The sequence below is a fragment of the Bacillus cereus group sp. BfR-BA-01383 genome, assembly GCF_022663495.1.
GTDB lineage: Bacteria > Bacillota > Bacilli > Bacillales > Bacillaceae_G > Bacillus_A > Bacillus_A cereus_AU.
Window position 1 is genome coordinate 1 of record NZ_JAKUFP010000032.1, and the last position, 51,428, is coordinate 51,428.

Below are 51,428 nucleotides of genomic sequence, written 5' to 3' on the forward strand. Positions count from 1 at the left end.
CTGTATTTTTGTAAGTGTTCGTGATCGTTGTTCCGTCTACTTTTGTTTCGTAGCCATCAACTTTCACTTCACTTACTGTGTATTTGAACTCATTTCCTTGTCCATCGTACTTTGGTAGGTCTTTGAAGTTGAAACTCCAGTTTCCTTCTTTATCCGCTTTTACTTCTTGCTTGTTAATCTCTGTTCCATTTTGAAGCAATTGAACCGTAATACTTTCTGGGCGTGTGTTGAACTTATTGTTGTAGTCTTCCCAGACTTTCTTACCACTTAGTTCTGTTGTTTCTGTATTTTTGTAAGTGTTCGTGATCGTTGTTCCGTCTACTTTTGTTTCGTAGCCATCAACTTTCACTTCACTTACTGTGTATTTGAACTCGTTTCCTTGTCCATCGTACTTTGGTAGATCTTTGAAGTCGAAACTCCAGTTACCATTCTTATCAGCCTTCACTTCTTTCGTTTGGAACTCTGTTCCATTTTGAAGCAATTGTACTGTGATACTTTCTGGGCGTGTATTGAACTTATTGTTGTAGTCTTCCCAGACTTTTTTACCACTTAGTTCTGTTTTGTCCGTATTCTTGTAAGTATTCGTAATTGTTGTTCCGTCTACTTTTGTTTCATAGTCGTCAACTTTTACTTCATTTACTGTGTACTTGATTCCATTTCCTTGTCCATCATACTTTGGTAGATCTTTGAAGTCGAAACTCCAGTTACCATTCTTATCAGCCTTCACTTCTTTCGTTTGGAACTCGGTTCCATTTTGAAGCAATTGTACTGTGATACTTTCTGGGCGTGTACCAAACTTATTGTTGTAGTCTTCCCAGACCTTCTTACCACTTAGTTCTGTTTTGTCCGTATTCTTGTAAGTATTCGTAATTGTTGTTCCGTCTACTTTTGTTTCATAGTTGTCAACTTTTACTTCATTTACTGTGTACTTGATTTCATTTCCTTGTCCATCATACTTTGGTAGATCTTTAAAGTTGAAAGTCCAGTTGCCTTTTTCATCAGCTTTCACTTCTTTTGTTTGGAACTCGGTTCCATTTTGAAGCAATTGAACTGTGATACTTTCTGGGCGTGTACCAAACTTATTGTTGTAGTCTTCCCAGACCTTCTTACCACTTAGTTCTGTTTTGTCCGTATTCTTGTAAGTATTCGTAATTGTTGTTCCGTCTACTTTTGTTTCATAGTTGTCAACTTTTACTTCATTTACTGTGTACTTGATTTCATTTCCTTGTCCATCATACTTTGGTAGATCTTTAAAGTTGAAAGTCCAGTTGCCTTTTTCATCAGCTTTCACTTCTTTTGTTTGGAACTCGGTTCCATTTTGAAGCAATTGAACTGTGATACTTTCTGGGCGTGTACCAAACTTATTGTTATAGTCTTCCCAGACCTTCTTACCACTTAGTTCGGTTGTTTCTGTATTTTTGTAAGTGTTCGTGATTGTTGTTCCGTCTACTTTTGTTTCGTAGTCTTTCACTTTTACTTCACTTACTGTGTACGTGTACTCATTTCCTTGTCCATCGTACTTTGGTAGATCTTTGAAACTGAAAGTCCAGTTGCCTTCTTTATCAGCTTTCACTTCTTCTGTTTTAAATTCTGTTCCATTTTGAAGCAATTGAACTGTGATACTTTCTGGGCGTGTACCAAACTTGTTGTTGTAGTCTTCCCAGACTTTTTTACCACTTAGTTCTGTTGTTTCTGTATTTTTGTAAGTGTTCGTGATTGTTGTTCCGTCTACTTTTGTTTCGTAGTCTTTCACTTTTACTTCACTTACTGTGTACTTGATTTCATTTCCTTGTCCATCGTACTTTGGTAGATCTTTGAAGCTGAAAGTCCAGTTGCCTTCTTTATCAGCTTTCACTTCTTCTGTTTTAAATTCTGTTCCATTTTGAAGCAATTGAACTGTGATGCTTTCTGGGCGTGTACCAAACTTATTGTTGTAGTCTTCCCAGACTTTTTTACCACTTAGTTCTGTTGTTTCTGTATTTTTGTAAGTGTTCGTGATTGTTGTTCCGTCTACTTTTGTTTCGTAGTCTTTCACTTTTACTTCACTTACTGTGTACTTGATTTCATTTCCTTGTCCATCGTACTTTGGTAGATCTTTGAAGCTGAAAGTCCAGTTGCCTTCTTTATCAGCTTTCACTTCTTCTGTTTTAAATTCTGTTCCATTTTGAAGCAATTGAACTGTGATGCTTTCTGGGCGTGTACCAAACTTATTGTTGTTATCATTCCACATCTTTGTTCCTGAAACAGATGTAGTTTTCACTTTATTTGGAATATCCAGTTCGACTCCATTTTCATCATCTGATTTTATTTCAAACCCTACTTTTTTCTGAGGATCGAAATCAATATAGTCTGGAGCTGAAACCTCTTGTACATAATATTTACCTGGTGATAATGGAGGAGTTTCAACTATCCCTTTTTCATTTGTTTTATATTCGCCCCCAACTTGTTCACCAGACTCTTTATACAACTTAAACGAAACATTCGAAATTACTTTTTCTTTATTTCCTTCAATGTGCTTAACAATTTTTAGCTGTCCTTTTGGAACCTTGTTACCAGTAGCACCACCGCCAGCTGCCATATTTTCAACTGGATAACTACCCGATTCATGAACTGGTTCTTCGTTTAGAACTTGGTAATCAATCGTATAATCATTCTTAAAAAAATCTTGCGTCTTCCCAGCTTCCGTTATAGTAGATGTATAACCAATCGAAAAGGAGGCAAGACGTGCTTTATCCTTATTAAGCACAACTTTAAATGATTTGTCTCCGGTAAAGGTAATTGTTCCGTAACCTTGCCCTTCAAGCTCTTGTAGCGTTAAAGATCGACGACCTAAATCATCATCTACAATTATATAGAAACTATCCTTATTAAGCGTTTGACCTTCCTGTAAATTATCAGTCACAACAATATCACGACTTAAATCTTCTTTACCTAAGTTTATATTCAAAAACCAACGTACTTCATCGTCCTTACCTGAGTTCATATCACCAGTTTTATAAAAAAACGGTGGCTTTCCAGGATCTGTGCCACCACCACTACTTGGACCGGTAATTGTTACAGACTGCTTATCTACAGTTGTACCGAAATTGGTTTCAATCTCTTTCTTTTGATCCGTTCCTACATTAGTAGCTTCCACGAAAAAGTTTAAATACCCTTGAATATTTTCATATTTACTCACTTTATCATTAAATGTACATACCACAGTACCTGCAGTGACTTTACAAGTACCATATTCATCTAATGGAAACTCCCTATCTAATCCTTTTAATTCTGGAGGCAGTGTTAATGTTAGTGTGTCTCCAGACTTCAACCTAAGTCCATCTTTTTCACTGAAGTTTACAGTTACTTTAGTCCGTTCTGTGGTACTTAGATTTGTTTTACCAATCTGAAAACTATCCACAAGTCCTGCTGTGTTTAGTTCTTGTGCATTTGCTACTATAGGTAAAAGACTCTGGCCTATAGTAAACATAAAAATCATTATAATCGAAAAAATAGAAGTAATTCTTTTTAAATACATATTTTCCTCCCTATAAAATTAAAAATTTCTAGATTTTGGTGCAAACATACTATGACAAAGATACTAGGATTCAATGCCATTAAGCTATTTTACTTACATATGTTTGATAGCTATTATCATCTTTTTCAATTCTTCAATTCTTCTATTGCTTAGAGACTCGAAATTTGACCTTTATATAGATTCATCTAATTTCTCAGACATATCTAAACTATGCTATTTCTGGTCTATATTCTTTACAAAAAACAGCTACGGGAAAGAACAAACTTTAATAAAGGAATCCAAATTACAAATACACATGAACGGGCCATAGAACAACTTCAAAGTCAGGAGAAGACAATTCAACAAGCATTCACGATAAAAATCATGACAATCATTCGTCTTATTATGTCGTAGAGTTTCTGAAATTTCTTCATATCCCAAAGTGCAAACAATTGCTCAATACGTAAAAATTTCATTGCAGGCAAATATGCTTTTAGCAAACTTCCATCATTATCCTCGTAAAGAATAACAAGAAGTATAGCGTATAATCGAATTTAGCACCCCAGCCAAAGAAGGCTACGGCTGTGAAACATGCTAGAATACTCGTATTCTAAAGGATGTCATTGAAGAAATGTTCCAATATAAGCGCTATATGATAAAAAACGCTCCGGACGAAATATTGCTTGCCCATGAAGATAAAAGTCATATTCTCCAAATCTGAATACAGTGGAACGAATTTGGGGGTAAATAAAAAAGAGTTTAATTGGCAACTAATTTCATATGAATCGTGTAGAAATATAAAATTCAGCCTTTTCATTTTTGGAGTCTATAAATAAGTGTCGAGAAAAAGTAATTTACCTAATGGATCTATGGCTATATCGAAGAATTAAAATGAACTTATACATACATTTCACTTACTCGCTAAGAAGAGTTAGCTTTTCTAGGGTGATATTACATATTAAAATTAATATATTCATATATATATAAGTAGTGATGATGTTAAAATCGAGAGATTTATATCCTTTCATTATTTTTATCGAATCATGGAAACTTCAGTTGGACTATATATACTATTTTAGACATAAAATCCCTAGTTTCTTAGCTAGGTTGGAAATTTTCAAGATTAATTACTAATTGTGTATATACTTGGTCAGATAAAGTGTTAGTTTAGTATTCGGTATAGTTGTAACAACATTTTTTACAACGAACACATCATTTACTAGTAACGTTCCACCAACTAATACTACATGTATAGCTTTTTGATAATTTTACCCCCAACAACATATTATTCTAGAATTGTTCTAAAAAAGCAATAGTTAATTGGTGTTTTTCTATTTTCCTTTTATCACCACAACATATATTTGCCACATATATTTAGAGTAGAAAACTGAAACAAAAAAAGAGATAGCTTTGCCATCTCTTTTTTTTCCCAGCTTCCCCTCATCAAGTCGTACGTGAGGTTCTCTCCCATACGACTTTTCGACGGTCTGCTTTCTTTGTCATCTCATCAGTCTATAGACTGATGAGATGTTTTTATATCAACTTGTATATCGCTTTTAAACAAAAACAAGCATCTTTTCTTTTGTCTATTACATTTTTTCTGGTGCAGATACCCCTACGATTGCTAGTGCATTTTGAAGTGTAGTGCGTACTGCTTTCATTAACTCATAGCGAGCTTTACTTAATTCTAAGTTATCTTGGTTTAATACTTTTTCTGCATTGTAGAAGCTGTGCAATGCTGCTGCTAATTCAAATGCATAGCTTGTAATACGGTGTGGCAGGCGTTTTTGCGCTGCATCCGCAACTACAGCTGGGAATTCACCAAGTTTTTTCAGTAACTCCACTTCTTTCTCAGAAGTAACAAGTTTGTAATTCACGTCTCCGTCTGTAGCTAATCCTAACTCTTCACCTTGACGAAGGATACTGCATACGCGAGCATGAGCATATTGTGCATAGTATACTGGGTTTTCATTAGATTTTGAAACAGCTAAGTCCATATCAAAGTCTAAATGAGAATCACCGCTACGCATTGCGAAGAAGTAACGCATTGCGTCCACGCCTACTTCTTCCATAAGCTCACGAAGTGTAACTGCTTTACCTGTACGCTTACTCATCTTCATTTTTTCACCATTTTGGTACAGTTGTACCATTTGGATGATTTCTACTTCAAGTGTTTCTTTATCGTAACCTAGCGCTTGAATAGCAGCTTTCATACGAGGAATGTAACCATGGTGGTCAGCACCCCAAATGTTGATTAATTTATCGAAACCACGCTCTAACTTGTCACGGTGGTAAGCGATATCTGGCGTTAAGTATGTGTAAGAACCGTCGTTTTTAATTAATACACGGTTTTTATCGTCACCGTAAGTCATAGAACGGAACCAAGTTGCACCGCCTTCTTCAAAGATCTCGTCACGCTCTTTTAATACTGCAAGTGCAGCATCGATTTTTCCGTTTTTGTATAATGATGTTTCTGAGAACCATACATCGAATTTAACACGGAAGCTTTCTAAGTCTTTTTGAAGTTTTGCTAACTCATATTTCAAACCGTATTCACGGTAGAATTCATAGCTTTCTTTCGCATCAGCATTCGCGTAACGATCGCCAAACTCTTCAGCTAAACGTTTACCGATTCCAATGATGTCCGCGCCATGGTAACCGTCTTCTGGCATTTCTTTCTCTAAACCTAAAGCTTGCATGTAACGAGCTTCAACAGAAAGAGCTAAGTTATGAATTTGGTTACCAGCGTCATTAATGTAGTACTCACGAGATACATCGTATCCTGCTTTTGCTAATACGTTACATAAAGTGTCACCTACTGCCGCACCACGTGCATGTCCTAAGTGAAGATCACCTGTTGGATTCGCAGATACGAACTCAATTTGTACTTTTTCACCTTTACCAGTATTCGTTTCACCGTATGCTTCACCAGCGTTGACGATTGTTGGGATTAAGTCTGTTAAGTAGCTATTATCCATGTAGAAGTTAATGAAACCAGGACCAGCGATTTCAATTTTTTCAATAGAAGCTTTTGCTTTATCGAAGTTTGCAACTAATTCTTCTGCAATCATACGAGGTGCTTTTTTCGCAACGCGTGCAAGTTGCATTGCCATATTTGTAGAGAAGTCACCATTTGTTTTATCTTTTGGAGATTCTAATATAACGTTTGGAATCTGTTCTTCTGTTGCTAATTCTGCCTTTAATACAGCAGCTTGAATTTCTTCTTTAATTAATCCTTTTACTTGTTCTAAAGAATTCATTATTTTGCCTCCTTCAAATTAATTGTAATTGTATATCTGCCAGCTTCTTGTTCACTTAGAAGCAATGCGTACGTTAAGAAGAGTTGTCCTTTTTTCTTTTCATCCGACCATTTAAAAAGAACGTTATCAGTTTTCGTTTGCAATGTAAACGTACCAAGTTCACTCGTATACGTACCAGTTGTCCATTCACCTTTCACATGCGTCTGACGCATAGAAATAGCACCTGAACGCATAATGAGAACTTGTTCATCTTGAATTTTAATAATTGTTTTCACTTCGCCTTGTTCGTTCGGCTCTTGGAATGTTACATATGTACCTTGACCTTTTACATAGTATTGACCATTTGCTTCAAAAGCAACGGTTTCCTTCCTCGCCCCTTCACGGATTTCTGTTACGAAATGAACGTGTACTGGCAAGCCTGCAAGTTGTTTCTTCACGTCTTGCACACCTTTCAAATGTTATAGATATTAAATACTACTTATAATAAATCACTTTTCCTATCATATCAAAAAAAGACTCTGTCTGTCTGCTGAAAAATCAGGAAAACTCCTTTTCAAAAAATAATTCACCTTCACTTTATTTCATATGATAAAATATTTATAAAATCAAAATATTACATTAATTAAAGAGGTGAACCGAGTGCTACCAACAAAATTAAAAAAAGGTGATGAAATAAGGGTTATTTCACCATCTTGTAGTTTAAGTATTGTCTCAAATGAAAACAGAAATCTCGCTAGAAAAAGATTAACCGACATGGGCTTTCAAGTTACATTCTCAAAACATGCTGAAGAGATAGACCGATTCTCTTCCTCTTCTATTTCTTCACGCGTCCAAGACCTCCACGAAGCATTTAGAGACCCTAATGTAAAGGCCATTTTGACAACACTTGGCGGATACAACTCTAATGGTTTATTGAAATATCTCGATTACGATTTAATTCGTGAAAATCCAAAGTTTTTCTGTGGCTATTCTGATATTACTGCTTTAAATAACGCAATTTATACAAAAACAGGTCTTGTTACATATTCAGGTCCTCACTTCTCTTCATTTGGAATGGAGAAAGGTCTCGAGTATACAACCGATTACTTTCTAAAATGCTTAACTTCTAATGAGCCTATTGAAATCATGCCATCTGAAATGTGGAGCGATGACTCTTGGTATGTTGATCAAGAAAATCGAGAATTTATTAAAAATGAAGGATATGTTTCGATTCAAGAAGGAGAAGCGACAGGAGATATTATTGGCGGCAATATGAGTACTTTAAATTTACTGCAAGGTACACCATACATGCCGAACTTGCGAGATAAATTATTATTTCTTGAAGAAGATAGCCTAACTGGAAAAGCTACTCTTAAAACTTTTGATCGTTATTTACATTCCCTTATGCAGCAACAAGATTTTGAATATGTAAAAGGTATTATTATAGGAAGAATGCAAAAAGGAGCAGATTGTACAATCGAAGACATACAGGAAATGATTGTTTCAAAGCCTGAACTTGCGCATATCCCTATCATCGCAAACGCAAGTTTCGGACATACAACTCCCATTTTCACTTTCCCAATTGGGGGCACGGCAAAAATCATTTCGAGCAAAGAGAATACAGCTATCACTATTTTAACGCACTAAAAAGGAGCGAATGATTCGCTCCTTTTATGGTTTTTCTATCTTTTGCAGTGCCTTTTGCGGGATCGACTCTTTCGGGATTTCAGCCCATCCTTTTCCCTGCATACCTTTTGCATAAATTTTTATAAAAGCACCTGTATGCAATTCACGATTCATCATTCTTTTAATAACTTGTAACTTTCCGTCTTCTGTATACCCTTTAAATGTATACAAATATTCATCGTCTTTTTTCTCACCTTTATCTATAACTGCATAATAATCTTGTATTTCTTTATTTGAAAAGAAGTTATCTACAAAAGCATGCACACCTTCTGTTTTTGTGTTTAAATAATATGCTGTTCCCCCTAAAATAATAGCGAACACAGCTAAAACTTTAATTACCAATTTCATACACGTGCCTCCTGTTTGCACTTCTTTCTCGCTAACCATATGTCTATACCTGTATTATACGAAAAAAAGCAGACTATACTCTATCGAAATGCCTTACACTTCCCTTACATTATTGTAAGGATTTTTCACCTTACAGCAATTTCTGTGCAAAAAGTTTTTCCGTTTAACAAACTTTTATATTATTATTGAATGATACGAATTTTTATCCCGCTATTTGCGGGCAGTAAGACTCCCACCCCAAAATGCGGCGAATACGAGAAAGGTAAGTGGGAGATAAATGCCCGTAAATGCCCGATTGGTGAAGGCTAATAATCAACAGGAACGGACAACCCCCCCACTGATTAAAGTTTCACTTTATTACAAAAATCAAAGGAGACAGTTTTCAAATGGCTATCTTGCAAGGTTTAGCACTATTACTTGTTGTACTCTGTCTATTTACACTTTTTAGTTACCGTGCTCCTTACGGAATGAAAGCAATGGGTGCTTTAGCTAATGCAGCAATCGCAAGTTTTCTTGTTGAAGCATTTCACCGTTATATCGGTGGGGAAATGTTTCATAATGACTTTTTACAATCAGTAGGAGAAGCTTCTGGTAGTATGAGTGGTGTCGCAGCGGCAATTTTAGTCGCACTAGCAATTGGCGTTTCACCCGTATACGCTGTTTTAATCGGTATCGCTACTAGTGGATTCGGTATTTTACCAGGATTTTTCGCTGGATACATTTGTGCATTCATCGTGAAATTTCTCGAAAAGAAACTACCAGCTGGTGTAGAATTTTTAGCAATTTTATTTATTGCCGCACCAATCTCACGCGGAATGGCCATGCTTATGGATCCGCTCGTTAACGCAACACTCGGTAAAATCGGTTCTATGATTTCAGTTGCAACTACAGAAAGTCCTATCATTATGGGCATTATGCTTGGTGGATTGATTACAGTTATTTCTACCTCCCCATTAAGTTCTATGGCACTAACTGCCATGCTTGGATTAACAGGTTTACCAATGGCAATTGGTAGTCTTGCCGTAGCAGCTTCAGCCCCAATGAACTTTATTTTCTTTAAACGACTAAAAATTTGTTCAAAGAAAGATACAATTGCTGTAGCAATCGAGCCTTTAACACAAGCCGATGTAGTCTCAGCAAATCCAATTCCAATTTATATGACCAACTTCGTTGGCGGTGCACTTGCTGGTATTATTACATCGCTATTCCAGCTCGTTAATAATGCACCAGGGACCGCATCACCAATTCCAGGACTTCTTGTCTTATTCGGATTTAATGACGTTATAAAAGTAACGATCGCTGCTGTACTATGTGGAATCGTTACTACTATTGTCGGATACGTTGGATCAATTGTATTCCGCAAATATCCAATCCGCTCCGCTGATGAAATTCGCGGAATTAATTCGGAAGAGAACGTGGCATAAGAAAAAGAGTTATTCTCATCGTTTGAGAATAACTCTTTTTTTCATGAGCCGCCATGGTAAATGAAATTATATCAACGGTTTTTTAATATATCGACTTACCGACACATAACGAAAAAATAAGGGCCCCTATTCATGTAGGAGGCCCTTATTTTATCCAGTTACGGCAGCTAGAATCTCCGGCCATTTCACACTCTCGGTCGAGCGTTCCAATGACCTGCGATTCTGAGCGAGCCGCTTCCGCTTTTATTTCACCCAACCGAGCAGCATTTCCCGCACGAATTTGCTTGCTGCGACTGGTGTTTGGTCACTATGGTCGTAGACTGGAGCTACTTCTACTAGGTCTGCTCCAACTACATTTATATTTGAATTTGCAATTGCCACGATGGAATCTAATAATTCTTTAGATGTGATACCTCCAGCTTCTAACGTTCCTGTTCCTGGTGCGTGAGCTGGGTCTAATACGTCAATGTCGATTGTGACATAGACTGGGCGTCCTGCAAGTTTCGGTAATACTTCTTTTAACGGTTCTAGTACGTCAAATTTGTATAAATTCATACCTACTTCTTTTGCCCATTCAAATTCTTCCTTCATTCCAGAACGAATTCCGAAAGAATATACGTTTTCCGGACCAATTAAATCACACACTTTACGAATTGGTGTAGAGTGGGATAAAGGCTCCCCTTCATACGATTCACGTAAATCAGTATGAGCATCCATGTGGATGATCGCTAAATCCGGATATTTTTTTGCCATTGCCTTAAAAATTGGCCAAGACACTAAGTGCTCACCGCCGAGACCTAGTGGAAACTTACCGGCATCTAAAAGTTTTGTTACATACTCTTCAATCATGTCTAAGCTGCGTTGTGCGTTTCCGAATGGTAATGGGATATCACCCGCATCAAAATATTTTACCTCTTCTAGTTCACGATCTAAATATGGACTATATTCTTCAAGACCGATTGATACTTCACGAATACGTGCAGGGCCAAAGCGGGATCCTGGACGGTAACTTACTGTCCAATCCATAGGCATCCCGTAAATAACTACCTTTGACTCTTCAAAACTTGGATGACTTTTAATAAATACTTTACCTGAATAAGCTTCATCAAAACGCATATTCTTTTCCTCCTTATGTGGAACTTAAGGTATCCCAACCTTTCATATTTCTCAAATTTGGAGCGCACTGCTCCTCTTTCTCGATTTACCGGGGTCTTCTGTTTCATAACAAGAAGACGATTTTCTTTACAGAAGTGTAAATAGCTAGCATGTTCAAGTCTTCTGGACAAACACCTTAAATGAGCTATTTACACTTTATTTGTTAAAATTCGATTTTCTTACTTAATTAAATCGCCAACAAATTTCGGTAATGCGAATGCTGCATTGTGCAATTCTTTTGTGTAGTATTTCGTTTCAATTTCGTGGAAACGCTCTTCACTTACTTCTAGTGGATCATATTTTTTAGATCCGATTGTGAATGTCCAAAGACCACTTGGGTATGTTGGAATGTTTGCTGTGTATAAACGAGTAATTGGGAAAATCTCTTTTACATCTTTAAACACAGTCGTAATTAATTCTGGTGTGAACCAAGGGTTGTCCGTTTGCGCAACGAAAATACCGTCTTCTTTTAACGCTTTAGAGATTCCAGCGTAGAAACCTTTCGTAAATAAGTTTACTGCTGGTCCTACTGGCTCAGTAGAATCTACCATAATTACGTCATATTCATTTTCGCTTTCCGCGATGTGTAGGAAACCGTCTCCTACTTTCACTTCTACACGCTCATTGTCTAATGCGCCTGCAATTGATGGTAAGTACTGTTTAGAGTACTCAATTACTTTCCCATCAATCTCAACAAGAGTTGCTTTCTTTACGCTTGGGTGTTTTAACACTTCACGAATAACACCGCCATCACCACCACCTACAACTAAAACGTTTTCAGGGTTTGGATGTGTAAATAAAGGTACGTGCGCTACCATTTCATGATAAACGAACTCGTCTTTTTCTGTCGTCATAACCATGCCGTCTAAAATAAGCATGTTTCCGAACTCTTCCGTTTCAACCATATCAAGTTTTTGGAATTCTGTTTGCTCCGTATGTAATGTGCGGTTAATACGCGCCGTAATTCCAAAATGTTTTGTTTGTTTTTCAGTGAACCATAGTTCCATCGTACAATCACGCCTTTCAATGCAAATTTATAATAGGGACATCATTAATGTCCCCTAACAAAAATAAAACAAAACATCCAAAAAGTATAGTTAAAAGTATAAAAATACCGAAAATATATTTTAGTCAGAGCGTTCTAACATATATGTGAACAGTGTTTGCTCTGTAATAGGAAAGAAAACCCTTTCCTAAGAAAGGGCCTTCGTCTCTATTTCTACCGGTTTACGAATTGGGATTAAAATCATAATACAACCAACTAATACAACAATTCCACCGACTAAAAACGGGCTTTGTGGCGAAACTGTGTGCCCGATAATTCCTGATAAAATGGGAGCAATCGCGCCTCCTAACCAACGAACGAAGTTATAAACACCTGATGTAATAGATCTTTCATAAGGTGAAATATCCATTACATAACTTGTAAATAACGCGTTATTTAATCCTGATGCTAATCCAGATAGAACGATTAACACGATTTGTAACCACATAATTTTCACGAAGAATAGCGCAATTAATAACATCGCAAATACGATTAAACTACCCTTTAATACTGTTTTCGGTTCATATTTACCTTCTAGCTTATGCGCTAAAATTGCTGATCCGTAAGCTAGCGCTAATCCCCATCCACAAAATACAAAACCTAATTGAATGGCAGATAAATGCATAATAAGTGGTGAATATGCTAAAACAACGAAAAATCCATAGTAATATAACATCCCTGAAATGGCACCTTGCATAAATGGTTTATACTTCACCAAGTTAAGTAATTCTCCCATGCCAGCTGCTTTACGCTTCACTTTTCGCTCTGGTTCTTTTACAAAAAAGAAAACTAAAATAAATGCTAAGAAAATTAAAATACTCGTTGCGAAAAATGGGTAACGCCAAGAATGTCCACCTAATATACCACCTAATAACGGTCCGCCTGCCATCCCTAAACCGATAGCTGCTTCATATAATCCTACTGCTTCATGAACTTCTTTACTTAATGCAATTAATAATGTCATCGCCGTTGCGAAGAACATCGCATTTCCTAATCCCCACCCTGCGCGGAAAATAGATAATTGAGCAATCGTTTGCGACATACCGCATATAAAAGCAAATACAGTTACAATCGCAAGACCAATTGTCATCATTCGTTTATCACCAAATCTCGATGCAAATATTCCAGCTGGTAACATCATAATTGCCATCGTTAAAATATATGCTGTAAATAGCATCTCGACTTGCCAATGTGTTGCACCAATTTGTTCAGCAATACTTGGTAAAATCGGATCGACTACCCCTATACCAGAAAAGGCAAGGAAGGTAGCGATCACTGTAATCAATCTCCCTAATTTTTGTTTGCTCTCCATTTTGATTACTCTCCTTTTGTACTATCTAAAAATGTCACTGCACGATGTAAGCTATCCTCGAGCTCCGCCTTAACGCGCTGCATTTGCTCCATTTTCTCGTCTAACGTTTGCACTTGTTTTGCAAGCATCTCTTTAATTTCTTGAATCACTTCGCGGTCACGGGGGTTCTCGCTATTTCTTCTTTGCTCCATTCTTTCTTTTAACGATAAGAACTGTTGCATTTCTTGAAGCGTAATTCCTAGCACTTCTTTCGCTTCCACAATTCTTTTAATTTTTACAATGTCCTCGTCAGTATACAGACGAATGTTCCCCTCACTACGTTCTGGGGGATGAATTAAACCAATTTCCTCATAATAACGAAGTGTACGCTTTGTTAAACCAACTTGCTTTGTTACTTCATCGATTTTATACATGTTTATTCCTCCCTTCACTCAACTGTTACATTTTACGTTAACGTTAACTTTTATGCAACTGTTAGACTTTTGTAAATACTTTTCCCATTCAATTGTATTTTTTCCCAAGCAGTTTCATAATGAAAAAAAAGAGATGATAAGGAGAATCTAACATGAGTAAACCACTTATTTTCGCTCACCGCGGAGTAAAAGGAACACACCCCGAAAATACGATGATCGCCTTCCAAGAAGCTGAACGCATTGGTGCTCACGGAATTGAGCTTGATGTTCATCTATCAAAAGATGGTGAACTAGTTGTTATTCATGACGAAACAGTGGATCGCACAACAAATGGCGCGGGACTCGTTTCCGAGAAAACTGTAGAAGAATTACAAACTTTAGATGCCGGTAGCTTTAAAGATCCTTCTTTCCATGAAGCAAAAATCCCAACGTTACGAGAAGTATTTATTTGGCTCTCTACAACAAATTTACAACTTAACATTGAACTAAAAACAGATGTGATTCACTATCCAACTATCGAAGAAAAAGTCGTTGCTCTTGTTCGCGAATATCATCTATCTAATCAAATTATATTCTCATCATTTAACCACGACTCCGTTTCATTATTAGCAGAAATTGCTCCAGAAATTCCAAGAGCAATTTTGTACGATACACCACTTGCAGATTCTATTGCTGAAGCAAAAAAACGAGAAGCAACTGGATTACACCCAAACTTTCAATTATTAACAAAAGAGTTTGTCCAATTAGCACAGGGGCAAGGATACATTTTTCGCCCTTACACCATTAATGAATACAAAGATTTACAAACTATGATTGATTATGGCGTAGACGTCATTATTACCGATTGGCCAGCACGTGCCTTTGAGCTCCTTTCTTAATGGAAGGGGCTTTTTTATTTTCGAAATTTCATTGTTTAAAATAACTCAAAACCCTCAATACTAATACAATAACGCTTGTATTAATGAGGGGCTGAAAAAAGATGGATCAAACTATGAATCCAAAACTTAAAAAATATAAACGTCTTTTCTTCACCGCAATGTTTTCTTGCGTCCTTTTCTTCGTTTTTTCCTTTTTTGTTATTCTTATGGTTGCAAAAATTATGGGACCTCCTCCTGTTGCGGTCCCGCAAACAAGCGTCTTTTACGCGAACGATGATGCCGTTATTGGACAAAGTAACGAAGTACAAAAACGTTACAATGTCTCTCTTAATGAAATTTCTCCTTATGTAAAAGAAGCGACACTTTCTATTGAAGATCAAAGGTTCTATAAACACCATGGCTTCGATATGAAACGTATTGCAGGTGCAATTATTACTGATTTAAAAGCGATGGCAAAAGTACAAGGAGCTAGTACGATTACACAACAATACGCACGTAATCTATATTTAGATCATGATAAAACGTGGAAACGGAAACTATTAGAGGCAATGTACACTGTCCGCCTTGAAGTGAATTATAATAAAAATCATATTTTAGAAGGATATTTAAATACAATTTATTACGGACATGGCGCTTACGGCATTGAAGCTGCATCCCGTCTATATTTTGATAAAACAGCAAAAGAATTAACATTAGCAGAAGCGAGTATGCTCGCAGGTATCCCGAAAGGACCAAGCGTCTACTCTCCCTTCTTAAAAGAAGAACGTGCGAAAGGAAGACAATCTCTCATATTAGATGAAATGGTAGAACAGGGATTTATTACAAAACAGCAAGCAGCTTCAGCAAAAAAAGAACAGCTGACCCTCGCCTCATTAGATACGAAAAAAGTGGCAGAGGTTGCACCTTATTTCCAAGATGCTGTACAGGCCTCTCTTCTTCGTGATATCGGATTAGATGAGCAAGCTTTACAGCGAGGTGGCTTGCGTATTTATACAACGCTAGATCCTAAATTACAAGCTGTAGCTGAGCAAGCTGTAAAAGACCATATTCCTGACACAACAAACATACAAACTGCTCTCGTCTCCATGAATCCAAAAACGGGTGAAGTGGCTGCTCTTGTAGGCGGAACCGATTATAATACGAGTCAATTTAACAGGGCTACACAAGCCGCTCGTCAGCCTGGTTCTACATTTAAGCCATTTCTATATTATGCAGCTTTAGAACGAGGTTTCACGCCTACTACGCGCTTAAAAAGCGAATACACTGTGTTCACTTTGGGCGATGGCGTATCAAAGTATAAACCGAAAAATTATAAAAATTATTATGCAGATGATTTTGTCACGATGGCACAAGCCCTTGCAGTCTCTGATAATGTATATGCTGTGAAAACGAATTTATTTTTAGGCGAAGACATTCTTACAAAAACAGCGAAACAATTTGGTATTACTAGCGCATTAAAAGATGTTCCGTCTCTTGCTCTCGGCACATCTCCTGTAAAACCAATTGAAATGGTCAATGCTTATAGCATGTTTGCAAACGGTGGAAAAGAAGTAAAACCTATTTTCATTCGCCGTATTATGGATCACGAAGGGAATGTGTTATACGATGCTCATTTGGAGAGTAAACAAATTCTCGACAAGAGCAAAGCGTTTGTGATGGAAGAAATGATGACTGGCATGTTTAATAAAAAACTAAGCAGTTATGCCGCTGTAACCGGGCAATCGATGTTATCCAAACTATCAAGAGAATACGCCGGGAAATCTGGTTCTACTGAAACGGATAGTTGGATGATTGGGTTTACCCCGCAAATTGTAACTGGTGTATGGATTGGATACGATCAACCTAAATCGATCTCAAACGTAGCAGAACAAGGATATGCGAAAAAAATATGGACCGATACGATGGAAAAAGGCTTAGAGGGACAACCTAAAAAAGAATTTAAACAACCAAGTGATGTCGTTGCAGTCAATATTAACCCTGAAAATGGAAAAATTGCTACAAAAAATTGCCCAATTTCAGTTAAAATGTATTTCGCAAAAGGCACCGAGCCGACTGAATATTGTATGGATCACGTCGACGATAAAGAAGAATTTGAAAAAACTACTGAAGAAAAGAAGAAAACAAGTTGGTGGAAAAAATATCTTCCTTGGTAAAAGCGAGGCTATTCCAAAATAAAAAGGATGTCACCTAGTCAAAACAATCGACTTACGGGACATCCTTTTCTTTTATTCACCTAATAATGCATGACGTAATTCTTCACTAGACTCATTCCAAATTGCTTCGTTATGTTCTTTCAAGAATGTACCAAGTACTTTTTTAGATGATTCATCCATATGGTCCACCATAATGTGACGCTTCAATGATTTATCCATTTTGTTTACATGCTCTGGAAGTGATTTATAGCCGCGGCGAATTTCACGATCAACTGTCATTTCACAAGCAGTTACACCTGCGTAATATGCACCTCTTGGTGTTCTTTCAATCGTTACCCAAACAAGCCAAAATGGTTTTCCGTTTGGAACTTCATCTTTATTCGTTAAAAACTTAATTCCTTTTTCTACTGTACTACGCGCATGCATCGCACCAATATCAACGAACGCATTTTTTTCTAATACATCAACAAATACAGGAGAAATATTTTCTAGGCTTAATGCTCCCACGCCAAATCCACCATGTCCATCTGTTGAATCATTCTTTACGATATTAAAACCGATTTTTTTCTTTTTCTCTGTCATATGTAACTTCCTCCTCGCTTAATGATTATAAAAGCCCAAAAATAGGCGCAATGATGTTTTGTAAAAATACTAATACATACGGAATGACAACATTGAAAATAGGCTGAATTGTGTAATTACTAAGCGGTGTAATAACAAGAATTAATAACGCAATTGATCCATATTTTTCATACTGTGTCATTTTCGCACGCACATTTGCTGGTGCTAAATCTTCCACAACGCGATATCCATCAAGTGGCGGGATTGGCAATAAGTTAAATACAAGTAAAACAATATTAAGCATAATAAAAATTTGGAAGAATTGACCTAACGTATCTGCTACTGCAAATGGAATTGAATCTAATACTCCAAATGTTAATAAGCTATACCAAATAATTAAACCAATTGCACTTAAAATTAAATTACTTATCGGTCCTGCAATCGAAACTAATATCCCTGCAAGACGCGGTCTTTTAAAGTTATATGGGTTAACAGGTACTGGTCTTGCCCAACCGAACCCAAGAATTAATACTGCAATCATACCGATAGGATCTAAGTGTGCCATCGGCGATAACGTTAAACGCCCCTGTTTCTTTGCTGTATCATCACCAAATTTATATGCAACATACGCATGTGCAAATTCATGCACAGATAACGCAATAATAATCGCCATTGCTACCAATGGAATTTGTTGCAACGGATATCTAAATAACTGATCCATACTCCAACTCCTCTTCAATATGTCAAAAAAAGAAAATATTTGTTTTTTCGATTGTTCTTCCCCATAATCCGCTATAATAAGAGTGTAACTTACATAAAAGGAGCGATTGTACATGCCATACGTAACAGTGAAAATGCTAGAAGGACGCACAGAAGAACAAAAGAAAGCTCTTGCTGAGAAAGTAACAGCAGCAGTAAGCGAAACAACTGGTGCTCCTGAAGAAAACATCGTTGTTTTCATCGAAGAAATGTCTAAAAACCATTATGCAGTTGGCGGAAAACGCTTAAGCGACAAATAATTTCAGGTTCTTTCATAAGAAGCAGCTCTTAGCTGCTTCTTATTTCTTTCCCTCTAACAACTCGATAATTCTCTCTTTATATTTTCCTTTTCTTCCATCTTCATAGATTAAATCATGTGGATAGAATAGCTTTTGATCCGTTCGCTTCTTGCCTGTAATCGCCTCAACAATATCCGATTCACGTGATAGCTCCCTAAGCTCTCCATTTGGCATCAGAAGTAAGATTGGTAGACGCTCTTCTTCTTCTCCTGCGCGGTAGAAGTCATACGGTAAATCTGATGTTGAATCAACAACTAAATAATACTCTGGATCGAGTCCAATCTTTTTAAATAAGCTACTTAATTCCATCCAATTATCTAAGCCATGCTTATCCGTAAACTCTACATATTTAAATAGATTTCGGTTCATAAAACGACGGCATAAATCACTTAAAATTGGATCTTCTTCGTCTTGCCACACTTGGAAGTAATAATACATAACGTTCTCGTCTAGCTTTAAATAATCCTCTACTGTTACTTCTTCTTCAAATAAAGAATAGAAGTGAACAGGATGATGTTTAAACGTATAATACTTCTCATGCAGTGATTTGGCCCGGTGTAAAATCTTCGTTAAAATAACTTCTGCACTACGTGTTACTGGATGGAAATATACTTGCCAATACATTTGATAACGACTCATAATATAATGCTCAACAGCATGCATACCACTATTTTTAATGACTACTTGATTTCCGTATGGTCGCATTACGCGCAGTATACGCTCCATATCAAAGTTCCCATACTTTACACCAGTAAAATATGCATCTCTTAATAAATAATCCATACGATCTGCATCGATTTGGCTTGAAATCATACTAATCGCTAATTTATTAGTAGACGTTTTTGCAATTACATCGGCTACTTTTTGCGGGAAGTCCTTATCTACACGGCTTAATACACGATTAATTTCCGTATCTCCAACAATAATCTTTTGCGTAAATTTCTCATGATCTAATGTAAATACCTTTTCAAACGAATGAGAAAACGGGCCATGACCGACATCATGAAGTAATGCCGCGCATAAACATAACAATCTATCTTCAGCATTCCAATTTGGTCTGCCATCAAACACATCATCAATCATACGACGAATAATTTCATATACACCTAACGAATGAGTAAAGCGACTATGCTCTGCACCGTGAAATGTAAAAAATGTCGTTCCAAGCTGCTTAATACGGCGCAAGCGTTGAAATTCTTTCGTTCCGATTAAATCCCAAATAACGCGATCACGCACGTGCACATATTTATGTACTGGGTCTTTAAACACTTTTGTTTCGCTGAGTTTGTCGTTTAAATATACCACCTTCCGACATCCCCCTTTCTTTACTACATTCTTACTTTATATTATAAACGAAATAAGAAACAGAAAGAAATGAAAGACTATATTAATTCCCTTTATAAAAAGAAAAATCACCTTTACCGAAGTAAAAGTGATTTTTCTTTATACATTATTTTCCTAAAACGAACTCAGCAACTTCGTCTAAGATCATTTCTTTACCTAATGGGAAGTAACCTTTGTTTAAGTCTTCATTGCTAATTGTGAATACGTGGTTGTTTTTAACAGCGTTCATGTTTTTCCAAATTGATTCTTCTTGGAATTCTTTGAGACGCTGAGAACCATCACCAGTTGTAAATACGAATAAGTAATCTGGGTTGTAATCGATTAAAGCTTCTTTTTGTACTTGTACTAGCGGTTTATCAGTTGGTGTACCTTTAACTGCTGGTAACTTTAAGTCATTAAAGATTACACTACCGTAACCGTAGTCACCGTATACGCGGAAAGCATTTGGATATGCAGCCATTTTCATGAATGTTGCATCACCAGTTTTAGCGATGATTTTGTCATGTAATTTGCTTGCTTTTTCATCATACTGTTTGAACCATTCTTTTGTTTCTTTCTCTTTACCGAAGATTTGACCTACTTCTTCGAATTTTGGACGCCATTGATCTAATGGAGTTTTTAACATAACTGTTGGTGCAATTTTAGATAATTGATCATAAATCTTTTCTTGACGATTGTTTACAAGAATTAAGTCTGGTTTTGCAGCAGCTACTGCTTCGATGTTAATTTTATCGCCCCAAGCAGAACCTACTGGTTTTACACCTTCTAATTTATTAGCAATATGTCCATCAATTTTTTCTTGTGTTGTATTTGCAGTGATAATCGGCTTCATACCGAAAATTAACAATTCTTCTGTTGAACCACTAAGGTCAGCAATTTTCTTTGGATTTGCAGGAATTTTAATTTCCCCTTTTGCATGTTGTACAGTGCGCTCTTCAACCTTCGCATCTGCTTTCTTTTCTTCTTCTTCTTTGTTAGAACAAGCTGCAAATAGTACAGAAGTAACAACTAGTACCATTGCTAATAGTGCCATTTTAAAATTCTTCATATCCCCACTCCTTCTAGCTATATTTCTCTTATAATTTGCATGTAACTATAAGAAACGAAAACAACATTTAATTAATATATTTTTATTAATTGTTGTTTATAGCCCGTTCTAACGGGCGTTCAACTTCCCATCCATGGGTAAGAAGCTCAACGTCCATTAGAAGTCCCCCCTCTCACCTCTTTAAGAGGGGGAATTTCTATTCATTATGCTTTTTTACGCAATTGATTATTAATCATCGCTAAATCGTATGTTAAACAAATCGGTTTACAGTTTACTGGACATGGAACGATTTGCGCTTCGATCTCAAATACGTTACGAAGTGTTTCACTTGTCATAACCTCATCTGGCGTTCCTTGCTTCATTAACTTCCCAGCTTTTAAGGCAATCATATGATCAGAGAAACGAGAAGCGTGGTTTAAATCGTGAATAACCATCACAATCGTTCTGCCTTCTTCTTGGTTTAACTTTTTCAGTAGGTTTAATACTTCAAGTTGATGAGCCATATCTAAGTATGTTGTTGGTTCATCTAACACGAGTAAATCTGTTCCTTGTGCAAGAGCCATCGCAATCCATACGCGTTGACGTTGACCACCTGATAGCGCTTCTGCTGGGCGATTTGCGAATTCTGTCATTCCTGTGACTTCAAGTGCCCAATGAATATAGCGATAATCCTCTTCTCTCAATGTTCCGAATCCTTTTTGATGAGGAAAACGTCCATATGAAACAAGTTCAAACACAGTAAGACCTGTTGGCACTTCTGCAGTTTGTGGTAAAATCGCCATTTTCTTTGCGATTTCTTTCGTTGGCTGTTTCTCAATTGCTTTTCCATCAAGATAAACAGTACCTCGTTTTGCTTTCAAAATACGAGAAGCTGTTTTTAATAATGTGGATTTCCCACAACCATTTGGTCCAATAATCGTTGTAATTTGTCCTTCCGGAATTTCAACTGTTAATCCATCTATAATTAACCCTTCATTATAGCCAACAGATACCGAATCAACTGCTAAAGTTGCCATACAAAAAGCCTCCCTTTATTTTGTTCTCATAAGTAAATATATGAAATATGGTGCACCAATTACAGAAATAACAAGACCGACCGGTATTTCTGAAGTTGGTAACACACTTCTTGAAATTACATCTGCAAATAAAAGTAAGAACGTTCCTATTAATGCAGCTGTCGGTAACATAATTTGATGTTTACCGCCAACGAGGCGCCTCGCTAAATGCGGAGCCATTAAACCGATAAAACCGATTCCGCCCGCAACAGCAACAGATGCACCTGCTAAACAAACTGCAATAAATAATAATTTCCGTCTTTCTTTTTCTACGTTTACACCAAGGCCAACTGCTGTAGAGTCACCTAGGTTCATTACATTTAATATGTGTGCTTTGCTAATAGCAAGTGGTAAGAAAATCACCATCCATGGAAGTACGCTTAAAACGAATTTCCAATCTGTCCCCCATAGGCTTCCTGCCAACCAAATCGTAGCAAAACGGAAGTCATTAGATGTCATCTTCATAGAAAAAATTAAACTAACAGCACTAAATCCTGCTGCAACTGCGATACCGACTAATATTAATCGAGTCGGTGAAACGCCATCTTTCCATGCTAATAAATAAATAATAACCGCCGCCAATATCGCACCGATTAATGCGAAGAACGGAAGAATAAATACTGATAATAGCGTTCCAGTCCCAACTTTTCCAAAGAAAAAGTATACGAATACAACAACAGTTAATCCCGCTCCTGCGTTAATACCGATAATCCCTGGGTCAGCAAGCGGATTCCGTGATAAACCTTGTAAAATCGCACCTGACATAGCTAACGCAGAGCCTACTAATATAGCAATAACCATACGTGGCATACGAAATTCAAATAAAATAACTGACTGATCTTCTGCCCCTAACCCAACCAATGATTTTAATACATCCATCGGTGGTATTTTAAATGTTCCTGTATTTAAACTTACTAAAAATACAGTAACGATTAATCCTACTAAAATTGTTAAAACAGAAATGTTCTTTTTTGTTAAGACGCTCGTCCTCACATTTTTCCTCTCCCTTCGTTACGTGCTAAGTAGAGGAAGAATGGAACTCCAATTAGCGCTGTAATTGCTCCAATTGGTGTTTCAAATGGCGGGTTAATAATACGAGATAACATATCTGCACATTCAATTAAAAGCCCACCTAAGACCGCAGAACATGGAATAACCCATCTATAATCTGAGCCTACAAGGAAACGAGTCATATGTGGAATGACAAGACCAACAAATCCAACTGATCCTGCCATAGAAACTGCAGAACCTGTTAATACAAGAACAAGTACTGTTCCAATAAATTTAATTAATGTCGTATTTTGACCAAGCCCAATCGCAATTTCTTCACCGAAACTCAAAATCGTAATATACCTCGACATCATAATTGCGATAAAGAGGCAAACGAGACCAATCGGCACTAGCATATTGATGCTTTCCCATTTTACTCCAGCAACTCCACCTGCATTCCACATGCTCACCTCTTGGGCAAGATTGAAATACAACGCAATTCCAGATGAAATGGCCCCTAATAAAGCACTAATTGCTGCACCTGCTAAAGCTAATTTCACAGGTGTTAATCCACCTGGTGAAGAAGACCCAATTCCATATACAATGCTCGCACCAAACGCAGCTCCAATAAAAGATGCGATAACGAACATTAAATAAGGTGAATTAGGGAAAAATGCATACATAATTGCAATTCCAAATACAGCTCCATCTGTAATCCCCATTAACGATGGTGATGCAAGTGGATTTCGTGTCATACCTTGCATAATTGCTCCTGATACCGCTAAAAAGGCACCTGCAACTACGCCCCCTATTGCTCTAGGCAGACGAAGTTCTTGAATTACGTTATGATGCGTGTTAGACCCATCAAACTGAAATACAGCTTGCCATACAGTCTTTAAGCTAATATCTGCAGCACCAAACGAAATAGAAACCGCCATACTTAAAGCTAACAAAATCGTGCCTGCTATTAAAATAATAGAAGCAATGAGCGGTCTGCTCTTAATCTCTTTAACATTCACATCTTGCTGCTCTATACTCCTTGCACTCGCTTCCATCCCTCAACCATCCTAACCAACAACATATATTTAATAAAATGAAATTTATTCTCAAATAGTAATAAAAAAAATTAGGTGAATTGACATCTTTTTTTGATAATGATTCTCAGAATCACACTTTCTATTCTACCTATCGCTTCCAAACACTGTCAACCATTATTTTGAAATACGAATTTGCATAAAACATTTTACTTGTGGGCATAAAAAAAGAAGAGGAATCGGTTCACTCTTCTTTTTCTTACTTATTTAGCTTTACTTCAATTTTCGTAATTAATTCATCTTCTGTTGGAGCCGCAACCGGACGATTATTTACAAATGCGAATGATTTTTTACGACCAGGACCACAGTAAGACTGGCATCCAACTTCAATCGTTGCACATGAATCTACTTTTTTTAATTTCGGAATCAACGTTTTAACATTCGTTGCCTGACAATCATCGCACACACGAAATTCGTTTCCCACTACATAACACTTCCTCTATTTTAAACTTTTCTCAAGTACATTTAAAAATAAACACTAAATGGTATTTTACCGTTCTTTGAAGCTCGTTGCAAGTTTCCCTACAGAGCTCATTCTCTATATAACACTACATATTTATATACTCTCCTACAGAAGTTCTCATCATTCATGGGAAAATTTTCACCTTTCATCGAAATCTACCATATTTTTAAAAGCTTTGTATAAAAGCTCATTTTTTTGCCCATTATAAAAATAGGAAGTTCATAAAAAGAAAGGGAGTTGAATCTATGAAAGTAAGACAAGATGCTTGGACGGATGAAGATGATTTATTGCTTGCTGAAACTGTACTTCGTCACGTTCGAGAAGGAAGTACGCAACTAAATGCCTTTGAAGAAGTAGGAGATCAGTTAAATCGAACATCGGCTGCTTGTGGTTTCCGCTGGAATGCTGTTGTTCGCTATAGCTATGAACAAGCTCTTCAACTAGCAAAAAAACATCGTAAAGATAAAATGCGTGCCGCGAGCGGTGAACAAGCGAAAAAACGTTTACTTTATACACCACCTGCTTCAGAAGCAATAACGGATTATGAAGAACTACTGCAACAAGAAACAACTGTACAATATAAAGAAGTTAGTCCATATCAAGAACCTACTGCTCCTACTTCAAAAAGCTCTATAACAATGCAAGATGTTATTTACTTTTTACAAACAGTCGGATCTTCAAATATAAAAGTAACAGCTCTTGAAAACGAGAATACGAGATTGAAACAAGAAGTTAAAGCACAAATTCTTCGAAATGAAGAACTAGAAAAGAAACTAGAAAAATTAGAAAAGCAATCTCATACTGTACAAGAAGATTACGAAACGCTTATGAACATTATGAACCGAGCTCGTAAATTGGCAGTCATGGATGACGAAGAACGTTCTCAAACATCTTTCCGAATGGATCGAAACGGTAATTTAGAAAAAATTGCAGAATAAAAAGGATGCATTGCATGCATCCTTTTTATTATTTCACTTCAACCATATGTGCTTCTTCTACTTTAGAATCTCTCTTTATATCTGGGAAAATTTCTTTCTTTGGATTTTCCTTAAAGGCTGCTAATCCAATTGTTTTTACCGGTTCATTTATCTTTGCATATTCTGTATCACTAACCACTGCATACATATCTGTGTATTTACGTGCATCACCAATTACTACGTTACCTTCATACTTCATTTTCTTTCCATCAATTACTACATCTTTTTGTTCCTCTTTAGCAAATACGATTCCAGCTTCATCAGAAATAGATGGCAATTCTTTAATCGGTTCTACATCTTCTTTCACTACTTTTTTCAGCATTTGTTCTTTTACCATCTTGTCGGCTGTTGTTTTATTCATAATTAAAACCTTTTTCTCATTAACAGTACCTAGTTTTGCTTCAAATTTATTTTGAGATTCAATTTTATCTTTATATTGATCCATTGTTTTTTGAACGCCTGTTTCATCTCCGTACATAACAACGCCCTTTGCTTGTGGTGCAACCATATCCATAATAGAACAGCCACTAAATACAGCAGCTGACATAATCGCTACGAGCCCTAATTTCACTTTTTTCATTTGTATTCCTCCTAAAATCATAATTACATCTCTTAGTTTAACTATCGCAGCTAGTTTAACCAATTCACTTTCCTTACAACAATCTTACAATTCAGTAAGGTTTCCTCCTAAAAACTACTTTCGTTATTTTTTGTTATAATAGAGATTGTCATTTTAAAGATAAGGGGTTAGTTATATGAGCAATTCCCGTTCGATTTTATCTCAGCCGGAGTGGCGTATTGTAGATCAGTCTAGTTTAGGACCGACATTCCATGCACTTCAGTCGTTCGCAATGGACGACACATTATGCACAAGCATTGGAAAGGGCGAATCAGCTGCAACAATGCGCTCTTGGGTTCATCACAATACAATTGTTCTTGGCATTCAAGATTCACGCCTACCACATTTAGAAGAAGGTATTTCCTTTTTAAAAGAAAACAACTTCAATGTTATCGTTCGTAATTCCGGTGGACTTGCGGTCGTATTAGATGAAGGTGTTTTAAACGTATCGCTTTTATTCCAAGAAACAGAGAAAGGTATCGATATTGATCTTGGGTACGATACGATGTGGCATTTAATTAAGGAAATGTTAAAAGATTACGATGTTACTATTGAGGCAAAAGAAATTGTTGGTTCTTACTGTCCTGGTAGCTACGATTTAAGTATTCGCGATCAAAAATTCGCTGGTATTTCACAGCGCCGTATTCGCGGTGGTGTCGCTGTCCAAATTTATCTCTGCGCTACAGGAAGTGGCTCTGAGCGTGCCGCACTCGTTCGTGATTTCTACAACGTAGCAATCCAAGGAGAAGAAACACGCTTTACGTACCCTGAAATTGTACCGAGTACGATGGCCTCACTCTCTGAATTACTTGGCGAAACCATTACAGTACAAGATTTAATGATGCGCCTTTTAAAAACACTGCAACAATTCGCTCCAAAGTTAACACCATCTCAATTAACAATAGATGAGATTCCTTTATATGAGACGAATTTGCAACGTATTATTGATCGTAATAATAAAGCACTTGGTTTAGAAAAATAAAAATGACCACCCTATTTCGTTATAAACGAAATAGGGTGGTCATTTTTCATATCAATTCACTATAGAATTAAAGTGCTTGAGCTGCTGTAATTAAAGCTAACTTGTACACTTCTTCTTCGTTACAACCACGAGACAGGTCATTTACAGGCATATTTAAACCTTGTAAGATTGGTCCTACTGCTTCGAAGTTACCTAAACGTTGAGCAATTTTGTAGCCGATATTACCAGCTTCTAAGCTTGGGAATACGAATACGTTTGCATCACCTTTAATTGTAGAACCTGGAGCTTTTTTCTCAGCTACAGATGGTACGAATGCAGCGTCAAATTGGAATTCTCCATCTAAAGTTAATTCTGGAGCCATTTCTTTTGCAATGCGAGTTGCTTCTACAACTTTTTCTGTTTCTGGAGATTTCGCAGAACCTTTTGTAGAGAAGCTTAACATAGCAACGCGTGGGTCAATACCGAATAATTCAGCAGTTTTCGCACTTTCGATACCAATTTCAGCTAAATCTTGGCTGTTTGGTGCAATGTTAATTGCGCAATCAGCGAATACATATTTCTCTTCTTCACGTACCATGATGAATACGCCAGAAGTTTTTGTAACGCCTGGTTTTGTTTTAATAATTTGAAGTGCTGGACGAACTGTATCAGCTGTAGAGTGAGCTGCACCACTTACTAAACCTTGTGCTTTACCCATGTATACAAGCATTGTACCGAAGTAATTTTCGTCTTTAAGGATTTTGCGAGCGTCTTCTTCTGTTGCTTTACCTTTACGGCGTTCAACGAAAGATGCTACCATTGCATCCATTTCTTCGTATGTAGCTGGGTCATAAATATCAACGCCTGCTAATGTTAAGTTCATGCTAGCAGCTTTTGCGCTAATTTCTTCTTTATTACCAACTAAGATTGGCTTTACTAACTCTTCTTTTGCTAAACGCTCTGCAGCGCCTAAAATTCTTTCATCAGTTCCTTCAGGAAGTACAATAGAAATGCCTTTTCCTTGAACTTTTTCTTTTACTGTTGTAAATAAATTACTCACGAATAAACCCTCCTACAAATGTTAAAAAACTCTATCTTTAAGAATACTGCTTTTCCTCTATATTTTAAACTTATAGCCCCTAAAAAATAGATAAAATAAAAATGATTATATTTTCATAAAATTCAGCCTAGAAATAAAGCCTATTTAAGCCTTATTTTCTTCCGTTTTCCAGTAAATATAAATGTGACAATTTTATGCGCCGAAACTTTATATAGATGTTTTTAAACCTATATATGCTATAGTTAACGTGTAAAATATCATTAACTGAGGTGAATAGAATGAGTGAAGCAACAACAACGTTAGATGGCTGGTATTGTTTACATGATTTACGTTCTATTGATTGGGCTGCATGGAAAACATTATCTAGCGACGAACGCGGACAAGCAGTGTCTGAATTTTTAAATGTCGTTGAGAAATGGGACGAAGTATCGGCTGCAAAAAAAGGCAGTCACGCAATGTATACAGTTGTTGGCCAAAAAGCTGATATTATGCTTATGATTTTACGTCCAACAATGGAAGAGTTAAATGAAATTGAGACAGAATTGAATAAAACAACATTAGCTGAATATATGGTTCCTGCATATTCTTACGTATCTGTTGTTGAACTAAGCAACTACCTTCCAGCTGATGAGGATCCATATCAAAATCCACAAATTTTAGCTCGCTTATATCCTGAACTACCGAAAGCAAATCATATTTGCTTCTATCCAATGGACAAGCGTCGCCAAGGTGATGACAACTGGTACATGCTTCCTATGGAAGAGCGTAAAAAAATGATGTACAGTCACAGCAAGATCGGTCGCCAATACGCTGGTAAAGTACGACAAGTTATTTCAGGATCTGTTGGATTCGACGATTTCGAGTGGGGCGTAACATTATTCGCTGACGATGTTCTTCAATTTAAGAAACTTATATATGAAATGCGCTTCGATGAAGTAAGTGCTCGTTACGGTGAATTTGGAACATTCTTTGTTGGAAACATTTTACCAAACGAAAAAGTAGAGAAATTTTTACACATATAATATTAAAAAAGGGACGAAATTCGTTCCTTTTTTTATTATCACTATATTTCCCCTCAAAAAACCTCTTTTCTCTGTAAATTTGAACAAAAATCGACAAATTATTTTCAAATTTCTTGTAAAATTGTAACCTTTTTATATGTAAAGTTATGCTAAAATGGTACGAGCTATATGCTAATAACGATGCGAAGGTGATAATTTATATGAGGAAAATCTTGTCTATTTTACTAGTGTTTCTATTGTCATTTTCTTCCTTAGGAGTAACAACATCCCATGCCGAAGAAAAAATACATATAGAGGCAGCTGCTGCACTTCTATTTGATGCAGATACAGGAAAAATACTGCATGAACAAAAACCAGATGAATTGCTAGCTATTGCTAGTATGTCAAAATTAATTGTTGTTTACGCTGTTTTAGAAGCAATTAAAGAAGGTAAAATTACTTGGGATACGAAAGTAAATATTTCTGATTACGCTTATGAAGTCTCTCGTAATAACGAATTCTCTAACGTACCGTTCGAAAAAGGACGTCAATATACTGTAAGAGAATTATATCATTCTATCGTTATCTTCTCTGCAAACGGATCTAGTATTGCTTTAGCAGAACTTCTTGCAGGAAGTGAGAAAAACTTCTTAAATCTCGCAAATGATCTTGCGAAAAAACTAGGGTTAAAGAAATATAAATTTGTAAATTCTACCGGTTTAAATAATGCTGATTTAAAAGGGAAACATCCTGAAGGAACTGATCCGAACGGAGAAAACTCTATGTCAGCTCGCGATATGGGTATTCTTTCAAAAGAAATTATTACAAAGTATCCAGAAATGCTAGAGGATACAAAACAAAGATTTAGAAACTTCCCAGACAATCATCCAAAACCAATTCGTATGGAAAACTGGAACTGGATGTTACCAGGAGCTGCCTTCGCTTATGAAGGAGCAGATGGTTTAAAAACAGGAAGTTCTGATACCGCTGGATATGGATTCACTATTACAGCAAAACGTGATGATTTGCGCCTGATTTCAGTCATTATTAAGACAAAATCAATGGACGAACGTTTCACAGAATCTCGCGCATTAATTGAATATGGATTTAATAACTTCGAAAAACAGAAATTAAAAGTAGATAAAAATAACAAAATTTCTGTAGTAAAAGGAAAAGAAGACTACGTAACAGTTGCACCAGAAAAAGAAGTGACAGTAGTTACTGCAAAAGGTAGCAAATCACCTTACAAAATTTCAGCTGAAGTAGATAAATCTCTTGCTGAAGATGGACATTTAGTTGCTCCTATTAAGAAAGATGCAAAGGTTGGTTCCATCGTTTTAGAATCAACTGATAAATACGGTTTCTTAGACGGAAATAAAAGTATGAAAGTTGCTGCAAAAACGACAGAAAAAGTGGAAAAAGCAAATTGGTTCGTATTAACAACACGTTCAATTGGTGATTTCTTCTCAAATTTATGGTCTAAAATATTCTAATGAAAAAGCTAGCCCACGCTAGCTTTTTTTCTTTCCCTCACAAAATGTAAAACTTCGTTTGGTTGTCATATCTGAGTCCTTTTTCTCATACGTATGAACTAGTAATTGTTCCACACTCCATCTAGAAATAACCTCTTTCCAAAAGCTATTCCAAAAAGAGAGGTGACACATAATGGGTGTTATTGCTTATAACGAAGAAGATGTAAAGTTATTAGCTAGACTAATGCGTGCTGAAGCCGAAGGAGAAGGGCAACAAGGAATGTTGTTGGTCGGAAACGTTGGGGTGAATCGTGTCCGCGGAAATTGTTTAGATTTTAAAAAAATACGTAATTTACGTCAAATGGTTTATCAAAATCCTGGTGGTTTTGAGGCAACGCAAAAAGGGTATTTTTATCAACGAGCAAGGGAACAAGATATCGCCTTAGCAAGACGAACCATTCAAGGACAACGTTTTTGGCCTGCCAACTTTTCCTTATGGTTTTTTAGACCTGAAGGCCCTTGCCCACCAACTTGGTATGACCAACAAAATTCTGGTCGCTTTAAAAAGCACTGCTTCTTCCAACCATCTGGTGAGGATTGTCCTGGTGTATATTAAGGAATGAAAATGAGGAGGGATTTTTGAATGGCACAGCAACAAAACCCATACTATGGAACAGGTTTTTATCAACCATCTGGAACTTATGTGCAACCGCAACAAATGACTCCTGGGCAACAGCAACAGCAACAAGCGATGCAACAACAGGTTGCTCAGGCTCAACTTGCAGCTTCTCAAGGGATGCTACCACTAGAGCAATCGTATATTGAAAACATCCTTCGTTTAAACAAGGGTAAGCCAGCTACAGTTGTAATGACTTATGAACGTGGTAGTTCGCTTGGTACACAATCTTATACAGGGATCATCGAGGCAGCTGGCCGTGATCATATCGTTATTAGTGAACCGAAATCTGGAAAGCGCTATTTGCTACTAATGATTTACTTAGATTATGTAGAATTCCCAGGAGAAATTACGTATTTACCTAGTCAACAAGCAACTTATCCTCCAAGACCATAAAAAAAGCTGGCTCCTGCCAGCTTTTGTTTTTTATAACCCTTTTACAACTGCAGTTCCTACTAGAATCCACGCCACAATAAATGCTACACCACCAAGAGGTGTAATTGGGCCAAAGAACTTAATACCTGTCGTACTTAATGCATACAAACTACCTGAGAACATAATAATCCCAGCTACCATTAGCCAACCAGCAGTAGTTAAAAGTGATGATTGAATCTTATCCATCAATAAAGCGACTACGAATAGTCCACCTGCATGAAACATTTGATATGTAACACCTGTTTTCCAAACTTCTAACATTTTTGCAGAAATTTTATTTTCTAAACCGTGTGCTCCAAATGCCCCTAACGCAACAGATAGCCCCGCTGCAATACAACCTAGTAAAAAGAAAATTTTCATCTTAATTCCCCTTTTTTACTTTTATCATAAGCAATTTTTTCATATAAGCCAAACGATTTTGCTTTTAAAAATCCAATAAAGAGTTACCGTTTGCATCATCTTCTTTTATATATACTGGCTCTCCAGAAATCGGCATAACCGGTTGAACTGTTGTCATAGGCTGAGAGCCGATTATTTGTGATTGAACTTGTGGCTCTCTATACGTATGCGATTCAACTTGTTCATCTAATAATAAATCACATAGTGCTCGCACAACTAATACATGTTCTTTAGACTTTTGCCCTTCACTACTTTTTGCCTTTGCAATTTCATTCGCCATTTTATTTAAAATCTTATCGCTAGATATTTGCATTCCTTATCACCTCGCACTTTGTAATTCTTTCTCAAATTGCCCCAGTTTCTCTACTGAACCAAATACTATTATCATATCACGTTCTTGCAGTTTTTCCTGCCCCGTTGGATTATGAATAATATTTCCATTCCTTAAAATAGCCAAAATTGTTACATCAAACTGATTTCTCACATCGCCCTCTAATAATGTTTTACCGACCAATATAGAATCTTTGCCGACTAAAATTTCTTCAATGACAAATGACTGTTCTACTCCGTATAACACTGTATCAATATAATGAACTGTTAATGGATTCGCAATACCTTTTGCAATATGAATTCCTGCCATACTAGATGGATTAATAACCTTATTCGCGCCGGCACGCCGTAACTTCTCTTCGGTTTCTGGTTTTTCAGCTCTTGCTAAAATTTTAATTGCATCGTTTAATCCTCTTGCTGTTAATGTAATGAATACATTTTCAGCATCATTTGCTACAATAGCGACTAGACCAGCCGCCTTTGAGATTCCCGCGTTATGTAATACGTAATCTTCCGTTGCATCCCCGTGTACATATAAAAGCTTTTCCTGTTCGAATATACTTTCATCTTTATCCACAACTACAAATGGAATTTTCTTCTCCTGTAATTCATGTACAACTTGAAGCCCAACTCTACCGCAACCACATACTATAATATGATTTTGTAACTGTGCTATTTGTTTATCCATCTTCTTCCTCCGCATTGCATGAAATAAATTCCCTTCAATAATCATAGCTGCTACTACTCCTATTGCATACGTAACGATACCGACGCCAACAGGGATAATAAGAAGTGCAAATACTTTCCCCGCCTGCGTTAAAGGAACGGCATCTCCGTATCCAACAGTTAATACAGTGATCATCGTCATCCAAAATGCTTGAAACAAACTAATCTCTTCAATCATCATAAAACCTAGTGTTCCTAGAATTACAATAAAGGTCATACATATAACTGCTATCCATAATTGCTTACGTGCATTCATATCGTGTTTCAACTCTTTTCTCTATCTACAATCTTTGCCAGTGGAAATGAAATACATATATACTAGATACGGAATCTATGAAAGAGGTTGATATAATGAAGACATTCCTTTCCGCCTTACAATGGGCACTATTTATTTTAGCCGGAAGCCTTATTGTACCAATTAGTGTCGCAACTAGTTATGGCCTCGATGGTGCTGAAGCTATCGCATTTGTACAAAGAACATTATTTGTTCTTGGATTTGCCGGCCTACTGCAAGCTATATTTGGTCATAAACTTCCTATCCAAGAAGGTCCTGCAGGCCTGTGGTGGGGAATTTTCTCCCTTTATGCGAGTTTAGGCGTCGTATTATTTGGATCAAGCACTGAAACGCTTAAAGTTCTTCAATACGCCTTCTTATTAAGTGGTATTATTTGCATTCTTCTTAGCGTTTTTGGACTTATCGATAAACTAGTTCGCTATTTCACACCCACAGTCATTGGAACGTATTTATTTCTTCTTGTTGCACAACTTAGCGGCTCCTTCTTAAAAGGAATGTTTGGCCTCGATGGAAAACATACAGAAGTTCAGGCCGACGTATTTATTCTTTCACTTATTGTTATTTTACTATCCTTTTTCATCATGAAGCTACCTATTATTGGACAATATTCTGTTCTTTTCAGTATTGTTTGTGGCTGGATATTATTTGCGTGCTTCGGATTATCTAATCCAATAACACCTGTGACAGACATAATCCGTCTTCCGTCTCTATTTGTTTTCGGGATGCCTCGTGTTGAATGGAACATGGCGATTACGGTAGTTTTCGTTACACTATTACTTCTAACAAATATGTTAGCAAGTATTCGTGTTGTACAAAAAGTTGTTTCTAAATATGAAGAAGGTGCCGCAGAGAATCGCTTCAAACAAGCTGGCATTATAACAGGAATAAATCAATTGCTAGGTGGTCTATTTTCAGCTATTGGTCCTGTTGCCATTTCTGGATCAGCAGGGTTTATCGCAACGACAAATATTTATAAACGCCTTCCATTTATGTTAGGGTCAGGCTTTATTATTTTCGTTAGTATATTCCCAAAGATTACTTCATTTTTTGCAGCAATTCCTGTTGCAGTTGGGTATGCTGCGATTTATCCTGTATTTGCAAGTATGATCGGTCTCGCTTTTCGCGAATACGAAACCGTACAGGATAAAGAACGATTATTTAAAGTAGCAGGTCTTTCAATCTTTACAGGAATCGGGGTTATGTTCATTCCAGCAGGAGCATTTTCTACGCTCCCACCATTTCTAGCATCATTTTTAAGTAACGGTCTTGTTCTTGGATCTGTAATGGCGATCTTGCTAGAAATACTATTTTCTCGTTCCTCAGAAAAACAACTATCGTAAATTGGAAAACTTCCATTATTGCACTCTATCTGTAGAGTTGTTACGATAATGGTAAATTATCATGGGCAACACGCTCATGATAATTTATACTAACAATGCAGGAACTTTCTTATCTTCATGCAAAGAGGTTCGATGTCTTACTATATATATTCCCCAATATCTTCATAAAAATTTATTTCTATTCCAACAAAGAAAGGAATTTTCTATATGACTTATAAAATGATTGTTTTAGATTTAGATGATACTTTATTACGCGATGACCATACCATTTCACCTCGCACGAAAGAGGCTTTAATGACAGCGCAAGAGCAAGGGGTTAAAGTTGTACTGGCTTCTGGGCGTCCAACGTTTGGTATGCGCAATGTTGCAAAAGAACTTCGTTTAGAAGAATACGGTAGCTTCATTCTATCCTTTAACGGTGCAAAAATTATTAACTGTAAAACAAATGAAGAAATCTTTAGTAGTACGCTATCTCCTGAAATCGTTCACAACCTATTTGAAATTAGTAAAGATGAAGACGTTTGGATTCATACTTATATTGGCGACGATATCGTAACGGAAGAAAATAATCCGTATACTGAAATTGAAGGCGAAATTACTGGTATGCCAATTGTTGTAGTAGATGACTTTAAAGCTGCGGTTAAAGAACCTGTAGTAAAAGTATTAATGAATAAAGAAGCTGAACGCCTTGTTGTAGTAGAAAAGAAACTACAAAAACAACTAGAAGGCAAATTAAGCGTGATGCGTTCAAAACCATTCTTCTTAGAATTCACTGAATATGGCGTTACAAAAGGAACAAGCTTGAATCAACTGATTCAAACGCTAGACATTAAGCGTGAAGAAGTTATTGCAATGGGCGATAGCTATAATGACCAAGCAATGATTGAATTCGCTGGTCTTGGCGTTGCAATGGGCAATGCACCAGATGATATTAAAGAAATCGCAAATTACGTAACAGATACAAATATGAACGATGGCGTTGCGAAAGTTGTAGAGAAATTCGTTTTAAAAACGGAAGTACTTGTTTAATATTTTCATTCATAAAACCTATTTGAAGTCAAACACTTCAAATAGGTTTTCATTTAAATTACGATGCTTTTGTGACTATATTTTGAACTTTGCACTATTCTCGTAGTGTAAACTTTCTTTTTGTATATAATGGAACAAAATAGACTATTTTATTTTGAAAAAGAATACAAATTTACTATAAACAAGCAGACGTTAAAGGAGGCTACTTCATGTTATCTACACCAATCGGACGACTGAGAGCAATCGGCTTAGTTGAGGGGATTTCTTTCCTATTACTATTATTTGTAGCAATGCCATTAAAATATTTCGCGGGATTTGCAACAGCTGTTAAAATTACAGGTATGGCTCACGGCGTTTTATTCATACTATTCATCTTTGCGGTAATTCAAGTAACAATCGTACACCGTAAATCAATTTTATGGGCACTTGGCGCACTTGCTGCATCAGTTATCCCATTTGGTACTTTTGTACTAGATGCAAAACTAAAAAATGAACGGTAATAGTAAAAAGGTAGTTAACAATTGTTAGCTACCTTTTTTGCGTTTATATATTTGGAATTTCCCAATCAATTTCTCTCCCGCCCATATTAGCTAAAATCGTATTTACTTTAGAATACGGTTTACTGCCAAAGAAACCACGTCTTGCTGATAACGGACTCGGATGTACAGACTCAATAATATGATGATTCATATTCGTAATGAGCTTCTTCTTCGCCTGTGCATGGCGTCCCCACAATATGAAAACAACTGGTTTTTCACGTTCATTTAACAGCTCAATCACACGATCCGTGAAATGCTCCCATCCTTTTCCTTTATGAGAATTTGCTTCACCTTGTCGCACTGTTAATACAGTATTTAATAATAATACTCCTTGCTCCGCCCACTTTACTAAATAACCGTTATTCGGAATTTCATAACCATATTCATCTCGAAGTTCTTTATACATATTTAACAGCGACGGTGGCGTTTTTACACCCGGTTGTACAGAAAAGCTTAAGCCATGTGCTTGATTAGGTCCGTGATACGGATCTTGTCCTAAAATAACAACCTTCGTATTTTCATAACTTGTATACTGAAGGGCATTAAAAATATCTTCTACTTTTGGATAAACAACATGTGTACTGTACTCTTCTTTCAAGAAATCAGCTAGCGTACGATAATATTCTTTCTCAAATTCTGATGCCAATAATGGCCCCCAATCATTCTTTAAAACATGTTCCATGCTTTCACTTCCTGTCCAATTAATTCACCATATCCTGCTTTGTAAATACTACAAATGAAATGATAAGAGATACTACTGCCCAAACAGTTAAATTCATTAAGGAAAATCCCATTGATAACCCTTGTAATGCAGGTAGTTTCCCTGATAAATAATCCGTTAATGATAAATTCACACTAAAAATATATTTCGCGCCTTCCCAAGATGTTGCAAATGAGGTTAAAATACCGCCCGCAATTAATGCGGCTAGCATAACTCCCATACCAGCTGGTGTATTACGAATTAAAACAGAAACCATAAATGATATAGTTCCGACAACGATAGCAACAAACCAAGCTAATCCGTACGCCATTAAGATATATTGCCACTGCGGAATAAGATGTACAAAGTTCGTATTTAATGTTTCCTTATCAATGACGAATCCTGTTAAAATAGGCAATTTCCATCCTGAGTATCCAAATACAAGCCCCGATAATGCGTAAGCAAACACACCGACGAGAAGCAAGATGAGCGAAATGAAAAACAACATCGTTACGTACTTACTAAGAAGTATTTTCCACCGCCGAATTGGCCTCGTAAGTAGCATCTTCATCGTTCCATCACTCCGTTCACCTGAAACGATATCGATGGCGACGATCATGACAAGAAGTGGGATAAATAATGTAATCCCCTGTTCAATAAACGCCCTTACAAAAGTCGGCGCGCCCGGTGCCATCGGGTTAATATCATGATCTAAATAATATTGTTGCTGTTCCACTCTTACTTTTAGCCAATCACGCCATTCTTCTGGCAATCTGGAGTTATTCAAACGATTTTGAGAATCAACAATTTGCTGTTGTAATGAAACTTTCCAATCAGTTGTACCAAGCCTTTTTTGTGTCGTTTCGATTTCACGATACTGAGCATACACAAAAAGTGGGATCAAGATTGCTAAAATAAGCATGACAACAAAAATACGCTTCTTACGATAAATCTTTTCCGATTCATTTAAAACTAGATTCGCAAATTCACGCATGCTGCTCACCCCTTGTGAGTTCAATAAATAAATCTTCTAGTGTAAATACAAGCTCTTTCACGCTATGTACATCTATCCCGTTTTCTACAAAGTGTTTATTCCAAACATTAATAGATGCAACATCCATACGACATAGTAGCCGTTCACCTTCTATGCTCACTTCTTTTACCTCTTGAGCATCTTCTAGCATATCTTTTGCTTTAGAAATCGGTGTAACAATCCATTCTACACGATCACTTGCCGTTTTAATTAACTCTTCGATCGGTGCAACTGTTATCATTTTTCCTTTATGAATAATAGCGACACGATCGCATATCATTTGTACTTCACTTAATAAGTGACTTGAAATAAACACACTCATATTTTCTTCTTTTACAAGCTTATGTATAAATTCTCTTAGTTCTCGAATCCCTGCCGGATCTAAACCATTTGTTGGCTCATCTAATATAAGTAACTTGGGATTCCCAAGAAGCGCCTGTGCAATTCCAAGGCGCTGCTTCATACCAAGCGAGTATGTTTTTACCTTGTCGTGAATTCTTTCGTCTAAGTGAACCATTTTGGAAATTTCAACAATCCGTTCATCTGATATATTACCTAGCATACGAGCAAATTGCTTTAAATTTTCCCACCCGGTTAAATAGGTATACAGCTCTGGGTTTTCAACGATACTCCCAATTTGACGCATTGCTTCTCTGAAATTTCCCTTAATCGAATAGCCACCGATAGAAATCGTACCTTCTGTTGCTTTAATCAATCCGACTAACATTCGAATCGTAGTCGTTTTTCCTGCACCATTTGGCCCTAAGAACCCAAACACTTCTCCTTGTTTCACATCAAAGGAAATATTCTCTACAAGTGTCTTCTTCCCAATTACCTTCTTTAAGTCTCGTACGGAAAGTATCGTCGTCATTTTACCCCTCCTTGTTCTAGTTTTAATTTACTTGCAACATTTTGAACTAAGCGTTCTGCCATATATGTATACCCTACTTCATTCGGATGAAAATGATCAGAGTATAATAAATCTTTTCCGCGGTTTTGGAATAGATCAAATGTCGGTGTAATATACACATTTTTATCGTTTAGCGCTAATTTCTCTAAAGCTGCATTCCAGTCTACAACAATGTTTGAAGATCCTTTTAAATCTTCTACATCTTCAAAAGGATTGTATAAACCGAGCCAAAAAATAGGGCTATCCGGATTTAATTTACGAATTTCGTCTATAATTTTCTTCGCTTCATTTTGAAATGTTTCCGTATCAGGGCGATACGTCTCTAAATCTATTTTCCCGAGCGACTCCCAACCTGGAAATAAATCATTCCCGCCAATCGTTAAAACGATTACATCCGCTTGCTTAATTGAATATTGAGCGCCACTACTCTCAATTTGTTTTAATAAGTCAGGCATTTTCGCACCACTAACTGCTAAATTTGTTAATGCAACCTTTTGCTTATAATCTTTTTGTAAATCTTCTTTCATTCGTCCAATATAGCCAATTCCTTCTTTATCACCAACGCCGCGCGTTAACGAATCACCCAAACTAACTATTTGTAACGTTCCTGTTTTCTTTTTCTCTTTTGCCACTACATCGTTTTTCTTAACTAAGTTTGAAGCTGTTGGATTTAATACATCATTTACACCCGAAACAAAGCCATATGCAAATAAACAGAAAGATGAAATTGTAATGAGTAGGATTACTTTTACCACTTTTGATCTCATATCAAAACCCCTTTTACCCCTCATAGATTGTCCATAATTATACCAAACGAAATTTTGAAAAGCGATTTTCACACATTCTCTATTATGTCGTTTCTCTATCTACCAACTCTGGTAATAACTCTACATGCTGCACATCTATTTTTTCGTCATTAATCTTTTCATATAATAATTCAAATGCCTTTACACCAACATTTTTACTAGAATATGAAATCGTCGTAATGTCTAATATATCTGCCACCTCTTGATCATCACATCCGATAATCGTAATATCCTCTGGAATACGAATTCCTTGTTTTTTCGCCTCTGTTACCATTCCTGCAGCAATATGGTTGCAAGATACAAGAAACGCCGTCGGTTTTACAGACATATGAGCCCATTCCCTAACTACATTACGCCCATCTTCCACCGTAAAACAGCCTTTAAATTTCCAGGTCTCTAACGGTGTGACAGCAATCTGTTGAAGCGAATCTTCATACGCTTGTTTTCGTCTTTGGCTATTAATGCTATTACTTCTTCCGATGCAATATCCGATACGCGTATGACCATCATCTATTAAGCTTTTCATCCCTTGTGAAAACACTTTATAGTAATCGATGTGTACACTTGAAATGAAATTCGAATCTATTTCCTCACACATAACAATTGGACCAAACTGCGTATATTCTTCAAGTTTTTCTTTACTATTTGTCCTTGAACATATAATTACTCCATCAAGCTTTTTCATTTTTAACATATGTAAAATTTCAAGTTCTTTTTCTTCACTATAGTTTGTCTGGCAGAGCATCATATTATAATTGTTCTTTGCGGTTTCCTTTGATATTCCCCCGATAATCGCGCTGTAATATTGATCATTTACGTGTGGTAATAAAACACCGATTACATTTGTTTTACCTTTCACTAAATGAATTGCATTCACATTTTGCGTATAATTTAATTCCTCTATAATCGCCAAAATTTCTTTTCGTTTCTGTTCATTTACGTACGGATGATTGTTCAGTACACGTGAAACAGTCGAAACAGATACACCAGCAAGTTCAGCAATCTTTCTTATATTCGTCATTTCATTCTCCCCTTCTCGCAAAAATTCTCCCTTGACCTGGTAAGCTTTCCACAATATATCCTTTTCTAGCAAATACATTTTGAAAGGATATACAACTATGCTTCGATTCAAATTAGAATATATATTTTTCATTGGTGGTCTACTCATTCTCGCCATCGGTATTAATATGATGACGACAATTACTTCCTTTGGACTTAGTCCTTATGATTCCTTCTTTATTGCACTATATCAAAATTTCGGGATAAGTATTGGTTTTTGGCTTTTCATGATTAACTTTGTTTTTACCCTTATCGTACTCTTTTGGAACAAAAAACAAATTACAATCGGTACAATTGTAACGATGATTCTTATTTCTCTTTTCGTTGACTGGGTTGGTTCCATTACAACTATTATGGACGCTATCCGCTCTCTTCCAAAATATATAACACTTATTTGCGGAAATCTATTCGTCGGAGCCGGAATCGGTCTTTATGTCTCTACAAACCTTTGCGCGGCACCTCAAGAGGCTTTCGTTTTAACTGTTGCTGAGAAAAAGAAATGGACATTTAGAAGAACAGAAATTTCATTAGCTTTTTTATTTTTAACATTAAGCTTCTTATTAGATGGGCCAATCTATTTTGGAACAATTATTTTATCCTTTACAACAGGTTGGATTATTCAAGCATTTATTCAAGTTGGTACGCAGATTTTAAATAGAAAAAAACCTATTAAGCAAGCCGCTTAATAGGTTTTTTCATTTTATTAGAAAAGATACTACTTAGCATCTCCTTCAATTCGATAGTTTGCTTTCAAACAATCTATTTCTTCATACGATTGCAATGTATGTAGAATGTACTCGTAATCTGCAAGAGAAGCACGATGCGTTACAATTACAATTTCTGCTTTCCCTTTCTCTTCAAGTGGCATTTGAATAATCTTTTCAAAGCTAACACCGCGCTCAGAGAACAATGCTGTAATTTTTGCAAATACACCAATCTCATCTTTCACATGCAGTCTTAAAAACTTTTTCACAACAATTTCATCTGGCTCTTTTAATACTTTTTTATACTGAGGAGACACCGCACTGTTTCCGTTTACGCCTAACCTAATATTTTGCATTACAGCAACTAGGTCAGAAACAACAGCTGTCGCTGTCGGTAAGCTTCCTGCTCCCGGTCCATAAAACATCGTTTCTCCTACTGCTTCACCATACACATAGACAGCATTATATTCATTTTGCACTGCTGCAAGAGGGTGTGTATTTGGAAGTAAAGTTGGCTCAACTGTAACCTCTAATTTCTCGCCATCTCGCTTTGCAAGACCAATTAATTTAATTGTATAGCCTAAGCTCTTACTATATTCAATATCTTCTGCTGTAATAGAAGTAATCCCTTTTACTTTCACATCTCCAAGCTCTACATTTGTAGAAAAACCAAGAGTAGCCAAAATCGTCATTTTCCTTGCTGCATCTAAACCTTCTACGTCTGATGTTGGATCTGCTTCTGCAAATCCAAGCTGCTGAGCTTCTTTTAACACGTCGTTATACGCTCTCCCTTCGTCTGACATTTTCGTCAAAATAAAGTTTGTCGTTCCATTTACAATTCCCATTACCTTCGTAATAAGATCTGAAGAAAGTCCTTCTACGATGCTTCTTAAAATTGGAATCCCTCCAGCTACACTAGCTTCGTAAAATAAATCAGCATTGTTATCTTTTGCTACCGCTAAGAGTTCCGCTCCGTGTAACGCCATTAAATCTTTATTTGCAGTCACAACGTGCTTCCCGCCTTTTAAAGCTTGTAAAATATATGCTTTTGCATCATCAATACCACCCATAACTTCGATGACAACATCAATATTAGGATTATCTAAAATTTCATTCACATTTTGTGTTAATAGAGTAGAAGGCACTTCGACCTCCCTCTCTTTCTCAATGTTTTGCACTAACACTTTCGTTACCTTTACTGGGCATCCAACTTGGTGTATAAGTCGTTCTTGATGATCTGTAATAATACGAACTACACCACTCCCCACTGTCCCAAGACCTAATAACCCCACTTGAATTTCTTTCATAATACTGTCCACCCCTCAAAAATTGTGTTTAGATGAAATTATATGAGTAAAAAATCAGAAAAACAATGTATTTCGAACATTCGGGAAAATAAAGGGTAATCTTTACAAAGAAAACGTTGCCACGTGTTACACAATCATTATTTACAATACATAAGGGGTTTCTTGATACACGTAATAATTCAACCAATTAGAGAATAGTAAATTCCCATGACTCCTCCACCTAACAAGCGGCTTCTCATTTGGATTATTATGTTTAAAGTAATTTTTAGGCACATCAATATTTAACCCTTTTTGGCGGTCCCGTTCATATTCTTGCTTTAACGTATCACAACTATATTCACTATGTCCGAGTGCGAAAACTTGCCTTCCTTCTTGCCCGATAACAAGATGAACACCCGCTTCTTCAGAATTAGCTAATAACGTTAATTCTTTCACTTTTTCAATATCGCTCTCTCGCACTTCTGTATGACGAGAATGCGGAGCAAAAAATAACTCATCAAACCCTTGTAATAGTTTCACATGTTGCTCGCGAACCTCATGTTCAAATACACCGAACATTTTTTCCGCAAGAGGATACTTCGGCACACCATAGTGATAATACAAACCTGCTTGTGCCCCCCAGCAAATATGAAGCGTAGATGTTACATTTGTTTTTGAATACTCCATAATACGTCCAAGCTCTTCCCAATAATCTACTTCTTCGAAAGAAAGAGTTTCAACTGGTGCTCCTGTAATAATGAGTCCATCAAATTTTTCATTCTCAATATCACGGAATGTTTTATAGAAGCTCGTTAAATGGTCCTGCGCTACATTGCGGGACAGATGCGATTCCATATGAAGTAAATGAACATCTAATTGCAACGGTGTATTTCCAATTAAACGAAGTAATTGCGCCTCTGTTTCTTGCTTTGTAGGCATTAAATTTAATATAGCAATTTTCAAAGCACGAATATCTTGTGTTGCTGCTCGCTCCTTCGTCATTACAAAAATATTTTCCTTCTGTAATACTTTGCGAGCTGGTAAATCTTTATCAATTATGATCGGCATGTTGTTTGCCTCCGACTAGCGCAGCTTCTAAATCTGCAATAATATCAGAAACATCTTCTATACCAACCGATAAACGGATTAAATCAGATGTAACACCAGCTAAACGCTGATCTTCTGCGCTTAATTGTCTGTGCGTCGTACTAGCAGGGTGTATAACACAAGTTCTCGCATCAGCTACATGCGTTACGAGCGTCGCTAGTTTCACATTTGCAATAAATTCTTTTGCTGCTTCTAATCCGCCCTTAATACCAAATGTTAAAACGCCACTAGCACCTTTCTTCAAATACTTTTGTGCTAACGAGTAATTTTCATTACTATCTAATCCCGGATAATTCACCCATTCAATACGATCATGATTAGCAAGCCACTTAGCAACTGCGAGAGCATTTTCGCTATGACGCTCCATTCGTAAATGCAGTGTTTCTAAACCAATGTTGCTAATATAGGCATTGAATGGGCTCATACAGTTTCCGTAGTCTCTTAATAATTGAACGCGCGCTTTCACAATATAAGCTGCCGCTCCAAAATTTTGAACATAGCTCACACCATGATAACTCGGATCAGGTTCGACAAGCTCAGGGTATTTTCCATTTGTCCAATCGAAATTCCCTCCGTCTATTACAATGCCGCCTAGAGAACTTGCATGACCATCAATATATTTCGTTGTGGAATGGACAATGATATTTGCCCCATGTTCAAATGCCTGGCATAAATAAGGCGTCGCTAATGTATTATCAACGATAAAAGGTACTTCTAATTCTTTTGCTGCAGCTGAAAGTTCTTTGAAATTCAAAACGTTCATTGCCGGATTTCCTAACGATTCTGCATAAACGAGTTTCGTCTTATCGTTAGCAAGTACCGCAATTTCATCTGCCGTTAAATTAGGATTAAAGAACGTAACATCAATACCAAGCTTACGTAAGCTTACTCCAAATAAATTAAACGTTCCCCCGTAAACAGTTGAAGAACAAAGAAGATGATCTCCACTACTACAAATATTTAAAACTGCGAGCATAATAGCTGCTTGCCCTGAAGCCGTTGCAACAGCTCCTACACCGCCTTCTAAATCTGATAACTTTTGTTCAAATGCAGCTAGTGTGGGATTCCCAATACGTGTATAAATATAGCCCTCTGCCTCTAAGTTAAATAATGCTGCTAAATCATCCGACGTATCGTATTTATACGTTGTACTTTGATAAAGCGGTAGAACGCGTGGCTCACCATTCTTTGGCGTATAGCCACCTTGCACACAAATTGTTCCCTTTCCCCATGATTCTCCCATCTCTCATTCTCCTTTCTTTTTATGCAAAATAAAAAACTGCTCCTTTCCTAAATAAGAAAGAAGCAGTTTGAAAACACGCTCTAAAATCTCTTTCTTATCTCTCAGGGCTATTACCTGCAGGATTTGGCACAATTCCGTTATTCGGCTGTTGCCAAGGTTTCATCGGGCCTGTCCCTCCACCTTTTCTTGATAAGACTATGCAATTACCGTTGATTTTATAGCAATAATTTCCTAATGTCAAACGGTTTTTCTGAATGTTCTAAAATAAATGTCAACAGTTTCATATAAAGCAACAAAAGAAGTATATTCCATATTTATTCAAAAAAGACCTTTAAAAAATTCCAATCAATATATAGAATTAAATAAGTGGTTTAACTTATAGGACCCAAGCTCTAATGAAATCCCAATATATATGTTGAATAAGCCAACCTCTCACAAAGATACTATATATATTCCATTCATTTCACACTAGCATATATAATCCTTTCTCTATTACAACTTACATAACGGAGGTATAACATGACAAATACAAAGGACATGCACTATATACTCGCTCTATATGGCATTCTTTTAGGCTCTATAGTAGGGGCTACGGTTTGGTTATTTTTAGTTACGCTAAATATCGGAATCCACTTTATTTGGGGATATTTACCTAACGTTTTCTCTTCTCCCCCTTATTACACTCTTTGTGTAACAATCATCGGCGGTATCCTCGTTGGTTTAACACAAAAATACTTCGGTACATATCCACGTCTTATGCCAGAAGTAATGGGTGAATATAAAAAAACAGGCAGAATTGAATACCGTTTTGTACATAAAGCTACTTTAACTGCGCTTATTGTTTTAATATTTGGAGCTAGTCTAGGCCCAGAGGCCGCACTTGTTGGAATTATCGGCGGACTTTGTACATGGGTAGGAGATCGCTTTAACTTCGCTTTAAAGGGAATGAACGAACTAACAGAAGTTGGAATTGGTGCTACTTTAAGCGTCATTTTTAACGCTCCATTATTCGGTTATTTAGCTCCGAATGAAAATGAGGGTGAACAAATTAATGGGTTTTCTAAAAGAAAAAAAGCAGTTGTATATTTAACTACTACTTTTGCTGGTTTTTCCGTTTATTTATTGCTTAGTAAACTCGATAATCGTGGATCCTTTATTGTTGATTTTGGGGAAGGATCCCTTTCAATCAATGAATGGATCGCCTTTCTCCCTCTTACTTGCATCGGTGCTCTCGTTGGTTTCTTGTATTTCAAAGTAGAATTTACATTAGAGAAAATCATCCATCCTTTCCGCGAATACAAACTAACACTTGGAATTATAGGTGGTATTTTATTAGGAATTGCGGGGACTTTTCTCCCATACACATTATTTTCTGGGGAACATCAATTAAAAGATTTAGTCGTTGAATGGAGCCATTTATCTTTTTGGGTATTACTTCTTTCAGGAGTCTTAAAATTATGTATTACTGCCGTTTGTTTAAATACAGGTTGGCGCGGCGGACATATTTTCCCAATTATATTTTCTGGGTCAAGTATCGGATTCGCGATGGCTTCCATTCTTCCTATAGATCCAATAGCATCTGTGGCCATCGTAACGACAGCAATCTCAAGCTATGCATTAAGAAAACCGATAGCTATAACATTATTATTACTTATGTTTTTCCCGCTTAATTTACTATTGCCGATGCTCGGAGCAGCAGCTATCGGTAATGCATTTCCGCTTCCTAAACATAACGAAACTACAAATTAATAAAAAAACAGCATTAACATAAACGTTAATGCTGTTTTTTTTGAGTGACGATTATAATTTTAATTAAAATTTGCTTGCTACTTTAGCAGCTTCTTCAAGACCTGCTGCAATAATTTCTTCTGCTTTGTCTGGGAATTGGTTATGACCTTCAATAACGATTGTTTCCATGTTTGTTGCACCGAAGAAGCCCATCATACTTGCTACATATTTAACAGCCATTTCAACTTCTGCGGCTGGACCTTCAGAATATACGCCACCGCGTGCATTTAATAATGCAATTTTCTTATCTCCGATTAGACCAACTGGACCTTCTGGCGTATATTTAAACGTTTTACCAGCACGGTTTAAATAATCAATATACGTGTGTAGTACTGCTGGAATCGTTAAGTTCCATAATGGGAAACCAAAAACAACTTTATCAGCTTCTAGGAATTGATTTAAATACTTATCAGCAACTGCTACTGCTTTTGCTTCTTCTTCTGTTAAATCAAATCCTTTACCTGCCTTGAATGTACCGTTAATCATGTCTACGCCTACGTATGGTAATTCTTCTTTATATAAATCAAGTTCTACTACTGTATCATTTGGATGTGCTTCTTTGTAATTTGCTAAAAATGCCTCGTATAATTTCACACTTACTGCTTGTTCCGCTGGGCGGTTGTTCGCTTTTACGAATAAAACTGTTGCCATTATTTCTTCCTCCTACTACTCTCTCTTACATTGTTATATATTACTTACAAAAAAGGATTACTCCCTTGTAATTGTTGTTGCTTACAAATACATTTTATCTTGATATCAAAGTAATTTCGTCCTCACATAGACGTATTTTTCCATAAAAAAAGTCCACCTTCTAAAGGCGAACTAGGTCTTACGACTTTCGTCTTATACAATCCCATTCTTCACTGCATATAATGCTGCTTGTGTGCGATCGGATAAGTTTAATTTACTCAAAATACTGCTTACATGCGCTTTAACCGTTTTTTCTGTAATAACTAACACAGAAGCGATTTCTTTATTGCTCATTCCCTTTGCTAACAGCTGTAACACTTCGTTTTCTCTTGCCGTTAATACATCTACATGAATGAGATTTTCCGCTTCTTTCTCTTCCTCCGGTAATGTTTGAGAAAGAAGTGCATTTGCTATATCAGGATGTAATTGAATATTACCTTTGTACGCGCTTCGAATAGCTTCAACAAGTTGATCTGGTTCTACATCTTTTAAAATATAACCACTTGCTCCGGCCTTCAATGCCGGCAGTACATGTGCTTGATCAGAAAAGCTAGTTAATACTATCACTTTCACATTCGGATATTCTTTTTTTATACACGCTGTTGCCTCAACGCCATCCATTTCGGGCATATATAAATCCATTAGTACAACATCAGGATTTGTTTCTCCCACTTTCACTAACGCTTCTTTTCCATTATTTGCTTCTCCGACTAACTCTAGATCTTCCTGTGTACTTAAGAAAAATGCTAATCCTTTTAAAACAACTGTATGATCATCAACTAACAATACTTTTATTTTCACAAACTTCCCTCATTTTCACATCATAATGGCACATTTACTTGTATACTCGTTCGTTTTTTTTCACTTACAATTTTAATTGTTCCACCAATCAATTCTACCCTTTCACGCATCGTTGTCATGCCAAGTGACTTCTTCTCTTTTATGTCTTTTTCTCTAAACCCATTGCCTTGATCTACTATTTCTAACGATACATGTTTCTCAGTCACTTTAAAATAAATCGTCGCTTCTTTTATACCCGCATGCTTACTTACATTGTTTAGCGCTTCTTGCCCAATACGCCATAATGTTTCTTCTACCACACGTGGTAAATCACGAACACCTGTAACTTGTTCCCTAATTTTCAATCCTAAATTTTCACCGTACTGCTTTAAAGCTGGTAATAACCCTTTCTCTAACCCCGCCGGACGAAGCTGCCAGATTAATGTCCTCATCTCTTTTAAAGCCCCTTGCGCCAGTTCACGCATCTCATGCAAAGATCCATCTACCTTTTCATTTTGACCTTTTAAAACCGCCTCCGCGCCTTTCGTCATAAAGGTTAATGAAAATAATTTTTGTGAAACTGAGTCATGTAAATCTCTTGCTAACCGATTTCTTTCTTCCATTCGTACAAGTTCACGGCGTTGCTCATTTAATCTTAAATTCTCTATTATTAACGAAATATGATTCGATAGAGCTTGGATTACATCTATTGTATTAACATCAAACTCTCCATTATTTGAACTAACACACAAGACACCAAATATATGACTTTGAATATGTATCGGCGTAGCAATAACGGCCCTATTTGGATGTACGCTATGCCCAATTTGACGTTTTAATAAAACAGGCTCATCTTTTTCTAATGCCTTCTTTGCTGCTTCTTTCACATCGTCTTGTAACTCTTCCTGACCATAAGACGCTCGCAAAGATAATTCTGTTTCTTCTCTAATAAAAAACGCCACTTGGTTCCATTGAAATACTTCACCTACGTGATTTACCACTTTCTCAGGTAATACATTAAACTTATGAATCGTTTTTAACGCTTGAATAAAACGTTCCAATTTCACATAATAATGTGCTCTTCGCTTTTCATTTTCATATAATTTGGTTCGCTTTAAAGCCGTCCCAATTTGAAAAGCAACGGATTGGAGCAAAACCAATTCTTCTTCTGAAAAATGTGTTTTACCTGGGCTTGCAACATTTAATACCCCAAATTTTTCTCCTCCGGCCTTTAAAGGAACCGTGGCATGATGAAGAATCCCTTCCGTATCTCCCCAATTATATTCGATTGCATTATTAATTCTTTTACATTCAATAATATTAACCGCTCGCTCTAATTTCCCATCTACAAAACCACGTAAACACCAACACTCACCTTCACACATTGGGCGTTTATTTTCATATGTAAGTGCCTCTGGTAACTGATAGTCAATTAGCTTTGTATACCTTCCATTTTCATCCGCAAGAAAAATCCATCCTGTCGTTAAACCTGTTACACTAAGTAATTTTTCTAGGACTGCTTGCAATACATGGTAAGTATCATTTGATGTATTTAGCGTTTCTGCAATTTCTTTTAATATAACTAATTCATTTGTACGATTATCTCGAAACATTCCAAGTCTCCTACATACAAGATTTTAAATCACTTCTCAAGTAAATCATCTACTTTTCACTTTGTACTTATTCGTAACATTGATATAATGGTGAAAACATAGTTTTCATTATATCACTTGAGGGGGCTTTCATAATGACATTAAATAAAGCACTTACAATCGCTGGTTCTGACACAAGTGGCGGTGCTGGTATACAAGCAGATTTAAAAACATTCCAAGAACTTGGCGTATATGGAATGACATCTCTTACGACAATCGTAACAATGGACCCACATAACGGGTGGGCACATAACGTATTCCCAATCGCGGCTTCTACATTAAAGCCACAATTAGAAACAACAATTGAAGGTGTTGGAGTAGATGCTTTAAAAACGGGTATGCTTGGATCAGTAGAAATTATTGAAATGGTTGCTGAAACAATCGAAAAGCACAATTTCAAAAATGTAGTAGTTGATCCTGTTATGGTATGTAAAGGTGCAGACGAAGCATTACATCCTGAAACAAATGATTGCTTACGTGACGTTCTTGTTCCAAAGGCACTAGTTGTAACACCAAACTTATTTGAAGCTTACCAACTAAGTGGTGTGAAGATTAATTCTCTTGAGGACATGAAAGAAGCAGCGAAGAAAATCCATGCTTTAGGTGCAAAATACGTTCTAATTAAAGGCGGCAGTAAGCTTGGTACAGAAACTGCAATCGACGTCCTATATGATGGAACAACATTCGACCTTCTAGAATCAGAAAAAATTGATACGACAAATACACATGGCGCAGGTTGTACATATTCTGCTGCAATTACAGCAGAACTTGCAAAAGGAAAATCTGTGAAAGAAGCAGTAAAAACTGCTAAAGAATTTATCACAGCGGCTATTCGTCATTCATTCAAAATCAACGAATATGTAGGTCCAACTCATCATGGTGCATATCGTAAATTCGTTGTATCAAAAGAACTTGTCTAATATATAAATAAAAACACCCACAGCGTTCATACATTGTCTTGAAGTGAACCCGAATAGTGGTACATGAAAAAAACACCTCCTGAATTCGCATACTAAGTATGCAAATTCAATGGAGGTGTTTTTGGTTTG

Annotated in this window: 49 protein-coding genes and 1 riboswitch; of the genes, 17 read left to right on the top strand and 32 right to left on the bottom strand. The window is 36.6% G+C overall.

The window, feature by feature from the left end; all coding sequences use genetic code 11:
- The 3 genes from MR065_RS21785 to MR065_RS21795 all read right to left on the bottom strand — a co-directional run.
- Positions 1 to 3,517, bottom strand: a 3,517-nt coding sequence (locus MR065_RS21785) for a Cna B-type domain-containing protein (RefSeq protein ID WP_242215043.1), incomplete at its 3' end; no start/stop codon positions are given.
- A gap of 1,568 nt (positions 3,518 to 5,085) precedes the next feature.
- Positions 5,086 to 6,756 carry an arginine--tRNA ligase gene (gene argS, locus MR065_RS21790; RefSeq protein ID WP_242215044.1) on the bottom strand — a complete coding sequence of 557 codons (1,671 nt, stop codon included), beginning with the start codon at positions 6,754 to 6,756 and terminating at the stop codon, positions 5,086 to 5,088.
- Positions 6,756 to 7,193 (bottom strand): YwiB family protein, encoded by a 438-nt coding sequence (locus MR065_RS21795; RefSeq protein ID WP_242215045.1) that lies wholly within the window; start codon positions 7,191 to 7,193, stop codon positions 6,756 to 6,758. Before MR065_RS21795 ends, argS begins: the two co-directional genes overlap by 1 nt.
- Positions 7,194 to 7,395: 202 nt before the next feature.
- Here MR065_RS21795 and MR065_RS21800 point away from each other — a divergent pair, with 202 nt between their 5' ends.
- Positions 7,396 to 8,382: a S66 family peptidase gene (locus MR065_RS21800; protein WP_242215046.1), complete on the top strand. Its 987-nt coding sequence runs from the start codon at positions 7,396 to 7,398 to the stop codon at positions 8,380 to 8,382.
- A 24-nt stretch (positions 8,383 to 8,406) separates the two neighbouring features.
- On the opposite strand, the gene MR065_RS21805 is transcribed toward MR065_RS21800, so the two are convergent.
- On the bottom strand, positions 8,407 to 8,769 hold the full coding sequence (locus MR065_RS21805; protein ID WP_097902432.1) for a YxeA family protein: 363 nt from the start codon (positions 8,767 to 8,769) through the stop codon (positions 8,407 to 8,409).
- Between the two features lie 386 nt (positions 8,770 to 9,155).
- On the opposite strand from MR065_RS21805, the gene MR065_RS21810 reads away from it, so the two are divergent.
- The gene (locus tag MR065_RS21810) at positions 9,156 to 10,193 is read left to right on the top strand and encodes a PTS sugar transporter subunit IIC (RefSeq protein WP_097902433.1); all 1,038 of its coding nucleotides are present in this window, start codon (positions 9,156 to 9,158) and stop codon (positions 10,191 to 10,193) included.
- A gap of 243 nt (positions 10,194 to 10,436) precedes the next feature.
- On the opposite strand, the gene speB is transcribed toward MR065_RS21810, so the two are convergent.
- From speB to MR065_RS21830, 4 genes are all read right to left on the bottom strand, one after another.
- On the bottom strand, positions 10,437 to 11,309 hold the full coding sequence (gene speB, locus MR065_RS21815; RefSeq protein WP_098989533.1) for an agmatinase: 873 nt from the start codon (positions 11,307 to 11,309) through the stop codon (positions 10,437 to 10,439).
- A gap of 218 nt (positions 11,310 to 11,527) precedes the next feature.
- Complete coding sequence (gene speE / locus MR065_RS21820; RefSeq protein ID WP_046955494.1) at positions 11,528 to 12,355, bottom strand: polyamine aminopropyltransferase; 828 nt, start codon at positions 12,353 to 12,355, stop codon at positions 11,528 to 11,530.
- A 186-nt stretch (positions 12,356 to 12,541) separates the two neighbouring features.
- Positions 12,542 to 13,705: an MFS transporter gene (locus tag MR065_RS21825; protein WP_242215047.1), complete on the bottom strand. Its 1,164-nt coding sequence runs from the start codon at positions 13,703 to 13,705 to the stop codon at positions 12,542 to 12,544.
- A gap of 5 nt (positions 13,706 to 13,710) precedes the next feature.
- Positions 13,711 to 14,118, bottom strand: coding sequence for a MerR family transcriptional regulator (locus MR065_RS21830; protein ID WP_242215048.1), 408 nt, complete (start codon positions 14,116 to 14,118; stop codon positions 13,711 to 13,713).
- A 152-nt stretch (positions 14,119 to 14,270) separates the two neighbouring features.
- Between MR065_RS21830 and MR065_RS21835 the strand changes: the two genes are divergently transcribed.
- Together MR065_RS21835 and MR065_RS21840 are read left to right on the top strand one after the other, a co-directional pair.
- Positions 14,271 to 14,996, top strand: a complete 726-nt coding sequence (locus MR065_RS21835) for a glycerophosphodiester phosphodiesterase (protein WP_242215049.1) — start codon at positions 14,271 to 14,273, stop codon at positions 14,994 to 14,996.
- 101 nt (positions 14,997 to 15,097) lie between these two features.
- Positions 15,098 to 17,149: a transglycosylase domain-containing protein gene (locus MR065_RS21840; RefSeq protein ID WP_242215050.1), complete on the top strand. Its 2,052-nt coding sequence runs from the start codon at positions 15,098 to 15,100 to the stop codon at positions 17,147 to 17,149.
- 72 nt (positions 17,150 to 17,221) lie between these two features.
- On the opposite strand, the gene MR065_RS21845 is transcribed toward MR065_RS21840, so the two are convergent.
- Together MR065_RS21845 and MR065_RS21850 are read right to left on the bottom strand one after the other, a co-directional pair.
- On the bottom strand, positions 17,222 to 17,731 hold the full coding sequence (locus tag MR065_RS21845) for a YwhD family protein (RefSeq protein ID WP_097902438.1): 510 nt from the start codon (positions 17,729 to 17,731) through the stop codon (positions 17,222 to 17,224).
- A gap of 25 nt (positions 17,732 to 17,756) precedes the next feature.
- Entirely contained in the window at positions 17,757 to 18,431 is a 675-nt protein-coding gene (locus MR065_RS21850) for a site-2 protease family protein (RefSeq protein ID WP_242215051.1), read from the bottom strand.
- A 112-nt stretch (positions 18,432 to 18,543) separates the two neighbouring features.
- On the opposite strand from MR065_RS21850, the gene MR065_RS21855 reads away from it, so the two are divergent.
- Positions 18,544 to 18,729, top strand: coding sequence for a 2-hydroxymuconate tautomerase (locus tag MR065_RS21855; protein WP_001147171.1), 186 nt, complete (start codon positions 18,544 to 18,546; stop codon positions 18,727 to 18,729).
- Between the two features lie 39 nt (positions 18,730 to 18,768).
- On the opposite strand, the gene MR065_RS21860 is transcribed toward MR065_RS21855, so the two are convergent.
- The 6 genes from MR065_RS21860 to MR065_RS21885 form a co-directional block, all read right to left on the bottom strand.
- Positions 18,769 to 20,073, bottom strand: coding sequence for an HD domain-containing protein (locus MR065_RS21860; RefSeq protein ID WP_097902440.1), 1,305 nt, complete (start codon positions 20,071 to 20,073; stop codon positions 18,769 to 18,771).
- A 145-nt stretch (positions 20,074 to 20,218) separates the two neighbouring features.
- Entirely contained in the window at positions 20,219 to 21,160 is a 942-nt protein-coding gene (locus MR065_RS21865; RefSeq protein ID WP_242215052.1) for an ABC transporter substrate-binding protein, read from the bottom strand.
- A gap of 203 nt (positions 21,161 to 21,363) precedes the next feature.
- Complete coding sequence (locus tag MR065_RS21870) at positions 21,364 to 22,176, bottom strand: ABC transporter ATP-binding protein (RefSeq protein ID WP_097902442.1); 813 nt, start codon at positions 22,174 to 22,176, stop codon at positions 21,364 to 21,366.
- 15 nt (positions 22,177 to 22,191) lie between these two features.
- On the bottom strand, positions 22,192 to 23,208 hold the full coding sequence (locus MR065_RS21875) for a FecCD family ABC transporter permease (RefSeq protein WP_242215053.1): 1,017 nt from the start codon (positions 23,206 to 23,208) through the stop codon (positions 22,192 to 22,194).
- The gene (locus MR065_RS21880; protein ID WP_097902444.1) at positions 23,205 to 24,260 is read right to left on the bottom strand and encodes a FecCD family ABC transporter permease; all 1,056 of its coding nucleotides are present in this window, start codon (positions 24,258 to 24,260) and stop codon (positions 23,205 to 23,207) included. Before MR065_RS21880 ends, MR065_RS21875 begins: the two co-directional genes overlap by 4 nt.
- Positions 24,261 to 24,498: 238 nt before the next feature.
- The gene (locus tag MR065_RS21885) at positions 24,499 to 24,723 is read right to left on the bottom strand and encodes a YuzB family protein (RefSeq protein ID WP_000526076.1); all 225 of its coding nucleotides are present in this window, start codon (positions 24,721 to 24,723) and stop codon (positions 24,499 to 24,501) included.
- A gap of 284 nt (positions 24,724 to 25,007) precedes the next feature.
- On the opposite strand from MR065_RS21885, the gene MR065_RS21890 reads away from it, so the two are divergent.
- Positions 25,008 to 25,700, top strand: a complete 693-nt coding sequence (locus MR065_RS21890) for an RsfA family transcriptional regulator (protein ID WP_097902446.1) — start codon at positions 25,008 to 25,010, stop codon at positions 25,698 to 25,700.
- A 28-nt stretch (positions 25,701 to 25,728) separates the two neighbouring features.
- On the opposite strand, the gene MR065_RS21895 is transcribed toward MR065_RS21890, so the two are convergent.
- Positions 25,729 to 26,319 (bottom strand): lipoprotein BA_5634 family protein, encoded by a 591-nt coding sequence (locus MR065_RS21895; protein ID WP_097902531.1) that lies wholly within the window; start codon positions 26,317 to 26,319, stop codon positions 25,729 to 25,731.
- A 175-nt stretch (positions 26,320 to 26,494) separates the two neighbouring features.
- Here MR065_RS21895 and lipL point away from each other — a divergent pair, with 175 nt between their 5' ends.
- Complete coding sequence (gene lipL, locus MR065_RS21900) at positions 26,495 to 27,340, top strand: octanoyl-[GcvH]:protein N-octanoyltransferase (RefSeq protein WP_097902447.1); 846 nt, start codon at positions 26,495 to 26,497, stop codon at positions 27,338 to 27,340.
- A 67-nt stretch (positions 27,341 to 27,407) separates the two neighbouring features.
- On the opposite strand, the gene pta is transcribed toward lipL, so the two are convergent.
- Positions 27,408 to 28,379 carry a phosphate acetyltransferase gene (pta, locus tag MR065_RS21905; protein ID WP_000067219.1) on the bottom strand — a complete coding sequence of 324 codons (972 nt, stop codon included), beginning with the start codon at positions 28,377 to 28,379 and terminating at the stop codon, positions 27,408 to 27,410.
- A 278-nt stretch (positions 28,380 to 28,657) separates the two neighbouring features.
- Here pta and hemQ point away from each other — a divergent pair, with 278 nt between their 5' ends.
- The 4 genes from hemQ (at position 28,658) to gerQ (ending at position 31,924) form a co-directional block, all read left to right on the top strand.
- Positions 28,658 to 29,401 (top strand): hydrogen peroxide-dependent heme synthase, encoded by a 744-nt coding sequence (hemQ, locus tag MR065_RS21910; protein WP_242215054.1) that lies wholly within the window; start codon positions 28,658 to 28,660, stop codon positions 29,399 to 29,401.
- Positions 29,402 to 29,595: 194 nt separating this feature from the next.
- Positions 29,596 to 30,873 carry a serine hydrolase gene (locus tag MR065_RS21915; protein WP_242215066.1) on the top strand — a complete coding sequence of 426 codons (1,278 nt, stop codon included), beginning with the start codon at positions 29,596 to 29,598 and terminating at the stop codon, positions 30,871 to 30,873.
- A 172-nt stretch (positions 30,874 to 31,045) separates the two neighbouring features.
- Positions 31,046 to 31,468, top strand: a complete 423-nt coding sequence (cwlJ, locus tag MR065_RS21920; protein ID WP_242215055.1) for a cell wall hydrolase CwlJ — start codon at positions 31,046 to 31,048, stop codon at positions 31,466 to 31,468.
- A 27-nt stretch (positions 31,469 to 31,495) separates the two neighbouring features.
- Positions 31,496 to 31,924, top strand: a complete 429-nt coding sequence (gene gerQ / locus MR065_RS21925) for a spore coat protein GerQ (RefSeq protein WP_098268614.1) — start codon at positions 31,496 to 31,498, stop codon at positions 31,922 to 31,924.
- A 30-nt stretch (positions 31,925 to 31,954) separates the two neighbouring features.
- On the opposite strand, the gene MR065_RS21930 is transcribed toward gerQ, so the two are convergent.
- The 3 genes from MR065_RS21930 to MR065_RS21940 all read right to left on the bottom strand — a co-directional run bounded on the left by MR065_RS21930 (position 31,955) and on the right by MR065_RS21940 (position 33,674).
- Positions 31,955 to 32,323: a DUF423 domain-containing protein gene (locus tag MR065_RS21930; RefSeq protein WP_000688311.1), complete on the bottom strand. Its 369-nt coding sequence runs from the start codon at positions 32,321 to 32,323 to the stop codon at positions 31,955 to 31,957.
- Positions 32,324 to 32,387: 64 nt separating this feature from the next.
- Positions 32,388 to 32,675, bottom strand: a complete 288-nt coding sequence (locus MR065_RS21935) for a YwdI family protein (protein ID WP_242215056.1) — start codon at positions 32,673 to 32,675, stop codon at positions 32,388 to 32,390.
- Positions 32,676 to 32,681: 6 nt separating this feature from the next.
- Positions 32,682 to 33,674 carry a potassium channel family protein gene (locus MR065_RS21940; RefSeq protein ID WP_242215067.1) on the bottom strand — a complete coding sequence of 331 codons (993 nt, stop codon included), beginning with the start codon at positions 33,672 to 33,674 and terminating at the stop codon, positions 32,682 to 32,684.
- Positions 33,675 to 33,769: 95 nt separating this feature from the next.
- Here MR065_RS21940 and MR065_RS21945 point away from each other — a divergent pair, with 95 nt between their 5' ends.
- From MR065_RS21945 to MR065_RS21955, 3 genes are all read left to right on the top strand, one after another.
- A complete protein-coding gene (locus MR065_RS21945; protein ID WP_242215057.1) occupies positions 33,770 to 35,053 on the top strand; it encodes a purine/pyrimidine permease in 1,284 nt (427 codons plus the stop codon).
- Between the two features lie 207 nt (positions 35,054 to 35,260).
- On the top strand, positions 35,261 to 36,082 hold the full coding sequence (locus MR065_RS21950) for a Cof-type HAD-IIB family hydrolase (RefSeq protein WP_242215058.1): 822 nt from the start codon (positions 35,261 to 35,263) through the stop codon (positions 36,080 to 36,082).
- A gap of 209 nt (positions 36,083 to 36,291) precedes the next feature.
- Positions 36,292 to 36,582, top strand: coding sequence for a DUF3817 domain-containing protein (locus MR065_RS21955; protein WP_098268610.1), 291 nt, complete (start codon positions 36,292 to 36,294; stop codon positions 36,580 to 36,582).
- 43 nt (positions 36,583 to 36,625) lie between these two features.
- Here the strand turns inward: MR065_RS21955 and MR065_RS21960 are convergent, their stop codons facing one another.
- From MR065_RS21960 to MR065_RS21980, 5 genes are read right to left on the bottom strand one after another with little or no spacing between them, the layout of a single operon-like run.
- Positions 36,626 to 37,303, bottom strand: coding sequence for a uracil-DNA glycosylase (locus tag MR065_RS21960; protein WP_242215059.1), 678 nt, complete (start codon positions 37,301 to 37,303; stop codon positions 36,626 to 36,628).
- Positions 37,304 to 37,322: 19 nt separating this feature from the next.
- Positions 37,323 to 38,315, bottom strand: a complete 993-nt coding sequence (locus MR065_RS21965; protein ID WP_242215060.1) for an ABC transporter permease subunit — start codon at positions 38,313 to 38,315, stop codon at positions 37,323 to 37,325.
- Positions 38,308 to 39,225, bottom strand: a complete 918-nt coding sequence (locus MR065_RS21970) for an ABC transporter ATP-binding protein (protein WP_242215061.1) — start codon at positions 39,223 to 39,225, stop codon at positions 38,308 to 38,310. The genes MR065_RS21965 and MR065_RS21970 overlap by 8 nt, the downstream gene beginning before the upstream one ends.
- Complete coding sequence (locus MR065_RS21975) at positions 39,222 to 40,103, bottom strand: SGNH/GDSL hydrolase family protein (protein ID WP_242215062.1); 882 nt, start codon at positions 40,101 to 40,103, stop codon at positions 39,222 to 39,224. Before MR065_RS21975 ends, MR065_RS21970 begins: the two co-directional genes overlap by 4 nt.
- 10 nt (positions 40,104 to 40,113) lie before the next feature.
- Complete coding sequence (locus MR065_RS21980) at positions 40,114 to 41,091, bottom strand: LacI family DNA-binding transcriptional regulator (RefSeq protein ID WP_098268606.1); 978 nt, start codon at positions 41,089 to 41,091, stop codon at positions 40,114 to 40,116.
- Positions 41,092 to 41,188: 97 nt separating this feature from the next.
- Between MR065_RS21980 and MR065_RS21985 the strand changes: the two genes are divergently transcribed.
- Complete coding sequence (locus MR065_RS21985; RefSeq protein ID WP_098268605.1) at positions 41,189 to 41,815, top strand: YczE/YyaS/YitT family protein; 627 nt, start codon at positions 41,189 to 41,191, stop codon at positions 41,813 to 41,815.
- A gap of 29 nt (positions 41,816 to 41,844) precedes the next feature.
- Here the strand turns inward: MR065_RS21985 and MR065_RS21990 are convergent, their stop codons facing one another.
- The 3 genes from MR065_RS21990 to MR065_RS22000 form a co-directional block, all read right to left on the bottom strand.
- Positions 41,845 to 43,140: a homoserine dehydrogenase gene (locus tag MR065_RS21990; RefSeq protein ID WP_098268604.1), complete on the bottom strand. Its 1,296-nt coding sequence runs from the start codon at positions 43,138 to 43,140 to the stop codon at positions 41,845 to 41,847.
- Between the two features lie 141 nt (positions 43,141 to 43,281).
- Positions 43,282 to 44,187: a homoserine O-acetyltransferase MetA gene (metA, locus tag MR065_RS21995; RefSeq protein ID WP_097902462.1), complete on the bottom strand. Its 906-nt coding sequence runs from the start codon at positions 44,185 to 44,187 to the stop codon at positions 43,282 to 43,284.
- A complete protein-coding gene (locus MR065_RS22000) occupies positions 44,171 to 45,469 on the bottom strand; it encodes a bifunctional O-acetylhomoserine aminocarboxypropyltransferase/cysteine synthase (protein WP_242215063.1) in 1,299 nt (432 codons plus the stop codon). Before MR065_RS22000 ends, metA begins: the two co-directional genes overlap by 17 nt.
- Before the next feature lie 91 nt (positions 45,470 to 45,560).
- Positions 45,561 to 45,665, bottom strand: a riboswitch (SAM riboswitch).
- A gap of 323 nt (positions 45,666 to 45,988) precedes the next feature.
- Here MR065_RS22000 and MR065_RS22005 point away from each other — a divergent pair.
- Positions 45,989 to 47,218: a chloride channel protein gene (locus tag MR065_RS22005; RefSeq protein WP_242215064.1), complete on the top strand. Its 1,230-nt coding sequence runs from the start codon at positions 45,989 to 45,991 to the stop codon at positions 47,216 to 47,218.
- 63 nt (positions 47,219 to 47,281) lie between these two features.
- Here the strand turns inward: MR065_RS22005 and MR065_RS22010 are convergent, their stop codons facing one another.
- The 3 genes from MR065_RS22010 to MR065_RS22020 form a co-directional block, all read right to left on the bottom strand.
- Complete coding sequence (locus MR065_RS22010) at positions 47,282 to 47,908, bottom strand: FMN-dependent NADH-azoreductase (RefSeq protein ID WP_050844766.1); 627 nt, start codon at positions 47,906 to 47,908, stop codon at positions 47,282 to 47,284.
- Positions 47,909 to 48,100: 192 nt separating this feature from the next.
- On the bottom strand, positions 48,101 to 48,748 hold the full coding sequence (locus MR065_RS22015; protein ID WP_098268601.1) for a response regulator: 648 nt from the start codon (positions 48,746 to 48,748) through the stop codon (positions 48,101 to 48,103).
- Positions 48,749 to 48,768: 20 nt separating this feature from the next.
- Positions 48,769 to 50,340 carry a GAF domain-containing sensor histidine kinase gene (locus tag MR065_RS22020; RefSeq protein WP_097902466.1) on the bottom strand — a complete coding sequence of 524 codons (1,572 nt, stop codon included), beginning with the start codon at positions 50,338 to 50,340 and terminating at the stop codon, positions 48,769 to 48,771.
- 134 nt (positions 50,341 to 50,474) lie between these two features.
- On the opposite strand from MR065_RS22020, the gene pdxK reads away from it, so the two are divergent.
- The gene (pdxK, locus tag MR065_RS22025; RefSeq protein ID WP_242215065.1) at positions 50,475 to 51,299 is read left to right on the top strand and encodes a pyridoxine/pyridoxal/pyridoxamine kinase; all 825 of its coding nucleotides are present in this window, start codon (positions 50,475 to 50,477) and stop codon (positions 51,297 to 51,299) included.
- Positions 51,300 to 51,428: the final 129 nt, after the last annotated feature.

What these genes read in the sequence shown, in the direction of transcription:
- MR065_RS21810 (WP_097902433.1), top strand. Translation starts at nt 9,156, where the DNA reads ATGGCTATCTTGCAAGGTTTAGCACTATTACTTGTTGTACTCTGTCTA.
- MR065_RS21930 (WP_000688311.1), bottom strand. Translation starts at nt 32,323, where the DNA reads ATGAAAATTTTCTTTTTACTAGGTTGTATTGCAGCGGGGCTATCTGTT.
- MR065_RS21945 (WP_242215057.1), top strand. Translation starts at nt 33,770, where the DNA reads ATGAAGACATTCCTTTCCGCCTTACAATGGGCACTATTTATTTTAGCC.
- MR065_RS21985 (WP_098268605.1), top strand. Translation starts at nt 41,189, where the DNA reads ATGCTTCGATTCAAATTAGAATATATATTTTTCATTGGTGGTCTACTC.
- MR065_RS22010 (WP_050844766.1), bottom strand. Translation starts at nt 47,908, where the DNA reads ATGGCAACAGTTTTATTCGTAAAAGCGAACAACCGCCCAGCGGAACAA.
- gerQ (WP_098268614.1), top strand. Translation starts at nt 31,496, where the DNA reads ATGGCACAGCAACAAAACCCATACTATGGAACAGGTTTTTATCAACCA.
- argS (WP_242215044.1), bottom strand. Translation starts at nt 6,756, where the DNA reads ATGAATTCTTTAGAACAAGTAAAAGGATTAATTAAAGAAGAAATTCAA.
- MR065_RS21825 (WP_242215047.1), bottom strand. Translation starts at nt 13,705, where the DNA reads ATGGAGAGCAAACAAAAATTAGGGAGATTGATTACAGTGATCGCTACC.
- speB (WP_098989533.1), bottom strand. Translation starts at nt 11,309, where the DNA reads ATGCGTTTTGATGAAGCTTATTCAGGTAAAGTATTTATTAAAAGTCAT.
- MR065_RS21960 (WP_242215059.1), bottom strand. Translation starts at nt 37,303, where the DNA reads ATGGAACATGTTTTAAAGAATGATTGGGGGCCATTATTGGCATCAGAA.
- MR065_RS21805 (WP_097902432.1), bottom strand. Translation starts at nt 8,769, where the DNA reads ATGAAATTGGTAATTAAAGTTTTAGCTGTGTTCGCTATTATTTTAGGG.
- cwlJ (WP_242215055.1), top strand. Translation starts at nt 31,046, where the DNA reads ATGGGTGTTATTGCTTATAACGAAGAAGATGTAAAGTTATTAGCTAGA.
- lipL (WP_097902447.1), top strand. Translation starts at nt 26,495, where the DNA reads ATGAGCAATTCCCGTTCGATTTTATCTCAGCCGGAGTGGCGTATTGTA.
- hemQ (WP_242215054.1), top strand. Translation starts at nt 28,658, where the DNA reads ATGAGTGAAGCAACAACAACGTTAGATGGCTGGTATTGTTTACATGAT.
- MR065_RS21970 (WP_242215061.1), bottom strand. Translation starts at nt 39,225, where the DNA reads ATGACGACGATACTTTCCGTACGAGACTTAAAGAAGGTAATTGGGAAG.
- MR065_RS21890 (WP_097902446.1), top strand. Translation starts at nt 25,008, where the DNA reads ATGAAAGTAAGACAAGATGCTTGGACGGATGAAGATGATTTATTGCTT.
- MR065_RS21980 (WP_098268606.1), bottom strand. Translation starts at nt 41,091, where the DNA reads ATGACGAATATAAGAAAGATTGCTGAACTTGCTGGTGTATCTGTTTCG.
- MR065_RS22020 (WP_097902466.1), bottom strand. Translation starts at nt 50,340, where the DNA reads ATGTTTCGAGATAATCGTACAAATGAATTAGTTATATTAAAAGAAATT.
- MR065_RS21895 (WP_097902531.1), bottom strand. Translation starts at nt 26,319, where the DNA reads ATGAAAAAAGTGAAATTAGGGCTCGTAGCGATTATGTCAGCTGCTGTA.
- MR065_RS21935 (WP_242215056.1), bottom strand. Translation starts at nt 32,675, where the DNA reads ATGCAAATATCTAGCGATAAGATTTTAAATAAAATGGCGAATGAAATT.
- MR065_RS21865 (WP_242215052.1), bottom strand. Translation starts at nt 21,160, where the DNA reads ATGAAGAATTTTAAAATGGCACTATTAGCAATGGTACTAGTTGTTACT.
- MR065_RS21850 (WP_242215051.1), bottom strand. Translation starts at nt 18,431, where the DNA reads ATGGATCAGTTATTTAGATATCCGTTGCAACAAATTCCATTGGTAGCA.
- MR065_RS21870 (WP_097902442.1), bottom strand. Translation starts at nt 22,176, where the DNA reads ATGGCAACTTTAGCAGTTGATTCGGTATCTGTTGGCTATAATGAAGGG.
- MR065_RS21855 (WP_001147171.1), top strand. Translation starts at nt 18,544, where the DNA reads ATGCCATACGTAACAGTGAAAATGCTAGAAGGACGCACAGAAGAACAA.
- MR065_RS21880 (WP_097902444.1), bottom strand. Translation starts at nt 24,260, where the DNA reads ATGGAAGCGAGTGCAAGGAGTATAGAGCAGCAAGATGTGAATGTTAAA.
- MR065_RS21840 (WP_242215050.1), top strand. Translation starts at nt 15,098, where the DNA reads ATGGATCAAACTATGAATCCAAAACTTAAAAAATATAAACGTCTTTTC.
- MR065_RS22005 (WP_242215064.1), top strand. Translation starts at nt 45,989, where the DNA reads ATGACAAATACAAAGGACATGCACTATATACTCGCTCTATATGGCATT.
- pdxK (WP_242215065.1), top strand. Translation starts at nt 50,475, where the DNA reads ATGACATTAAATAAAGCACTTACAATCGCTGGTTCTGACACAAGTGGC.
- speE (WP_046955494.1), bottom strand. Translation starts at nt 12,355, where the DNA reads ATGGAACTATGGTTCACTGAAAAACAAACAAAACATTTTGGAATTACG.
- MR065_RS21835 (WP_242215049.1), top strand. Translation starts at nt 14,271, where the DNA reads ATGAGTAAACCACTTATTTTCGCTCACCGCGGAGTAAAAGGAACACAC.
- MR065_RS21990 (WP_098268604.1), bottom strand. Translation starts at nt 43,140, where the DNA reads ATGAAAGAAATTCAAGTGGGGTTATTAGGTCTTGGGACAGTGGGGAGT.
- MR065_RS21845 (WP_097902438.1), bottom strand. Translation starts at nt 17,731, where the DNA reads ATGACAGAGAAAAAGAAAAAAATCGGTTTTAATATCGTAAAGAATGAT.
- MR065_RS21940 (WP_242215067.1), bottom strand. Translation starts at nt 33,674, where the DNA reads ATGAATGCACGTAAGCAATTATGGATAGCAGTTATATGTATGACCTTT.
- MR065_RS21955 (WP_098268610.1), top strand. Translation starts at nt 36,292, where the DNA reads ATGTTATCTACACCAATCGGACGACTGAGAGCAATCGGCTTAGTTGAG.
- MR065_RS21950 (WP_242215058.1), top strand. Translation starts at nt 35,261, where the DNA reads ATGACTTATAAAATGATTGTTTTAGATTTAGATGATACTTTATTACGC.
- MR065_RS22000 (WP_242215063.1), bottom strand. Translation starts at nt 45,469, where the DNA reads ATGGGAGAATCATGGGGAAAGGGAACAATTTGTGTGCAAGGTGGCTAT.
- MR065_RS21965 (WP_242215060.1), bottom strand. Translation starts at nt 38,315, where the DNA reads ATGCGTGAATTTGCGAATCTAGTTTTAAATGAATCGGAAAAGATTTAT.
- MR065_RS21830 (WP_242215048.1), bottom strand. Translation starts at nt 14,118, where the DNA reads ATGTATAAAATCGATGAAGTAACAAAGCAAGTTGGTTTAACAAAGCGT.
- metA (WP_097902462.1), bottom strand. Translation starts at nt 44,187, where the DNA reads ATGCCGATCATAATTGATAAAGATTTACCAGCTCGCAAAGTATTACAG.